The sequence below is a fragment of the Qipengyuania proteolytica genome (genome assembly GCF_019711565.1).
GTDB lineage: Bacteria > Pseudomonadota > Alphaproteobacteria > Sphingomonadales > Sphingomonadaceae > Qipengyuania > Qipengyuania proteolytica.
Genome location: NZ_JAIGNN010000002.1, coordinates 1 through 55,096, shown reverse-complemented (window position 1 = coordinate 55,096; position 55,096 = coordinate 1). Strand labels below are relative to the sequence as shown.

Here is a 55,096-nt window from a genome sequence, read left to right as displayed (position 1 = left end):
TATCACGGTCCGCTCGATCTGCCTGACGACTACGGGCCGGACGACGTCGACCAGAAGGGGTCCGGACCGTCCTTGGTGGACGACGTCATTTCACTGGTATCGGATGGCAAGACCTATGCGGAAGCTGAGCTCGCCTTCCAGAAGAGCCGCGCAGGCTTTGCAGCCAACAGGGCCAAAGGCGCGATCGCCTTCGGCCTTGCTGCATTCGGGGTTTTCCACCTCGCCCTCATTGCCGGGGCCGTCGGCCTCGTCATCGCGCTCGTGCCGCTTATCGGGGCCTGGGGCGCCACCGCGGTCGTGACGCTGGCACTGATCGTTGCCGGCGTGATCCTGCTGCGCCTGCTCAAGGGCCGGCTCGACGACATTCGCGACGCCTTCGCGGAGGACGGCGAATGACTGACCGGAAAACCCGCATGATGGAGGACCGCTACCTGCGCGACTCCGCGCGCGCGCTCGTCGAGGCGGATGTCGAACACCTCAAGACCGGGCTCGAGCGAAAAGGCATAGCCGCGCGCGCTCTTGGCAGCGTGAAAGACGGCGCGCTCGAAATCTACGAAGAAGCGCTCGAGGTTGCTGACGACAACAAGGGCGCACTTGCGGCGCTGGTCGCTGCCATCCTCGTCTGGTTTGCGCGCAACCCCATTCTCGACATTCTGGGTTTCGGTGACAGCGACGATGCGGCAGCCGACCGCGACGAACTGGCGGAACATTGACGCAGGCCCGTCCGTTATAGCAGGGAACACCACATCCGGAGGATTCCATGGCCGAAGCAGCCGAAACCAGCAACGTCACCCCCATCAGCGCCGATAGCAAGCTCAGCGACGAACAGAAGCGCGAGCAGTTGCGCGCGAAGATCGAAGCCAGCGAGAAACGCAATGCGGAACGCAGTTTCGCCGATCAGGCGAAGGACGCGGCGGATAGCGCGCTCGAATTCACCAAAAAGCATCCGTTCGCAGTCGTCGGTGGCGCGATCGCCGTTGGTCTCGCAATCGGGGCGATGACGCGCCCTGGTCGTCGCCTAGGCCGTCGCGGCGGGGCTTTGGCGGGCCTCGCTCTCGACGCTGCGCTGGCCTATGGCGCCCGCGCACTCGATGGGGCGGGCAATGCGACGCAGTACGCGAGCGACAAGCTGGAAGATTTCGGCGATACGGCGGCCACTGCGGCGCGGGGCATGCGGCGCGACGCAGCCTACAAGCTCGATGTGGCCGGGGATGCCTTGCGCGCCGGGTCGCGCAAGGCGGCTCGTACCGGCTCGCGCGCAGCCCGTTCGATCAAGACGCGCTTCACGCACTGATCGACGAGCGGATACGAAGCCGAAGCGGCGCGACAGGGTTGCCTGTCGCGCCGCTTTCGCTATGGGGCGGGCCATTCTCCCCTCCCCACCCGAGAAAGCAGTTCGATGGAAGAAAAAGAAGCCAAGCAGACGCTCTACCTGGTCATGGGCGGCCGTGTGACGGACCCGCGGGCCGTCACCTTTGCCGATCCCGAAAGCATCCATGTCGCCGGCGTTTTCAGCAATTACGATGCGGCGGTCGACGCCTGGCGCGCGAACGCGCAGCGCACGGTCGACGACGCCGAGATGAAATACGTCGTCGTGCACCTGCACAAGCTGCTGGACCCAGGCGCCTGACGTGGCGTGGCCCGGCTTCCGGATCGGAAACCGGGCCAAGGGCGAGGCGCCGGACCGGCGTCCCGCAGCCTAGATGAATTCGATCTTCTGGATCAGGTAGAACCTGTCACCCGAAGGGACAGTCACTTCGACCTCTTCGTCGACCTGCTTGCCGATGAGGGCACGGGCGATCGGCGAATTGTAGCTGATCCGGCCCTTGGCAGCATCGGCTTCGGTCTGGCCGACGATCTGGTAACGGATCGGCTTGTCGTCCTCGTCGAGCAGGGTCACGGTCGCGCCGAAGATGACCTTGTCGCCCGACAGGGTCGAGGGATCGATGATCTGCGCACGGCTGACCTTGTCTTCCAGTTCGGCGATCTGCGCCTCGACCTGGCCCTGACGCTCCTTCGCCGCGTGATACTCGGCGTTCTCCGACAGGTCGCCGTGGGCGCGCGCTTCCTCGATCGCGTCGACGATCAGCGGGCGCTCGGCGCGCAGCGCCTTGAGGTCCGCGGTAAGCTTCTCATAGCCCTCTGCCAGCATCGGCACCTTTTCCATGGGCCCATTCCTTCCTGTTCCACCCTCCCCTTGCAGACAATTCGAACCCGGCCCGCCGTCTTGCGGGGCCGATCCGGTTCGAATGTCGGGAGGAAATCGCGTGTGTTCTTGTCAGCTATAATAGTCTTGCAATGAACGCACTTCAAGCTGCTCCGGCGAAACCTCGGCAATCGCCCGTGCCGCAGCGAGACTGGCCGCAGCCGTGGTGTAATACGGCAGCTTCTTCTCGAGCGCGGCCTCGCGGATCGACTGGCTGTCGAGCAGCGACTGCCAGCCTTCGGTGGTGTTGAAGATCAGCGCCACTTCGCCATCAATGATGGCATCGACGATATGGGGGCGCCCCTCGGCCACCTTGTTGACCTTCTCGACCTCGAGGCCCTGCTCCACGAGGAAGCGCTGGGTGCCGCCGGTGGCGATCACGCGAAAGCCTTGCTCCAGCAGCGTCCTGACCGCCGGAACGATAACGTCTTTGTCGCTGTCCTTGACCGACACGAATAGCGTGCCTTCGCGCGGCAAGTTCATCCCGGCGCCGAGCTGCGATTTGAGAAAGGCGGCGGGGAAGTCGGTGTCGATCCCCATGACTTCGCCGGTCGACTTCATTTCGGGCGACAGGACCGGATCTGAGCCGGGAAAGCGCGCGAAGGGGAAGACCGCTTCCTTCACCGCCATGTGCTTTGGGCGGATGTCGAAGGGTTCGAATTCGTGCAGCCCCTCGCCCGCCATCACGCGCGCGGCGATCTTGGCGATCGGGCGGCCGATGGCCTTGGCGACGAAGGGCACCGTGCGGCTCGCGCGCGGGTTGACTTCGATCAGGTAGACCTCGCCGTCCTTGACCGCAAATTGCACGTTCATCAGGCCTCGGACCTGCAGCGCCTTGGCCAGCGCTTCAGCCTGCCGCTCCATTTCGGCGACGATATCGTCGGGCAGGCTGTAGGGCGGGATGGTGCAGGCGCTGTCGCCCGAGTGGACGCCGGCTTCCTCGATGTGTTGCATGACGCCCGCGATGCGGACCTCGAACCCGTCCGAGACGACATCGACATCGCATTCCACAGCGTCGCGCAAATACTGGTCGACCAGCACCGGACTGTCACCGGAAACGTTCACGGCAGTGGCGATATAGTCGTCGAGCTGTGCTTCGCTGTCGACGATCTCCATCGCGCGGCCGCCCAGGACATAGCTGGGGCGCAGCAGCACCGGATAGCCGATCCGCGCGGCCACGGCGGCAGCCTCGTCGCGGCTCTTTGCGATGCCGTTCTCCGGCTGCATCAGCTTGAGCTTGTTGACCAGCTTGGCGAACCGCTCGCGGTCTTCCGCAAGGTCGATCGCGTCGGGGCTCGTGCCGAGGATCGGGATCCCCTCGCGTTCCAGCGCGGCGGCCAGCTTGAGCGGGGTCTGCCCGCCGAACTGCACGATCACGCCGACGACCTCGCCCCTCGACATTTCGACGCGCATGATCTCGAGCACGTCTTCTTCGGTCAGCGGCTCGAAATAGAGGCGGTCGGAGGTGTCGTAATCGGTCGAGACCGTTTCGGGATTGCAGTTGACCATGATGGTCTCGAACCCGGCTTCGGCGAGTGCGAAACAGGCGTGGACGCAGCAATAATCGAACTCGATGCCCTGCCCGATGCGGTTGGGCCCGCCGCCGAGGATGACGATTTTCTTGCGATCGGACGGATCCGCCTCGTCCTCGGGCTCGCCGAAGGTCGGCGCCTCGTAGGTCGAGTACATATATGGCGTGACCGCCTCGAATTCGGCGGCGCAGCTGTCGATGCGCTTGAACACCGGATAGACGCCGAGCTTGCGGCGCAGCTGGCGCACCTCTTCCTCGCTCGTCGCGCCGGCCATCGCGCGCAGGGCATCGTGCAGCAGGCCCGAACTCTTGGCCTGCGTTTCGCCGAGGCCGCCCGCGACCCCGACCGAACGCACCGCCAGCGTGGCGAGGCGCTTGTCGGAGAAGCCCATCGCCTTGAGGCGGCGCATTTCCGCCGCATCGCGCGGCAGGCCGTTGTGGCCGATCATCTTCTCCTCGTAGATGATCGCTTCGATCTGGCGCAGGAACCACGGGTCGAAGCCGGTGATCTGCGCGATCTCCTCGACCGTGAAATCCTCACGGAACGCCTGCGCGATCTTCAGGATGCGGTCGGGCGTGCGCTGGCTGAGCGAGGCGGTGATCTTCTCCTTCGATACGCCTTCGAGAGAAGGCATACGATTGAAGCCGTCCAGCCCGGTCTCGAGCCCGCGCAGCGCCTTCTGCATGCTTTCGGCGAAGCAGCGGCCGATCGCCATGACCTCGCCCACGGATTTCATCGCGGTCGAAAGCTCGGGCTTGGAGCCCTTGAACTTCTCGAAGGCAAAGCGCGGGATCTTGGTGACGACGTAGTCGATGGTCGGCTCGAACGAAGCCGGGGTCGCGCCGGTGATCTCGTTCTGGATCTCGTCCAGCGTATAGCCGACGGCCAGCTTCGCCGCGACGCGCGCGATGGGGAAGCCGGTGGCTTTGGAGGCCAGCGCCGAGGACCGCGAGACGCGCGGGTTCATCTCGATCACGATCAGTCGCCCGGTCTTCGGATCGACTGCGAACTGGACGTTCGAACCGCCTGTTTCCACACCGATTTCGCGCAGCACGTTGATGCTGGCGGTGCGCATGATCTGGTATTCCTTGTCGGTCAGCGTCAGCGCCGGCGCGACGGTGATGGAATCGCCCGTATGCACACCCATCGGATCGACATTTTCGATCGCGCAGATGATGATGCAATTGTCCTTGGCATCGCGCACCACCTCCATCTCGAACTCCTTCCACCCGAGGAGCGATTCCTCGATCAGGACTTCGGTGGTGGGAGAGGCATCGAGGCCGTCGCGCACGATCTTTTCGAATTCGGCCTTGTTGTAGGCGATGCCGCCGCCCGTGCCGCCCAGCGTAAAGCTGGGGCGGATGATCGCGGGGAGGCCGGTGCGTTCGAGCACGGCATAGGCCTCGTCCACCGTATGCGCCACGCCGCTGCGCGCGCTTTCGAGGCCGATCTTGTCCATCGCCTCGCGGAAGCGCTGGCGGTTCTCGGCCTTGTCGATGGCATCGGCCTTGGCCCCGATCATCTCGACGCCGTATTTCTCCAGCACGCCCATCTCGTCGAGCTTGAGCGCGCAGTTCAATGCCGTCTGGCCGCCCATCGTGGGCAGCACCGCATCGGGCCGCTCCTTCTCGATGATCTTGGCGACGACCTCGGGCGTGATCGGCTCGATATAGGTCGCGCCGTCCGGCCCGCCGTTTTCCCCGGCGACCATTTCCGGATCGGTCATGATCGTGGCGGGGTTGGAGTTGACCAGGATGACCCGGTAGCCCTCTTCCTTCAGCGCCTTGATCGCCTGCGTGCCGGAATAGTCGAACTCGCAGGCCTGGCCGATGATGATCGGGCCAGCGCCGATAACGAGGATCGAGGAGATGTCAGTGCGTTTGGGCATTGGTCGCCTTGCGGTAAATAATGCGGGTCTGGATGGCTTGCGAAGCTGCTCGCGATAGGATGCACTCTGTCGCTTTTTGATTTTCCGGCGTCAGCGCGATTTCTAGAGTTGGAGCGTGATCGTTGTAGAGAAACGTCGTCTCGAAAAATTGCGCACCACAGTCGCGCGCTAACGCGCCGCTTCGGTTCGCAATCATATCCTCGTCCGTAATGTCGCCAGTGTCATCAACAGGCTCGATAAGCTCTAAATGGGCGATGACGGGCATTTCAATTTCCGGCGTAAAAATACGAGATACTACGAAGACCGCGACTACCGCGGCCGCACCTAATGCAAACCAGATGAGGCGGGTTCGCCTCACCCCAACATCCCCACGAATTTCTCGAACAGGTAGAAGCTGTCCTGCGGCCCAGGACTCGCCTCGGGGTGGTACTGCACCCCGAATGCCTTCTTGCCCTTGATCGAAATCCCGCAATTGGTGCCGTCGAACAGCGAGACATGGGTCTGCTCCACCTCCGGCGGGAGCGTGTCGACATCGACCGCGAAGCCGTGGTTCATGCTGGTGATCTCGACGAGTCCTTCGCTCTCGCCCCACCCCTCCCCGACGCGCTGGACGGGGTGGTTGGCGCCGCGGTGGCCCTGGAACATCTTGGCGGTCTTCGCCCCTGCCGCGAGGCCGAGCATCTGGTGACCGAGGCAGATGCCGAACAGCGGCACGTCCGCGTCCAGCAGCCCCCTGATCACCGGCACGGCATATTCGCCCGTCGCCGCCGGATCGCCCGGGCCGTTCGAGAGGAACACGCCATCGGGCTTCAGCCGCATGATCTCGTCGAGTGAGGTGCGCGCGGGCACCACGGTGACCTTCGCGCCCGCCTTCACGAGGTTGCGGAAGATATTGTCCTTCGCGCCGTAATCGATCGCCACCACATGCGGCTTCGCATTGTCCGCCGCGCCATAGCCGGTGCCCAGCTGCCAGTACCCGCCGCGCCAGTCTTCCAGCACGCCGCGCGTCACGCCGGGGACGAGATCCAGCCCTTCCAGCCCGCTCCATTCGGCCGCCTGCTGCCGCAATGCCTTGATATCGAAGGTCCCGCGCGGGCTGTGCGCGATCACCGCGTTGGGGGCGCCGTTCAGGCGGATACGGCGGGTCAGCGCGCGCGTGTCGATGCCCGATAGCCCGATCTTGCCGTGGCGCGAACACCATTCGACGAATTCGTTCTGCGCGCGGAAGTTGGAATGCGGAGTCACTTCCTGACGCACCACCAGCCCGACCGCGCCGAGCCCGCGGCTCTCCACGTCTTCCTCGTTCGCGCCGACATTGCCAATGTGCGGGAAGGTGAAGGTGACGATCTGGCTGTCGTAGGAGGGATCGGTCATCACCTCCTGGTAGCCGGTCATGGCGGTGTTGAAGCAGACCTCGCCCACGGCGGAACCGGTCGCGCCGAAGCCCTTGCCCCAGATCAGTGTACCGTCCGCGAGGACGAGGACTCCCGTCGCGCCTTTTGGCTGCGCGTGCGAGAATGCGGACAGGGCCATTGGGGCTCTCCGAGTCAGGGGTTTCCGGCGATGTGTGCTAAGTCCCAGCCGCTAGGGACATGGGTGGGTCCCGTCAAGCGGAACCCTTGGCATATTGGCGCACTGCTCTAAATGAGCCGCGAACCATCCACAGATTACCGAACGGACTAATCATGCTGCGCGAGAACATCCAGGCCGAAACCGTCATCGCCATGAAGGCGAAGGACAAGGAGCGCACCGCCGCGCTGCGCCTGATCGGGGCCAAGATCAAGGATCGCGACATCGAACTGCGGACCTCGGACAAGAAGCCCGAGGACGACGAGCTCGTCACCGACGTGCTGATGAAGATGGCCAAGCAGCGCCGCGAATCGATCGATATGTACGAAAGCGGCGGCCGGCAGGAACTGGCCGACAAGGAAAAGGCCGAACTCGCGGTGATCGAGGAATTCCTGCCGCAACAGATGAGCGAGGACGAAACGCGCGCCGCGATCGCCGCGATCAAGACCGAGCTGGGCGCGGACGGCATGAAGGACATGGGCCGCGTGATGGGCGAACTGAAGGCGCGCCACGGGGCGCAGCTCGACATGAGCAAGGCCAGCGGCCTGGTGAAGGAGGCGCTGTCTTGAACCGCCTCGCTCTCGCCCTGCCGCTGCTCGCCGTCGTCGCCGCATGCAGCGATCCCGAGCCCGCTCCCGAGCCGACGCCCACCGCAACGGTTGCTGCACCGCGCACGCTGGTGGCAGCCGATCTGGACCTCGCCAGCCTCGGCGCGAAGATCGTCGGGCCGCAGGGGCCGCAGGTCGAGACGGACCTGAGCGCCGCGAACCGCATGGTCGGCCAGATGACCAGCTTCGTCGCTTGTCCCAAGGATGCGCAGGAATGCGTGCCCGGCTCCATGCCCGAAGGCACGCTCTATACTTATGTCCACCGCGTGACGCTGGCCGAGGCCGACGCTGCGCCCGAGCAGCCGACCGAGGGGCCGGAAGTCGTCGAGACGCCCCCCACGCTCTTCCGCACCACCGCGCCTGCGCACGGGTTCAGCGGGGCGGTCGGCTATTCGAAGGCCGATGCCGAAAACGCGCTAGGCGATCCGGAAGCAATCACGATCTCGATCGACAGCGGCCAGCTGATCTGGCGCGTGACCGAAGGCGAAGGCTGGAAGCCCGGGACGACCCTCACCTTCTGGTGGCAGTCGACGCTGCCGCCCGCAGGCCCCGCAGAAAGCTACCTGTTGGAGGTCGACGGCAACCAGTCGGTCGCAAGCGGCCCGTTCCCCGCTGAGGACAAGCCTGTGGAGGGCAGCAAGGCGCGCTAGCGGTGTCGCCGGCGGCCCTATAAGGTCCTTCGCCTTATGGCCCTGTCACCCCAATGGCTCGACGAATTGCGCGCGCGAACCACGCTGTCCGCCGTGATCGGTCGCACCACGCGGCTGACCAAGGCGGGACGGGAGTTCAAAGCCTGCTGTCCGTTCCACAACGAGAAGACTCCCAGCTTCTACGTCAATGACGAGAAGGGTTTCTATCACTGCTTCGGCTGCGAAGCGCATGGCGATGCGATCCGCTGGCTGACCGACCAGCGCGGCATGCCCTTCATGGACGCAGTTAAAGAGCTCGCCGCCGAAGCCGGGATGGAGGTCCCCGCCCCCGATCCGCGCGCAGCCAAGCAGGCCGAGAAGCGCGCGAGCCTGCACGATGTGACGGCCGCGGCGCAGGCATGGTTCGAGGGTAATCTCCGCGGCGCAGAGGGCGCGCACGCCCGTAGCTATCTCGCCCGGCGCGGCTTCTCCGACGCGACCATCCGCGAGTTCGGCTTCGGCTATGCACCCGAGGATCGGCAGGCGCTCAAGCGCGCGCTCGGCGCCTTCGAGGAGCCGATGCTCATCGAAGCGGGGATGCGCATTACCGTCGAGGACAAGGAGCCGTACGACCGCTTCCGCAATCGCCTGATGCTGCCGATCCACGACACACGCGGCCGGGTCATCGCCTTCGGCGGCCGCATCCTCGATGCGGAGGCCAATCCAAAGGCGCCCAAATACCTCAACAGCCCCGATACGCCGCTCTTCGACAAGGGCCGCACGCTTTACAATCTCCACCGCGCCGCACCTGCCGCCCGGCAAAGCGGGCGGATGATCGTGGTCGAAGGCTATATGGATGCGATCGCGCTCGCCAACGCGGGGATCGCCGAAGCCGTCGCCCCGCTCGGCACGGCACTGACCGAGAACCAGATCGAACTGCTCTGGCGCCAGGTCGAAAAGCCGATCCTGTGCTTCGACGGCGACAATGCGGGCCAGCGCGCCGCGATGCGTGCCATCGGTCGCGCGCTCCCGCTGCTGCGCCCCGGCCATTCGCTCAGCATCGTCCGCCTGCCGGCCGGCATGGACCCCGACGACCTGATCCGCGAAAAAGGCGTCGGCGCGATCGAGGCACTGCTCGATAAGCCCGCCAGCCTGCTGGATACCTTGTGGGAATACGAGAAGGCGGCAGCTCCCCTCAATTCGCCCGAAGACAAGGCGGGTCTGAAGGCACGGCTGATGGGACATGTCGACCAGATCCAGGACGCCGAGATCAAGGCGCTCTACCGCCGCGAGCTGAACGACCGCTTCTCGGCCTTCGCCTTCCCGCCCCGGCAACAGCGCGAATTCACGCCGCGCAAGGAGTGGAAGAAAGGCGACTGGAACCGCCCGGCGGCCACCGTCTCCCCAGAGGTGGCCAGCCAGCTTCGACGCGCCATGGACGGCGGCTCGCGCGATGCTTTTTCCAAGGCGGTGATCGCCGGGCTGATCCGCTTTCCTGACCAACTCGTGCGCCACGAACAGGCGCTGTCCGAATTCGCCCGACGTGACCAAAATGTCGGTCCCGCCATCGATTTGTTGCTGGAGACGGCCGAAACGCTTGATTTGCGTGACGGATCGCCCATATCGCTCGAACGAGGCCTTCCCGCCCTGCCGGCTAAAACCCATTTCGCCTTCCTTGATGAAGGCACTGATCCGGATGAAGCGCGCGAGGATCTGGCCGAGGCCGTTTCGCTGCTGGTCGAAAGACCCGCGCTGGAATCCGCTATGGCGGAGGCGACAGCGCGTTTCGCACGCGACCCGGAAGGCTCCATCGCCGAGCAGGCCCGATTGCGCGAGCGGTTGCTGGCCCTTAACGAGCGGTTGAAGCAGTTCGGGCGCAGGAAAGCGGCAGGACCGGACGATTCGGATTCATGATTGGCGCGGGTGTCGGGCTCGCGCGAAGCTCTAGAGTGGGTTGACATACCTTATGGCCACCAAGTCGAAGTCCGGTGAAAAGGACGACGCACCGCTGATCGACCTCAACGAGGCGTCGATCAAGAAGCTCATCAGCAAGGCGAAGAAGCGCGGCTACGTCACCTATGACGAGCTGAACGATGCCCTGCCGCAGGGCGAGATGAGCTCGGACCAGATCGAGGACATCCAGTCGGCCCTGTCCGACATGGGCGTGCAGATCGTCGAAAGCGACGAGGATGCGGAGGCCGCAGCCGATGAAGCCGACGACATCGAGGAAATCGAAGCGTCCGACGGCAAGAAGGAAGCGAAGAAGGCGCCAGCCGCCGCGACCAAGAAACTCGCCGCGGGCGAGCGCACCGATGACCCGGTCCGCATGTACCTGCGCGAGATGGGCGCGGTGGAGTTGCTGAGCCGCGAAGGCGAAATCGCCATCGCCAAGCGTATCGAGGCCGGACGCGACATGATGATCATGGGCCTGTGCCAGAGCCCGATCACCTTCCACGCCATCATCCAGTGGTCCGAAGCTCTCAACAACGAGGAGATGCAGCTGCGCGAAATCCTCGATCTCGACGCGATGCTTTCGAAGGAACCGCCGGCCGACAAGCTGAATGACGACGCCGAAGACGATGATGACGACGGCGAGATCTCGGAAGAGACCGCCGGTCCGACCATCCGCGACGACGATGACGAGGACGAGGAGGACGATTCGGATTCGGAAGACGAGGACGGCGAAGAAGGCTCGTCCAAGAAGGACGATGACGACGACGAGGACAACACGATGTCCCTCGCGCAGATGGAAGCCGCGCTGAAGCCCGACGCCATCGAACGCTTCGCCCGCATCACCGACCTGTTCGGCAAGTTCGAGAAGCTCCAGAAGGAACGCGTCGAGATCCTCGGCCGCGGCGAGGCGTTCCCGCCCGCCAAGGAGAAGAAGTACGAGGCGCTGAGCGACCAGCTGACCGCCGAGGTCGAAAGCGTCCAGTTCCACGCGACCAAGATCGAATTCCTGGTCGACAACCTCTATGCCTTCAACCGTCGCCTCACTGCGCTCGGCGGCCAGATGCTGCGCCTGGCGGAACGCCACAAGGTCAAGCGCTCGGACTTCCTCGAAGCCTATATCGGCAACGAGCTCGACGACGGCTGGATGGAAGAGCGCGTCAAGAAGGACAAGAAGTGGGCCGCCTTCGCCGAGAAGGAAGCCGACGCGATCGACCGTATCCGCGCGGAAATCACCGACATCGCCAGCCAGACCGGCATGGCGCTGGAGGAATTCCGCCGGATCGTGAACATGGTCCAGAAGGGCGAGCGCGAGGCGCGTATCGCCAAGAAGGAAATGGTCGAGGCGAACCTGCGACTCGTGATTTCGATCGCGAAGAAGTACACCAACCGCGGCCTGCAGTTCCTCGACCTGATCCAGGAAGGCAACATCGGGCTGATGAAGGCGGTCGACAAGTTCGAATACCGCCGCGGCTACAAGTTCAGCACCTATGCCACCTGGTGGATCCGGCAGGCGATCACCCGTTCGATCGCCGACCAGGCCCGCACGATCCGCATCCCGGTCCATATGATCGAGACGATCAACAAGCTGGTTCGCTGTTCGCGCCAGTTCCTGCATGACCAGGGCCGTGAACCGACGCCCGAAGAGATGGCGGAGAAGCTCTCCATGCCGCTCGAAAAGGTGCGCAAGGTGATGAAGATCGCCAAGGAGCCGATCAGCCTCGAAACGCCGATCGGCGACGAGGAAGATTCGCATCTCGGCGATTTCATCGAGGACAAGAACGCGATCATCCCGGTCGACGCGGCGATCCAGGCGAACCTCAAGGAAACGGTCACCCGCGTCCTTGCCTCGCTGACCCCGCGCGAGGAACGCGTGCTGCGCATGCGTTTCGGCATCGGCATGAACACCGATCACACGCTCGAAGAAGTCGGCCAGCAGTTCTCGGTGACCCGCGAGCGTATCCGCCAGATCGAGGCCAAGGCGCTGCGCAAGCTCAAGCACCCGAGCCGTAGTCGGAAGATGCGCTCGTTCCTCGATCAGTAGCGGCGTTGCATGGACAGGCGTCCGGCCCCGTGTAAAAGGGGCCTGGAGAGAGCGACCTCAAGTCAAGCCGGGGAGCCCCACATTGTCTGTCATTGCCGTCGTCAGCCAGAAGGGCGGGTCCGGGAAGACCACGCTCGCGCTTCATCTCGCCGCCAGTGCCGTTCAGGCCAACCAACCTGCCTGCGTGATCGATACCGATCCGCAGGCGACGGCTGCGGCCTGGGGCGACTGGCGCGGGGATTTTCTGCCGGTGGTCGTAACCAGCCCGCCGGCGCGCCTCGCCCGCACGATCACAAATGCCGCGAGGGAGGTCGATGTCGTCGTGATCGACACGCCGCCCCATGCAGAGGCTGCCATGCGCGAAGCGATCAAGGCGGCCGATATCGTCCTCATCCCCTCGCGCCCGCGGGCCTTCGATCTCCACGCACTCGAGGCGGTTGCCGAGCTGATCGAGTTCTCCAGAAAGAGCGCTTACGTCGTCCTCAACGCCGTGCCGTCCGGCGCTACGCGGCAGGTCGCGGAGGCAAGCGCAATCGCCAAGGGTCTGGGCCTCCAAACCTGTCCGGTGACCTTCGGCGAGCGGGCCGATTTCCACCGCTCCTCGGCGAAGGGCGAGGTGGCGTCCGAAATCGACGCGAACGGCAAGGCTGCACTTGAAGCCAAGGCCTTGTGGAAGTGGGTCTCGAAAAAGCTGGCCTAGCGGAAGAAAACCCCGGTCCAAGGGTCGCGCGAATCGCCTCCAGTCCCTATGTGGCCCGCATGCGTATCGCCATCGCCTCCGACCATGCCGCCATCGACCTCAAGGCCGAACTGCGCGACTGGTTGATCGAGCACGGCCATGAGGTCGCCGACCTCGGCCCCGACACCACCGACAGTGTCGATTATCCCGACTTCGGCTACAAGCTGGCGAGCGTGGTCGCCGATGGCACGGCCGAGCGCGGGGTGGCGCTGTGCGGCAGCGGGATCGGTATCTCGATGAGCGTCAACCGCAACCCGGCGGTCCGCTGTGCGCTGGTATCGGAACCGCTCTCCGCCGCCCTTGCCCGCGAACATAACGACGCGAATTGCATCGCCATGGGCGCCCGCCTGACCGGCAGCGACATGGCCAAGGCGTGCCTTGCAGCCTTTCTCGAAACCGAATTCGCAGGCGGTCGCCACCAGCGCCGCGTCGACAAGCTCTCCAATCCCGAGGTCTGAACCCATGGCAACCCAGCCCGCAAACACCACTCGCGATCCCATGGACCGCTTCTGGCACGACACGCTCGCCGAAGCGGATCCCGAGATCTACGGCGCGATCCGCAACGAACTGAAACGCCAGCAGGACAAGATTGAGCTGATCGCGAGCGAGAACATCGCCTCGACCGCGGTGCTCGAAGCCACCGGTTCGGTGTTCACGAACAAGTATGCGGAAGGCTACCCGGGCAAGCGGTACTACGGAGGCTGCGATTATGCCGACGTGGTCGAAACGCTTGCCATCGAGCGCGCCAAGCAACTGTTCGGCTGCGGCTTCGCCAACGTACAGCCCAATTCGGGCAGCCAGATGAACCAGGCGGTATTCCTCGCCCTCCTGCAGCCCGGCGATACCTTCATGGGGCTGGACCTCAATTCGGGTGGCCACCTTACCCACGGATCGCCGGTCAACATGAGCGGCAAGTGGTTCAATCCGGTCGGCTACGGCGTGCGCAAGGACGACGAGCGGATCGACATGGACGAGGTCATGGCGCTCGCCAAGGCCAACAACCCCAAGATCATCATCGCGGGCGGCACTGCCTATTCCCGTGAATGGGACTGGGCTGCCTTCCGCCGCGTGGCGGACGAGGTCGGTGCCTATCTCATGGTCGACATGAGCCACATTTCCGGCCTCGTTGCGGGCGGCGCGCACCCTTCGCCCTTCCCGCATGCGCATGTCGTCACCACCACCACGCACAAGAGCCTGCGCGGACCGCGTTCGGGCGTGATCCTGTGGAACGACGAAGCGCTGACCAAGCCGCTCAACATGGCAGTTTTCCCCGGTCTCCAGGGCGGCCCCCTGATGCATGTCGTGGCCGCCAAGGCCGTCGCGTTCGGCGAGGCGCTGCGGCCGGACTTCAAGGACTATGCGCAGCGGGTCGTCGCGAATGCTCGCGCGTTGGCTCGCGGGATCGAAGCGAACGGTCTGCGCGTCGTTTCCGGTGGGACCGACAACCACTCGATGCTTGTCGACCTTACCGCGAAGGACGTGACCGGCAAGGACGCCGAAAAGGGTCTCGATCGCGCCTGGCTGACCTGCAACAAGAACGGCATCCCCTACGACACGCGTAGCCCCTTCGTGACCAGCGGCATCCGTCTCGGGACGCCCGCAGGCACCACCCGCGGCTTCGGCGAGGCCGAGTTCGAGCAGATAGGCAAGCTCATCTGCGATGTGGTAGAAGGCCTCTCGCGCAATGGGCCCGAAGGTGACGGCCAGGTCGAAGAGCAGGTGCGCGGCAAGGTTGCCGAACTCTGCGCCGCCTTCCCCGTCTATCCGGGCCGCTGAGGATACCGATCATGACCGAGCAAGACCCGAACAAGCACCAGGACCACGACCTCATTCCCGACGCGACCGAGGAGGTCAAAGGCATGGCGCGCCAGGGCATGAACCATCCCTCGACCAAGCCGGTGCTTGTCGGCGCGGCGATCGGCGCCGTTGCGGGCGGTCTGCTGCCGGTTATCACCTGGCCGGTCGGCCTCGTGGCGGGTGCCGGGTTCGCGCTGTACAAGCGCCTCCGACCGTAAATGCGCTGCCCGTTCTGTGCCCATGACGACAGCCAGGTAAAGGACAGTCGTCCGACTGAGGATTCGACCTCGATCCGCCGCCGCCGGCAATGCTCCAAATGCGGCGCGCGCTTCACCACGTTCGAGCGCGTGCAATTGCGCGAGGTCACGGTGGTCAAATCGGGCGACCGTCGCCAGCCCTTCGACCGTTCGAAGCTGGAACAGTCGATCTCGCTCGCCTGCCGCAAGCGCGATGTCGCGCAGGAGCAGATCGACCAGCTCGTCTCGGGGATCCAGCGCCAGGTCGAAACCGCCGGCGAAGCGGAAATCCCCTCGCAGCGCATCGGCGAGCTCGTGATGGACGGCCTCCGCCAGCTCGACAGCGTCGCCTATATCCGCTTCGCCAGCGTGTATCGCGATTTCAGCGAGGCGCGCGATTTCGAGGAATTCGCCAGCACGGTGCAGGAAGCCGCGAATGAGCGCGGCTGACGAGCGCAAGCCGGTCGTCGTTCTCGTCCGCCCGCAGCTCGGCGAGAATATCGGCAAGGCGGCACGGGCGATGCTCAATTTCGGGCTGACCGAGATGCGACTGGTCGAACCGCGCGACGGGTGGCCCAACCCCTCCGCCGGTCCGGCTGCGGCGGGTGCGGACGAAGTGCTCGACAAGGCCCGGGTATATGCGACCACCGCCGAGGCCGTCGCCGATTGCGCCCACGTCTATGCGACAACCGTGCGCAAGCGCGGCGTCACGAAGCCGGTCGTCACCCCCGAGGAAGCCGCGCGCGAGATGGCGGGTGCCGTTGGGCGCAGCGCCTTCCTGTTCGGGCCCGAGCGCTCAGGCCTGGAAACGGAGGACGTCGCCCTCGCCCGCGCGATCCTGACCGTCCCGATCAATCCCGACTTCGGTTCGCTCAACCTCGCGCAGGCAGTGATCCTGTGCGCCTACGAATGGTCCAAGCACGAGACGCTCGTGCAGCCGACGCAGGAAGACTTGCTGCCGCCCGCGTCGCAGGAGGAACTGGATGGCCTGATCGAGCATCTCGACCGGCTACTCGAACCGAAGGGATACTTCCTCCCCGAAAGCCGCGCCGATGCAACCCGTCGCACCTTGCGCGGCGTGCTGACCAAGCCTGGCTGGAATCACCTGGAAGTCCGCACCTTGCGGGGCGTGCTATCGAGCCTGGAACGCGGTCCTAAGCCCTGATGCCGTCCCACTCCTCGAGCTCGTAGGCGATCGAGGTTTCGACGAGAAGCTCCCAGATTTCGGCGATCTTTTCCGCTGGCAGCGCTCGCTGTGCGGCGTCCGACCGGGCATTGCCGATCACCTCGGCCTTGCGGGCCTCGTCGCGTACGACGCTGCGGTCGGTCTTGATCCGCGCGGCGGCGCGCATGTAGCCGAAGCGGCGATCGAGCAGTTCCATCAACTGGCGATCGGTCGTATCGACGCCGATCCGCACTTCACGCATGTCGGTGCAATCTTCGGGAAGCTTGAATTGGTCGTCCATGGCGATGCGCACTGCCCTCACCCGCGCGCTTTGTCGAGCGCCTATCTGCGCCCTTGACCCCGGCGGCAAACCTGCTATTCGCGCGCCTCGCTAATTGGCCCCGCACCCCGGTGAAGCGGTGGCCGCATCGAAGCACTACGCGTCGATGGTGCGATGCCGGGTTGAATGGCTGCCGATGGGGCAGCTCAGCAAATGAAGGAGACGACTGATGTCGAAGCGCAAGAGCGCCAAGTACAAACTCGACCGCCGGATGGGTGAAAACATCTGGGGTCGTCCGAATTCCCCGGTCAACAAGCGTTCGTATGGCCCCGGCCAGCACGGCCAGCGCCGCAAGGGCAAGATGTCCGACTTCGGCCTGCAGTTGCGCGCCAAGCAGAAGCTCAAGGGCTACTACGGCGACGTGACCGAAAAGCAGTTCAAGCGCACCTATCAGGAAGCGTCGCGCATGAAGGGCGACACCGGCCAGAACCTGATAGGCCTGCTCGAACAGCGCCTCGACATGGTCGTCTACCGCGCCAAGTTCGCGCCGACCATCTTCGCCGCCCGCCAGATCGTGAGCCACGGCCACATTTACCTCAACGGCGTGAAGACCAACATCGCCTCAGCCCGCGTCAAGGTCGGCGACGTCGTCAGCCTCGGCAGCAAGGCCAAGGACATGGCGCTAGTCATCGAAGCGCAGAGCCTGCCCGAGCGTGAAATTCCCGACTACGTCGCGCCCGACGGCACCGACAAGGTGACCTTCACCCGCGTGCCGAAGCTCGACGAAGTGCCCTACCCGGTCACGATGGAACCGAACCTCGTGGTCGAGTTCTACTCGCGCTAAGAGATCGGGAAACCGAACTTCGAAGGGCGGTCCTGCGGGGCCGCCCTTTTCATTTCAATTCGTCGCATTTTCAGGGGTTTGCGCGGAACTGCGGACGGGTTTGCGCTTACTCCCCATGCAATGACACAATATCGCTTCATCACCCGCAACCGCCGCGGGAAATGGTACGACACGCTCACCCAGGCGCAGGCGCAGGCCAATGCCATCGGCGCCGGGTTTCTCGACGGCGCGGGAAATTTCGTACCCTATCGCGGAACAGTGCTGGAACTGCGCGAACGCGCGCCTGCCTGACGTCTACCGGGCTGCGGAGGCATAGCGGAGCGCTTTCCACGTGATCGTGAGGATCGCGAGTGTGATCAGCGCACCCCAGACCCAGTAAGGCAACAGCAGCACATCCGCGATCGCCGCCGTGTCCGATACGACCGGCTGCCCGTCCACGTAACCACCGGCCGAAAACAGGTAGTGGATGTCGCGCCAGATGCTGATCGACGCCTGCACACCGAGGAATTCGACGGCGAGCCGGCGCAGTCGTGGCTTGCCGAAAACCGCAACCGACAGGATCATCGCGGCAAAGGCCGACAGGACGATCCAGCCTGCCAGCGAACGGACCCATATCACTGTCGACAAGACGAGCGCGGTCCCGAGCAATAGCAGGGCAGCGCGCGTCGCACTAGGCGATCGGGAGGCCACGATCAGCGCGGCGCCCACCAGTGAGGGACCCAGCAGGCCTGCAGCCGCTGTGACCGCATGGAACACACCCGGCGTATCCGCCGGCCAGGCCGACAGGGCATAACCGGAGCCCTCTGCGTAAAGGACAAGCTCCTCGAAGCGCGCGCCGAGCAACAGCGAGGCGATGCCGTGCCCCATCTCGTGGAACCAGACCGCTAGAAGCGTGAAGGGATAGAGCAGCGTCCGGCCGAGCGGAAGTTGCCACAAGATCACCGTGCCGAGTGCCAGCGCGACCAGATAGCTTTCCTGCTTGCCGCTGCCGCCCGGTGACGGTTTTAGCCCCCACTTGGCCGGAGTGACCGTTCTCCCTTTGCGCCGTTCGAGCAGAGCCATGGCGCCTGACTAGGACTTGCCCTGCAGATAGTCACGCCGGAAGTCGCTGGCGAACCGGGCAAAACCACCGCGCGCGATCGCGTCGCGCATCGCCTGCATCAGTTGCTGGTAGAAGGCGATATTGTGCTCGGTCATCAGCATGGCGCCCAGGATCTCGTTCGAGCGGACGAGATGGTGCAGATAGGCGCGGCTGTACGTGCTGCAGGTGTCGCAGGAGCAGCGGTTGTCGAGCGGCTCCTGATCTTCGGCGAAGCGCGCGTTGCGCAAGTTGATCGGGCCGTTCCAGGTGAAGGCCTGCCCGTTGCGGCCCGAGCGGCTCGGCAGCACGCAGTCGAACATGTCCACCCCGCGCTCGACCGCGCCGACGAGGTCGTCGGGCTTCCCCACGCCCATGAGATAGCGCGGTCGATCACGCGGCAACTGGGCGGGCGCAAAGTCGAGCGTGGCAAACATCGCCTCCTGCCCCTCACCCACCGCAAGACCGCCGATAGCGTAGCCGTCGAAGCCGATCTCTGTGAGCTTCTCGGCGCTGATCTTGCGCAGCTCCTCGTCGAGCGCACCCTGCTGGATGCCGAACAGCGCGGCGCGCGACGCATGCTCTTCGCCGCTATCGAACCCGTCCCGGCTGCGCTTCGCCCAGCGCATCGACATCTCCATGCTTGCCGCGATCTCGTCACGCGGCCGGTCGGCGCGAGGGCATTCGTCGAAGGCCATGACGATGTCGCTGCCGAGCAGCCGCTGGATTTCCATCGAGCGTTCGGGCGTCAGCATGTGCTTCGAGCCGTCGAGATGGCTGCGAAATTCGACCCCCTCCTCCGTCAGCTTGCGCAGCTCGGAGAGGCTCATCACTTGGTAGCCGCCGCTGTCCGTCAGGATCGGGCGGTCCCAGTTCATGAATCTGTGCAGCCCGCCGAGCCGCGCCACCCGCTCGGCGCCTGGCCGCAGCATCAGGTGGTAGGTGTTGCCGAGGATGATGTCGGCCCCCGTCCTGCGCACGGTTTCGGGTTTCATCGCCTTGACGGTTGCCGCTGTCCCCACGGGCATGAAGGCGGGCGTGCGGATTTCCCCGCGCAGCATGGCGATCTTGCCGGTGCGTGCGGCGCCGTCGGTCGCATCGATGGTAAAGGCGAAACGTTGGCCCATGGTCAGAATCCGTAGATGAGTGTCGCGCGGGTGAGCGTGTCGGTCGAAACCTTTCCCACCGGCGGATTGCTGTCGTAGTCGAGCTGGTAGGACATGCGCGCCCTGAACCGGTCGCTCACGGCGAAATCGAGGCCGGTGATCAGGTTGATCGTCGTGTTGGAGCTGTCGATCAGCACGACAGCCTCGCCGCCCGTTTCCGCGACCGCATTCGCGTCCTGCGTGAAGGTCAGCCGTTCGAAGACCTTCCAGTCGAAATCCAGCCCGGCAAGCGCGGCAAGGCGGCTGTCGGTGCGCCCGTCGGTAAATTCGGTGACGCGGAACGCAGGGCCGGCCTTGACCGAAAGGCTGAGCCCGTCGCCGTCGAGCACCTTGTAGCCCAGCCCTCCCGATATGGCGTAACGCCCGTCGACCCCCTGGATCTGGTCGCGCTCGTATTGCGCGAGGCCATAAGCGAACACGGTCTGCCCGAATTGCCAACGCGGTTCGTAGGAGGCGAACAGCTGCTCGCGGCTCGTGATGCCGTTCTGGCGCTGGTAATCGAAGCGCGCGGCGAGGCGGTGCGACCAGGCGATCCCCTCCCGTTTCAGCTTCAAACCGGCGGAGGCGCCGACCGTATTGCTGTTCCCGCTCGACTGGAAACCGCCCAGCTCACCCTCGCCGCTCCAGCGCTCGAACAGGCCGGCGGAGCGGATCGCGTCTTCCTGCGCGGCTGCTTCCGCGGCAGCGCGCTCGGCCTTGGCCGCCTGCCATTCGCCTTCGATCGCAGCGATGGCATCGGCCTCTTGCGGCCAGGTCGTACGCGCCAGCTCGAGGACGGTCGCGACCTTGGCATCATCGCCGCTCGCAAGCGCGGCATCGATCATCTGCCGCGCGCCCTCGGGAAGCTCTGCCCTGGCCGGCGCTGCGAAGGAGAGGGCGACGGCGGCGGCGGCACATTTTATGGTGCGGTCGAACATGGCGCAGCGCCTAGCGCGCTGACGGTCCACCCGCCACCCCGGACATGCAAAAGGGCCGGCCTCCCCTGAGGAAGACCGGCCCGATGTGCGTTGCTCGCGCGATCAGAACTTCAGACCGACGCCAACGGTTGCGCGCATGGTGTCGAAGGAAATCGTGTCGACGTTGCCGCGCACGAACAAGCCACCGACCGGAACGTCGACGCCAAGACCGACGAGATAATCGCTCTCGGTGTCGTCGACGCCGCTGAAATCGATCGAATCGTCGTTGATGATCTTGTTATAGTCGACCTTGATCGCCTGGTAGCCGCCGCGGGCATAGATCTTGGTGCCGCCAGGTACAGCGAAGCCGAGGCGCGCGCTGGCGCCATAGTCGCCGTCGAGAGCGTCCGTGCCGAAGTTGTAGTTGCCTTCAACGCCGATGAAGATGCTCGGGCCGACGGGGAAGTCGTAACCGGCGAACACGCCGATCAGGGGGCTGGAGTCGTCGACTTCGAAATCGGGATCGATCGACACGATCTCATCTTCGAAGCCGAGGTCGTGCACGCCTGCCGACACGCCGACGAAGCCGTTGCCCGGCACGACGCTCTGCGCCTGCGCCGCGCTCGGCAGCGCCAGTGCGGCGGCTGCAGCTGCGGCGGTAAATGCGATTTTCTTCATTGTAGTACCGTCCTTGAATTGACGCGCCGTTTCCCTTGGCGCGCGCTGCGATTTGCGCCCGGTCACCTGTCCATTCAATGAATGTAAAATGTCGTTCGTCGGATATTTTCGTGCGTCAGGCGCGCAGGCGCCATCCCGTCTTGAAAATGTAGGCGATGACCGCGACGCAGGCAGCGAGAAATGTCAGCGTAATGGCGAAACTCACCCGGATATCGACATCGGCCGTGCCGTAGAACGTCCAGCGCAAGCCGCTGACCAGATAGACTATCGGATTGGCCAGCGCGATCGTGTCCCACGGCTTGGGGAGCATATCGATCGAGTAGAAGGTGCCGCCGAGGAAAGTCAGCGGCGTGAGGAACAACATCGGGATAATCCCGAGCTTCTCGAAGTTGTCCGCCCATATGCCGAGGATGAAGCCGAACAGGCTGAAGGCGGCCGCCACCAGCATGATATAAATCACTGCAAGCAGCGGATGGGCGATGCTGTAATCGACGAACAGGCGCGCGGTGACGAGGATGATGGCGGCCAGGATCAGGCTCTTGGTCATCGCCGCGCCGACGAAGCCGATCAGTGTCTCCCCGACGCCGACGGGGGCGCTGAGCAGTTCGTAGATCGTCCCGGTAAAGCGCGGCATGTAGATGCCGAAACTGGAATTGCTGGTAGTCTCGCCCAGCAGGGTCAACATCAGCAGGCCGGGAATGATGAAGGCACCGTAATTTACGCCGCCAAGATCGGGCATTCGCCCACCGATCGCCGCGCCGAAAACGATGAAATAGAGCGACGTCGTCAGGACGGGGGCGAGCACCGACTGAAATGCTGTGCGCATGAAGCGCATCAATTCGCGCTTGTAGATCGACCAGGTCGAGCGCCAGCCCAGCATCACGCGTCCTCCCCGAGGAGGGAGACGAAGATATCCTCGAGACTGCTCTCGCGCGTCTCGATGCCGGTGTAATCGATGCCTGCGCGGGTGAGCGCCTTGGTAAGCTCCGCCACCTCGGCCTTGCCCTTCCCCGTGCCGTCGCCGCCACGATAGCGGAGCGAGGTACCGCCCTGCTCAAGTTCGACGGGATAGGTCGCAATCGCTTCGGGAAGCGCGGCGAGCGGTTCGGCCAGTGTGATATGCGCCTCGGTCCGGCCCAGCTTGGCCATCAGCGCGTCCTTCTCGTCCACCGCGATGATCTTGCCGTTGCGGATGATGCCGACGCGGTCGGCCATCTCTTCGGCTTCCTCGATGTAGTGGGTCGTCAGGATGATCGTGACGCCGCGTGCGCGCATTTCGTCGATGATGGCCCACATGCCCTTGCGCAGTTCGACATCGACGCCCGCCGTGGGTTCGTCGAGGAACAGGAGGTCGGGCTCGTGCGCCAGCGCCTTGGCGATCAGCACGCGGCGCTTCATCCCGCCTGACAGCGCCATGATCCGCTCGTCGCGCTTCTCCCACAGGCTGAGCGAACGAAGAATTTCCTCAATCCGCGCCGGATCGGGTGCGAGACCGAACAGGCCGCGCGAATAGCTGACCGCGCGGATCACCGGCTCGAACATGTCGGTGCTCAGTTCCTGCGGGACGAGCCCGATCCGCGCCCTGGCCTTGCGCCAGTCCTGCGCCATGTCGAGGCCGAAGGCGCAAATGGTGCCGCCGCTCGGCCGGACGAGACCGCAGACCGCGCCGATCAGCGTTGTCTTGCCGGCCCCGTTCGGCCCCAGCAGCGCGAAAATCTCGCCCTTGCGGATCGTGAGGTCGACATCGTCGAGCGCTTTCAGCCCGCCGGGATAGACCTTGGTCAGGCCGCAAAGTTCGAGAATCGGCTCCACTCAGTCGTGGCTAGCGGCAATCCAGTTCCCGTGGAAGCCCGGCGGGATAAGATGCGGGATGTGCACCGATGCCACCGGCGTGAGCGTAAGCGCCTCGAGAATTTCGAGGCTGCTGGTGCGGGCATTGCGATCGATGACATAGCCCATGATCCAGCCATCGCCCTCCGGCGCGTCCGGACTGCGCGGCACGAACACGAATTCACCAGGAATGCGGCCTTCCCCGAAGCTGTGTTCGATGCGTTCACCCGTTGCAAGGTCGTGGCGATAGATCGGCAGGGCGGAGAAGAATTCCAGATCGCCTTCGAGCGCGTCCGACCAGAGGTAGCGATAGGGCTTGGTGAAATAGCGCTCGTCAGGGCGCGGGAATTCCTGTCCCGCCGCGTCGAGCGTGTCGCGGATGACCTTCCCCTGCGTCGGATCGACGGTCCAGCGCTCCAGCCCCAGGGCTTTCCCGTAGGGTCCCGGCATGTCGCCGTCGAAGATCGTCTCGTAGGCACACAGGTCGATTACGACCTTGCCGTCCTGTTCGAAGCTGTTGCCGACATGGAAGACATAGCACGGGTGGACATCGCACCATATGACCTCGGACGCGTCGCCCTTGCGGGGTACGAGGCCGACGCGCGCCTTGTGCTCGGGGTTCCAACGGTAGGGGAAACGGTAGCCGGCCAGCAGCGACTTCATGGAAAAGGTCACCGGCAGGTCGAGGATGACGACGTAATTCTCGGTCAGCGCGCAATCGTGGATCGAGGGGCCATGTTCGACCGGGATCGTGACTTCGCGCAGGACCTCGCCGTCTTTCGACAGCGCAACGTGGCGGATGCGGTCCGGCTGTTCCGCACTGTAGCAAATCGCGTGGTGCTCCCCTGTGACGGGGCATTGATGGGGGTGAGCCGTGAACGAGCCAGCCAGGCCTCCCCCGAAATTGCTGTAGGCAACGCTTTCCAGATTGCCGTCAAGTTCGACCGGGTAGGAGCCGGCTTCGACCAGCGCCATGATCTTGCCGCCGACGTCGAGGGCGTTGGTATTCACGACGTCGCGATCGGTGCTGCGCGGTCCGGGTGCTGCCTTGGGTCCGCCCTTGGCCTCGAGTTCCTTCGATCGGATGAAACGATTGCGATACCATTCGGCCTTGCCATCTCTCAGGCGCACGCCATGGACCATGCCGTCACCGGTGAACCAGTGATGGCCTTTCCCGCCACCATCGAACGGGTTCGGCCCAATGCGGACATAACGCCCGTCCAGTTCGACCGGAATCGAGCCGGTCACGGCCAGATCGGTGAGGGTCCGCTCCTCCGTCATGGGCGCGTGAAGGCCTTTCAGAAACGGATTTTCCGATGGATCGTCCAGCCGCGCCCGGTTGAGACCGGCCACGGCCTGGATGGCCGGAGTGACGGCCTTGCGGATGGTTTTTTCGATGACACTTGCCATGATCGACTCGCCTCGCCTAAAGTGAACGCTGTAAACATAGAGGCAATGGTAACAGTGTCAACATCAAACGAGGCCTACCATCACGGCAGTCTGCGCGAAGCGCTGGTCGCTGCGGGCATGGAGGCGCTGGACGGTCTGGACGGCAAGGAAGTTTCGCTGCGCGAACTGGCGCGCAAAGTCGGTGTATCACCGACTGCGGTCTATCGGCATTTCCCTGACAAACAGGCGCTCGTGGAGGCGCTGGCGAGCGAAGGCCTTGCAATGCTCGGTGCGGCACAGGCCGAAGCAGCGACAAAGGTCGGTGGAGGCGCGTTGGGTTTCGCCGAAACGGGCCGCGCTTACGTTCGCTTTGCGCTTGCTCACCCGGCCCTCTTCCGTCTGATGTACACACAGGGCAACCCGGTCGAGCACGACGTTTCGGGCGACCCGGCAGGGCGGCTCCTCCAGAAGATGACGCGCGAGCTGTCAAGCAATATCGAGGATGCGGATCGGCTGGCGCTGCAGGCCTGGTCGATCGCGCATGGAATCGCGATGCTGATGCTCGACGGCCGCATACCGGCGGACGACGCGCTGATCGACCGCCTGCTCAACACCGAAAACCTGTTCCGCGTTCAGGGCAGGAGCAGCGAGGAATCCCCGTAGCTATAAAAGCGGTATCCCTGCGCGATCGCGTGTGCATAGGCTTCCATGATACGATCGCGACCGATCAGAGCGCTGACCAGCATCATCAGCGTAGACTTCGGCAGGTGGAAATTGGTCATCAGGCCATCGACGGCCCGAAACCTGTAGCCGGGCGTGATGAAGATATCGGTGTCGCCTGCAAATGGCCGGACCGTGCCGTCCTCACCGGTGGCGCTTTCCAGCAGGCGCAGGCTGGTGGTGCCGACCGCGATCACCCTGCCCCCGCCGGCGCGCGCGGCGTTGAGGCGATCGGCGACAGCGGCCTCGATGCGCCCCCATTCGGAATGCATGGCATGGTCGTCCGTATCGTCGACCTTCACCGGCAGGAAAGTGCCCGCGCCGACATGCAGTGTCAGCGTCTCGCGGCCGATCCCCGCCTCGTCCAGCGCGGCGATCAACTCGGGCGTGAAATGCAGCGCGGCGGTGGGCGCGGCGACCGCGCCGTCCTCGCGCGCGAACATGGTCTGGTAATCCTTGCGGTCCTGCTCGTCGGTCGCGCGCTTGCCCGCAATATACGGAGGTAGGGGCATGCGTCCCGCGCGCTCCAGCAAGACCTCGACCGGTTCGTCGCCGGCAAAGGCGAGCACGAAGCTGCCATCGGGCAGGCGCTGCTCGGCCGTCGCGAACACATCACCGCCGAACTCCACCTCGTCGCCTTCGCGCAGGCGCTTGGCATTGCGGATAAAGGCCTGCCAGCGGCGCAGGTCCACGCGCTTGTGCAGGGTCGCACCGATCTTCGCCTCGCCCCGCCGCCCTTCCAGCTGGGCCGGGATCACACGCGTGTCGTTGAACACCAGCACGTCGCCCTTGCGCAGGAGCTGTGGCAGGTCGCGGACGCCACGATCCTCCAGCGGGCCTTCACTTCGCACGACCAGCATGCGCGCCGCATCGCGCGGTTTCACCGGCCGCAAGGCGATCCGCTCCGGCGGCAGTTCGAAATCGAACAGATCAACGCGCATAGCGTTGATCCCGATCATCCTGAGCTTGTCGAAGGGCGTTCATGCGGGCGCGCTTAGTCGCGCGCGCCCGCCAAGGGAAGTCAGTTGCCGAGCGGCGCGTTCAATTCGTCGACGGTCACTTCCGGTGCGCCGTCCAGCGCACGGGCCACCGGCACCGGCTTGTTGTCCGATGCGATCGAAGCCTGGACGATTCGCGTCGGGTCCTGCGGCGGCTCGCCGCGCTGGATCGCGTCGACGGCGGCCATGTTGGAGATCACGCGGCCGAAATTGGTGTATTTCTCGTCCAGGCTGAAGCGCGGGTAGAAGACGATGAAGAACTGGCTGTTCGCGCTGTTCTCGGCCGCCGCGCGGGCCATCGCAACGGTCCCGCGCACATGCGGCATGGGGTTGAATTCCTGCTCCAGGTCGGGAAGTTCCGACGCGCCGGTGCCGGTGCCGGTCGGATCGCCGGTCTGCGCCATGAAGCCATCGATCACGCGGTGGAAGATGATCCCGTCATAGAAACCCTGCCGCGTCAGCGTCTTGATCCGCTCGACGTGATTGGGGGCCCAGTCCGGCATCAGACGGATCGCAACACGCTGGCCGTTCGACAGGTCGAGCAGGAGGATATTCTCCGGCTCGAATGCCATGTCGAAATTCACCGGGCCATAGGTGCGGGTGTCCTGCTGCGGAGCAGCAACCTCGGTCGTCGGAACGCCAGCAGTCTCGGTCTCCTGCGCGAACGCACCGACCGGCGAAAGCATTGCGAGTGCAGCGGCAGCAAGGGCAAGCGAAGTCTTGAACATTGGCATTCCGTCGAAATTTCCTGGATCGGCGCTGCGTCTAGCGAGCGCGGTCTGTCGGTTCAATGAATAGCGCGGTCGGGCTCAGTAGTCGCCAAGCCGGCCCAGTTTGTCCACTCGCGCGATCACATCCTCGCAGACGTGCTTGCTGACGAAGGGCGCGATGTCGCCGCCGAACAGGGCGATTTCCTTGACCAGACGCGAGGCGATGGGCTGGAGCGAGACGTCGGCCATCAGGAACACCGTCTCGATATCGTCGTCGAGCTGCTGGTTCATACCCGCCATCTGGTACTCGTATTCGAAGTCGGCGACGGCGCGCAGGCCGCGGATGATCACACTCGCCCCCATTTTCTGAGCGAACTTCACGAGCAGAGCATTGAAACCCACCACCTCGACATTCTCGAGGCCCATCCCGGCGATCTCGCGTTCGACCATGGCAAAGCGTTCCTCGGTGGTGAACATCGGGTTCTTGGACGGGTTGGTGGTGACGCCGAGGATCAACCTGTCGACCAGTTTGCTGCCACGTCGAATGATGTCGGCATGGCCCAGCGTGATGGGATCGAAAGTGCCGGGATAGATGCCGATGCGCTCTGCCATTAGTGATCCCTCTTCACGATGAAGCGCGCCAGTTCGACCAGCAGGCGCGCGTCTTCGCCATGACCGGCCAGATGCTGCCCGGCCTGCTGGACGAGCATTTCCGCCTGCGCCCGCGCCTGGTCGACACCCATCAGCGTGACGAACGTCTGCTTGCCCTGCCCTTCGTCCTTGCGCAGCGCCTTGCCGGCCTTCTCCTCGTCGCCCACCACATCGAGGAGGTCGTCGGCGATCTGGAACGCCAGGCCGATATCGCGGGCATAGGCGCGCAAATGCGTTCGGCCCTCAGGAGGCACCCGCCCGAGGACCGCGCCCATCTCGACGCTGGCTGCGAGCAGGGCGCCGGTCTTGAGCTGCTGGAGCCGGGTGATCTGGCGCAGGTCGTAGTCCTGCTCTTCGGAAACGATGTCCATCATCTGCCCGCCGCCCATCCCGTCGTGGCCGCTGGCGCGCGACAGGGTCGCGACCAGTTCGGCGCGCACGAAAGGATCCGTGCTGGTGTCGGGCTGCGTCAGGATGTCGAAGGCGAGCGCATGGAGGCAATCGCCCGCCAGCACGGCCGTCGCTTCGTCGAAAGCCTTGTGCACGGTGGGCTTGCCATGACGCAGATCGTCGTCGTCCATGCAGGGCAGATCATCATGGATCAGGGAATAGGCATGGATGGCCTCGACCGCACAACCTGCGTTGATCGCCGCGCTGCGGTTCACACCGAACAGCTCCGAGGTTGCAACGAGCAGTAGCGGTCGCACACGCTTGCCGCCGCCGATCGTCGCATAGCGCATCGCCTCGATCAGCCTTGCGCGCGTGTCGTCGGGGACCGGCAGGAATGCGTCGAACGCGCTGTCGACTTCTGCCTGCACCCGCTCGAACGCCGAAGCGAGGAGGTCCGGCATCCCGTTCATCGCGTTCACGCGGCGCCTTCCGCATCGAACGGCACGGTGCCCGAAGGCTTGCCGTCCGCGCCTTGGACGATCTTCTCGATCCGCGCCTGCGCCGCGTCGAGCCGTGCCTGGCATGCCTTGCGCAGCGCTTCGCCGCGTTCGTAGAGGTCGATGCTTTCATCGAGCGGGACCTCCCCGCTCTCGAGCCGGCGCACCACGCCCTCGAGCGCGCGCAAGGCCTCTTCGAAACTCATTTCGGCAATCGGAGTCTGTTCGTCTGTCATCGCGGCGGAGCATTGACGCTGCGCGGCTGGACGGTCAAGTAACCCAAAAAACGGGGAGCCGGATATGACGTGGATTGTGGTCTACATCGCCGCTGCAGTGGCATTCGGCATCCTCGATGCGCTTTGGCTCGGCTGGGCGGGCGAGAATTTCTACCGGCCCCGCCTTGGCGATCTGATGGCCGACAGCTTTCGCAAGGGCCCTGCGCTTGTCTTCTACACCGCCTATATCGCCGGCATCGTATGGTTCGCCGTCCGACCGGGCCTGACCGGCGGCATCGGGACAGCCGCCCTCAACGGCGCGCTGCTGGGCGCGCTCTGCTACGCGACTTATGACCTGACCAACCAGGCGACCCTCAGGCAGTGGTCGACCACCATCACCGTCGTCGATATCTGCTGGGGCGCGTTTGCGACTGCGGCGGCGGCAAGCATCGCCACCTTTGCCGCCACCAAGCTGGGCTAGGCGCGTGTTTATCGGTCACTTCGCCCCCGCCTTCGCGGCAAAGGCCATCACGAAGGATTCGCCCAGGCTCGGGACGCTGTTCATTGCGGCACAGCTCGTCGACTGGGCGTTCTTCGCGTTCGCGATGGTCGGTATCGAGAAGCTTCGGGTGGTGCCCGGGATCACCAAGATGAACCCGATGGATTTCTATCACATGCCGTTCACCCACAGCCTGTTGGGGACTGCCGTCTTCGCCCTGGGTTTTGCCGGTGTGATCTACGCTGCGACCCGCAATGCCGTCGCAGCGACCTGGGCGGGAATCGTCGTGGCCTCGCACTGGCTTCTCGACCTGCTGGTGCACCGGCCCGATCTCACGCTTGCGGGAGGGTCCGACAAGCTCGGCTTCGGCTTGTGGAACCGGCCAGAGATTGCGATGCCGCTCGAACTGGCCCTGATCGGCCTCGCCTTCTGGTGGTACATGCGCCGGACCAAGGGCCCGATCGTGCCCCCGATGGTCTTGCTGGCGGTCATGCTCTTGCTGCAGGCAGTCAACTGGTTCGGTCCAGAGCCGGAGTCGGCAGGGTTCGGCTATCTTGTCACGGGCCTTTTCGCCTTCGGCCTGCTGACGCTGCTGGCCTATTGGCTCGACATGACACGGTGGCATAAGAGCGAGGTGGGACTAGCGGTTGCGAGCGTGCCCCGCTAAGGGCGCGCGCATGGCTATCACCGAGTCCCAGATCACCCCCGATGTCGTCGCCCAGCACGGGCTCAGTGAAGAGGAATACGAGCGCGTGCTGCATGCGCTCGGTCGCGAGCCCAACCTCGTGGAACTCGGCATCTTCTCGGTGATGTGGTCGGAGCACTGCTCCTACAAATCGAGCCGCCTGCACCTGAAGAAACTGCCGACCGAGGCTCCGTGGGTCATCTGCGGTCCGGGCGAGAACGCGGGCGTCATCGACATCGGCGACGGACAGGCCGCCATCTTCAAGATGGAGAGCCACAACCACCCAAGCTACATCGAGCCCTACCAGGGCGCGGCGACCGGCGTCGGCGGTATCCTGCGCGACGTGTTCACCATGGGCGCGCGCCCAGTGGCCAACGCCAATGCCCTGCGCTTCGGCCGGCCGGAACACCCCAAGATGCAGCACCTCGTCAAGGGCGTGGTCGCGGGCATCGGCGGCTACGGTAATTGCGTCGGCGTGCCGACTGTCTGCGGCGAAACCAACTTCCATCCCGCTTATGACGGCAACATCCTGGTTAACGCGATGACCGTCGGGGTCGCCTATGCGGACAAGATTTTCTACTCCGCGGCGACCGGCGTCGGGAACCCCATCGTCTATGTCGGCTCCAAGACCGGCCGCGACGGGATCCACGGCGCAACCATGGCCAGCGCCGATTTCGAGGAAGATGCCGACGCCAAGCGCCCCACGGTCCAAGTGGGCGACCCGTTCACCGAGAAGCTGCTCATCGAAGCCTGCCTCGAGCTGATGGCGACCGATGCCATCGTCGCGATCCAGGATATGGGCGCGGCGGGCCTCACCTCCTCGTCGGTCGAGATGGCGACCAATGGCAAGGCCGGTATCCGGCTCGACATGAACAAGGTGCCGTGCCGCGAAGAGGGCATGACCCCCTACGAGATGATGCTGAGTGAAAGCCAGGAGCGCATGCTCATGGTGCTGAAGCCCGGCAAGGAAGCCATGGCCGAGGCAATCTTCCGCAAGTGGGAGCTCGATTTCGCAGTCATCGGCGAGGTCACCGACACGCGCCACATGGTGCTCGAGTTCGACGGCCAGGTCGTCTGCGATATCCCGCTCGGCCCGCTCGCGGCAGACGCGCCGGAATACGACCGTCCCTATCTGTCGAAGGACGAATACACCGCATGGGCTGGCATCACGCCGATGACCGATCGCCCGGATTCGAGCGACGTCGGTGCTGACTTGCTGACGATGCTGGCTTCGCCCCATCTGTCGTCGCGGAGCTGGATCGCCGAACAGTACGACAGCCAGGTGGGTGCCGACACGCTGCAGACCGGCGGCGATGCGGGCGTGGTCCGCGTCCACGGCACGAAGAAGGCACTGGCGATCAGCACCGACTGTACGCCGCGCTATGTCCATGCCGATCCGTACGAGGGCGGCAAGCAGGCGATTGCCGAGGCCTACCGCAATCTCTGCGCTGTCGGCGCCCGTCCGCTGGCGGTGACCAACTGCCTCAACTTCGCCAACCCGCAACGACCCGAGATCATGGCGCAGTTCGTCCATGCCCTCGAAGGCATGGGCGATGCCTGCCGCGCGCTCGACTTCCCGATCGTGTCGGGCAACGTCAGCCTCTACAACGAGAGCAAGGCGACCGGTGGCGGTTCGGCCATCCTGCCCACCCCGGCCATCGGCGGCGTCGGCATCATCGACGATCACGATCGCATGATGACCATGCCGTTCAAGGCCGAGGGCGAAGCGATCTACCTCATCTGGCCGGAAGCCTGGGCGACGCCCGATCCGGAACGTTCGCACCTCGGCAAATCGCTGTGGCTGCAGATCGTGCATGGCCGCGATGAAGGCCGGACCCCGCCGACCGACCTGACGCTGGAGCGTGCCGCCGGCGGGATCGTGCGTGAGCTGATTGCGGACGGGCTGGTCAGCGCGGTTCACGACGTGTCCGATGGCGGCCTCGCGGTGGCGCTGGCCGAAATGGCCATGGTCGGCGGCATCGGGGCCGAGGTCGAGGGGCATGACGACTACACCGCCGCGCAGTGGTGGTTCGGCGAAGACCAGGGCCGCTATATCGTCACCGTGCCCGATACCGATGCGCTCAACGCCGCGCTCGCCAAGGGCACCGAAAACGAGGACACCGCACGTGTCGGCTTCCGCCGTCTCGGTACGACGGGCGGCGGTAACCTGTTCGGTGTGCCGATCGAACAGCTGCGCGATGCGCACACGAGTTTCTTCCGCGACTGGATGGAGGCCTGAGGTGCCTGCCGGCTATTCCGGCACGCCGCTCGCGAAGAAACTGAGCCTGCGCGACGGGCAGCGCGTCTGGTTCGACGGTATGCCCGATCACGTCATCGACGAGATCGACGAATACGCGCTTGAGCTAACTTTCGTTGCGGGCCCGGATGACGCGCCGGACGCTGCGCATATCTTTGTGACCCAGCGCACCGATCTTGAGGATAAACTCGCGGCGTTGCGCAACACCATGGCAAAGGACGGCCACGTCTGGGTGAGCTGGCCCAAGAAGGCCTCCGGCGTTGCGACCGATATCACCGAGGACACGATTCGCGAGGTCTGCCTGCCGATGGGCCTGGTCGATACCAAGGTTTGCGCGGTCGACGACGTCTGGTCGGGTCTCAAGCTGGTCATCCGCAAGGACCTGCGCTGAGGGCCCGCCATCGATGCAAGACCACGAAACCCTTCCCTACTCCCTTCCCGACCTGTCCGACGAGGAAAGGATTGCGCGTGCCGGAGCCCTGCGCGACCGGCTGAAAGAGCGCCGCAGTTGTCGTTTCTTCTCCGACGCGCCGGTGCCGCGCGAAGTGATCGAGGCGGCCATCGAAGCGGCGGGCAGCGCGCCGAACGGGGCCAACCACCAGCCCTGGCATTTCGCCGTGGTTTCATCACCCGCGATCAAGCGCGCAATCCGCGAGGCGGCGGAGGAGGAGGAGCGCGCGTTCTACTCCGGGAAGGCCAGCGACGAATGGTTGCAGGCGTTGACGCCGCTGGGGACCGATGCCGACAAAGGCTTCCTCGAGACCGCGCCATGGCTGATCGTCGTCTTCGCGCAGCGCAAGGGCGGCATCGCGGAAGACGGCGTGACGCAGAATTATTACGTCACCGAAAGCGTCGGCATCGCCTGCGGCATGCTGATCGCGACGCTCAACGAAGCGGGCCTTTCGACCCTCACGCACACGCCTTCACCGATGGGGTTCCTGCGCGAGATCTGCGGTCGGCCGGACCATGAGAAACCGCTAATGATCGTGGTCGCGGGTCTGCCGAGTGCGGACGCGACCGTTCCCAAGCGGGCAACCGTCAAGAAGCCGCTATCGCAGATTTCGAGCTGGCTCTAGGCCGTCAGGCCAGGGCTTGCTGCTGCCCGTCGGGCGCTGCGAGCAGGTCGTAGGGATCGATCCCCTCTGCGCGCCAGATGCGGTGGCATTCGCGGTACCAGTGCGGTTCGGGAATGTTGAGCTCGTCGCGGACCTGCTGAAGGTCCTTCGCCAGCAATTCGCGGATCGACATCGAGACGATCGGCGGGCAGGCCTTGCCCGTCCGGTGCGCCTGCCGGGTCGCCTTCATGACGGGTGCCGCGCTGTCGCGGCGCAGCTTCTTGATGTGGAGCGAACCTGCATAGCCGAGCAAGAGATGTCCCTGACTCGGAGACTGGCCATGGGTGAACAGCAGCACGCATTGCTCGCCCAACGCGTCGCGACCATAGCCGGAGAGGACGTGCATGAGGTCGTGCGTGTCGCGCTGGCGAAAACCGAACCACTGGACGAGATCGGGATAAGTCGGGCGGCCGGATTTTTCGGACTCCTCGACCAGGCCCGCTGCAGACAGCCCTTCGCGCTCCATGAAATCGCAATAGGCATGGGCGACACTGCCCTTTGGCAGGCGACGCAGCGCCTCGTGATCGTCCAGCAACTCGGGCAGGAAGGGTTCGCTCTTGCGCAGCGCTTCGCCGAGCGGGCTGAGGGTCAGGGCGCGCACGCGCGGCATGAAGCTGGATGAAGGGAGCGCATCGTAGATCTGGAAGACGACGGCGGTATTTTCCTTGTCCTTGAGAAGCTCGCGAAATCCCTTGAGCGCCGCGATGGGGCGGTACCTGGGCGTCGGCCGGTCGGGATGGCGCAACGGAGTACCGTCCATGGCCGAATCGATACCTGCAAACATGGTGCTTCGCTCATTCATCTTCGTGACCCTTTGAATCGGTCCGTAAACGAAATTGATGAATGATAATTGGACAGGCGCGCCAAGCAGTTCTCAGCCTTCGACCCACTCCGAACGCGGGATGCCGAGCAACTTTAGGATGGCGGTCAGGTCCTCGCTGGCGATGCGCCCGTTCGCCGCATCGCGCGCCTTGGGCTTGGCGCGGTAAGCGATCCCGTAGTCGGCCGCCTCGATCATAGGAATGTCGTTGGCGCCATCGCCCGTCGCCAGGACACGCGCCCCCTCGCCCAACGCGTCGCGTTCCTCCACCAGCGTTGCGAGCTTGGTCGAAGCATCGCTGATCGGCCCGGCAAGTCCGCCCGTCAGCTTCCCTCCCGCCACCGCGAGACGGTTTCCGACCACCCGTTCGAACCCGAGCTGGGCAGCAATGGGATCGGCGAAATGGTGGAACCCGCCGGTAACCAGCACGGTACGGCAGCCCTTGTTGGCGAGCGTCTGCACCAGCGTGCGCGCGCCGGGGACCGGGCGGATCCGCTCGGTGAGGCAGCGGTCGATCGCGCTCTCATCGAGATCCTCCAGCAAGCCGACGCGCTCAGTCAGGGCGCTGGCGAAATCCAGTTCGCCCTGCATCGCGCGTTCGGTGATTGCGGCGACCTTGTCCTTGATTCCCGCGAAATCGGCGAGTTCGTCGATGCATTCCTGGCCGATCATGGTGGAATCCATGTCGGAGACGAACAGGCGCGGCACCTCGATCTCGTGATCCGCGACGAGCAGGTCGGTCTGGCCGAAATGCTCGACAAGGATGCGGATCAACTGGGACCGGTCGCCCCCGGGGAGCGAAAACTGCAGGACGTCGCCGCAGAAATCCAGCATGCCGGCCAGCGCCACCGGCATGCCCGCATCGGACAGTGCGTTGCTCGCGGCGTCGACACGGGTTTCGATGCCTTGCTGGTCTGCTATCAGCCGGGCGATGAGCACTGCGCAATCTCCTGAGAAACAACCGGTCGCGCTCATCGCAGGGCCGACCGCGAGCGGCAAGAGCGATCTCGCGGTCCGGCTCGCGCAGCGACTTGCCGAGGACGGGCGTCGCGGGGTGGTGCTGAATGCCGACAGCGCGCAGGTCTATGACGACCTTCACGTCCTTTCGGCACGGCCGACCGAAGCGGAAATGGCGGGAATCGAACATCGCCTTTTCGGGGCGTGGGACGGCGCAAACCCCTGTTCCGCAGCCGACTGGGCGGCGGCGGCAAAACGGGAGATCGCGGCGCTCCATGCAGATGGAGCGGTCCCGATTTTGTGCGGTGGCACGGGCCTCTACATGCGGACCCTGCTCGAAGGCATAGCACCTGTGCCGGAGATCGACGCGGCAGTCCGGGCGCAGGTGCGGCGCATGGGGCAGGAAGAGGCCCGTGCGGCACTGGAACGGGAAGACCCCGCCGCCGCCGCAAGGCTCGCGCCGGCCGACAACGCCCGCACGACCCGCGCTCTCGAGGTGGTTCGCTCGACCGGCAGGACGCTCGCCGATTGGCAAGCGCAAAAGGAGGGCGGGATCGGCGATGCTATCGAGCCCCACCCCCTCGTGCTCCTCCCCGAACGCGAGTGGCTCTACGAACGCTGCGACCGTCGGTTCGTGATGATGACAGAACAGGGCGCGGTGGAAGAGGTGCAGGCGTTGCTTGCGCGCGATCTCGACCCGGCCCTGCCAGTCATGCGGGCCATCGGCGTCCCCGAGATAACGGCCTGGCTCAAAGGCGAACTTGGTCGCGATGAAGCAATCGCTGCTGGCCAGACGGCGACGCGCAGGTACGCCAAGCGGCAGTATACTTGGTTCAGGCACCAAACCCCACCATCCTGGCCACAGGCCGATAATTTTAGCGACGTTTCGAGCAGCTTTTTTGTTTCATTATTTCGCAAAGAGGCTTGACTTTGTAACTGCCGAGCAGATAGGGAGCTCCTGTCGGCCCGGTGCTATAGACCCCAGCACCGGGCCGATTTGTGTCTTTCCAACGAGTTGAAGGGTCGGAGAGTTAACGTGACGACGGAGCGTAGCGGCGCCGCAATCCTGATCGAGTGCCTCAAGCGGCAAGGAGTCGAATTCGTGTTCGGCTATCCCGGCGGCGCGGTCCTGCCGATCTACGACGAACTGTTCGCCGACGATGACATCCGGCACATTCTCGTCCGCCACGAGGCCGGCGCCGCGCATGCTGCCGAAGGCTACGCGCGCTCGACCGGCAAGCCGGGCGTCGTGTTGGTGACCAGTGGCCCCGGCGCGACGAATGCCGTGACCGGCATTGCCGACGCCTACATGGATTCCATTCCCATGGTCGTCATCACCGGCCAGGTGCCGACCGCACTCATCGGGACCGACGCATTCCAGGAAGCGGACACCATCGGCCTCACGCGCCACTGCACCAAGCACAATTACCTCGTGAAGGATCCCGAGCGGCTCCGCGCGACGATAGAGGAAGCCTTCCGCATCGCGACGACCGGCCGCCCCGGCCCGGTGCTGGTCGACATTCCCAAGGACGTGCAGATCGCTCTCGCCAATTGGGACGAGCAGGACCAGACGCCCCTCCCATCCCACCGCTACCAGCCCCGCATGGTCGGCGCGGCAGACGAGATCGCCGAAGCCGTCGACATGCTGGCCAAGGCCGAACGCCCGGTGTTCTACACCGGCGGCGGCGTCATCAACGCCGGGCCGCGCGCGACAGAGATGCTCCGCAAGCTGCAGGCGGCCACCAATGCGCCTGTGACCAGCACGCTGATGGGGCTCGGCGCCTTTCCTGCGGATCATCCCGACTGGCTCGGCATGCTCGGCATGCATGGCACCTTCGAAGCCAATATGGCGATGAACAAGGCGGACCTGATCGTTGCCATCGGCGCCCGCTTCGACGACCGCGTGACCGGCCGGCTCGATGCCTTCGCCCCGCAGGCGAAAAAGATCCACATCGATATCGACCGCGCACAGATCAACAAGATCGTGCCCGTCGATCTCGGCATCGTCGGCGATTGCGCACATGTGCTCGAGCAAATCCTCGAAGGGATGAGTGGACGCAAGAGCCGCGACCTGAGCGAATGGAAGGCACGCATCCTCGGCTGGAAGGCGCGCGATTGCCTCGCCTATCCCGACAAGGGCTCGGACCTGATCATGCCGCAGAAAAGCATCGAACGGCTCTTCGCGCTGACGAAGGACCGCGATCCAATCATTACCACCGAGGTTGGCCAGCACCAGATGTGGGCGGCGCAGTATTTCGGCTTCATGGGGCCGAACAAATGGCTCACCAGCGGCGGCCTCGGCACGATGGGCTACGGCCTGCCTGCCGCCATCGGCGCGCAGCTCGGCAATCCCGACGCGCTCGTGATCGACGTGGCGGGCGAAGCGAGCATCCAGATGAACATCCAGGAGCTCGGCACGGCGAGCCAGTACCGCCTGCCCGTCAAGGTGTTCATCCTCAACAACGAATACATGGGCATGGTCCGCCAGTGGCAGGAACTGACCTACGAAAGCCGCTATTCGAACAGCTATTCGGACAGCCTGCCCGATTTCGTGAAACTGGCCGAAGCCTATGGCTGGAAGGGCATCCGGATCGAGGACGAAAGCCAGCTCGATGCCGGGATCGAGGCGATGCTCGCGCATGACGGCCCGGTGATGGTCGACTGCCTGGTCGCCAAGGAGGCGAACTGCTTCCCGATGATCCCGAGCGGGGCGGCGCACACCGACATGCTGCTCTACGGCGACAAGGTGGGCGGCACGATGGACGACGAAGCGAAGGCGCTGGTGTAATGGGCATGATGACGAATTTCCCCGAGCGCTTCGCCGCGCGCGCTGAGCGGCGCTGCTGGTTCGAGCGCAGCGACGCGGAAGAACTGCTCGACTGGCTCGAAGAGAACGGCCTCCGGTTCATCGGCATGGATGTTGCGGAAAAGCAGGGTGACAGTAACTGGGTCCTGATGGCCGACAGCCTCGACCTCAGCCGCCAGACCGACAATTTCGAAGCCGTGCGGCGGGGCCGCGAATTCCTGCGCGAATTCGACGGCGAAGGCCGCATGTTCGAGCCCGTCTGGCAGGGGCGCATGGCATGAAGATCGCCCAGCAGGCGGCAGAGCGCCATGTCCTCAACGTGATCGTCGACAACGAAGCGGGCATTCTCGCCAAGATCGCCGGCATGTTCACCGCGCGCGGTTACAACATCGACAGCCTGACCGTGGCCGACATTTCGGAAGATCACGCGATCAGCCGGATCACTATCGTTACCAACGGGCCCGAACCGGTCATCGACCAGATCCGCGCCCAGCTGGAACGGCTGGTCCCGGTCCACCGCGTGATCGACCTCACCGAAGCCGGCGCGCACGTGGAACGCGAGCTGGCGCTGGTGAAGGTCGCTGGAAAAGGCGACAACCGGGTGGAGGCGCTGCGCATCGCGGAACTGTTCCGCGCCAATGTCGTGGACACCACAACCAGCAGCTTCGTATTCGAACTTACCGGCGCGCCGGACAAGATCGACAGTTTCATCGCCCTGATGCGCGAACTCGGCCTCGTCGAGGTCGGCCGCTCGGGGATCGTGGGAATGATGCGCGGAAGTGACCGCGCCTAGAATGGGGTTTGAAATGCAAGTCTATTACGATGCCGATTGCGACCAGCAGCTGATCAAGGACAAGAAGGTCGCGATCGTCGGCTATGGCAGCCAGGGCCACGCCCATGCGCAAAACCTGCGTGACAGCGGTGTCGGCGAGGTCGTCATCGCATTGCGCGCAGGTTCGGCCACCGCAAAGAAGGCCGAAGGCGCCGGCTTCACGGTCAAGACCGTATCCGAGGCCGCCGAATGGGCCGATGTGCTCATGATCCTCGCACCCGACGAACACCAGGCGACGATCTACGCCAACGAAATCGCCGGCAAGATGCGCCCCGGCACCGCGCTCGCCTTCGCGCATGGCCTCAACATCCATTTCGGCCTGATCGACCCGCCCGCCGATGTCGACGTGATCATGATCGCGCCCAAGGGCCCCGGCCACACGGTGCGCGGCGAATACCTCAAGGGCGGCGGCGTACCCTGCCTGATCGCGGTCCATCAGGAATCGAACCAGTCGGGCGGCAACGGCTTCGCCAAGCAGCTCGCGCTGTCCTATGCCAGCGCCGTCGGCGGCGGCCGTTCGGGGATCATCGAGACCGACTTCAAGGAAGAGTGCGAAACCGACCTCTTCGGCGAACAGGCCGTGCTGTGCGGCGGCATCACCCACCTCATCCAGGCGGGTTTCGAAACGCTGGTCGAAGCGGGCTACGCGCCCGAAATGGCCTATTTCGAGTGCCTTCACGAAACCAAACTGATTGTCGACCTGCTGTATGAGGGCGGGATCGCCAACATGCGGTATTCGATCAGCAACACCGCCGAATACGGCGACATCAAGACCGGCCCGCGCATCATCACGGAAGAGACCAAGGCCGAAATGAAGCGCGTCCTGAAGGACATCCAGTCCGGCCGCTTCGTGAAGGACTTCGTACTCGACAACCAGGCCGGCCAGCCCGAACTCAAGGCGAGCCGCAAGGCTGCCGCCGCGCATCCGATCGAGCAGACCGGTGCCCAGCTACGCGCCATGATGCCCTGGATCGGCGCCAACAAGCTGGTCGACAAGGACAAGAACTGACAGTTAGGACGCGCTTGTGGAAGGAGAGACCAAGAGCGCGTCCGACGACCTGCCTTTCGCCTGCGAATGCGGCGAGGTTTCAGGTTTCGTCCGGCAAGCTACGCCATCGCAGGGCGATCACATCGTGTGCTGCTGCAGCGATTGCCGGGATCTCGCGCGCCATTTCCGCAAGGAGTCGCGGATCCTCGAAGACCATGGCGGGACCCCGCTGTACCAAAGCCGCTGTGCCCGGCTGGAGATCGGGACCGGCAAGCATCGCCTTGCCTGCCTCCACATGACCGAGCAGGCGACGACGCGCTGGTACGCCGAGTGCTGCGGCACACCCCTCTTCAATACCTACAAGAACGGCCGCATTCCCTACGTGACGACTCTGCTGGGCAATTGCGATCCGGCTAGCGTCGACGCCCGGCTCGGCCAGCCGCTCGGTTACCTCTTCCTTGATGAAGCGACGGGTGACACCAGCAAACTTCCAGCCATGCCCATGTCCCGGCTTATACGGCGGTTTTTCCTGCGGATGGTCAAGGATATCCTGTCCGGCGACCGAAGACGGAATCCGCTCTTCGACGCCAGCACGCTGGAGCCGATCGCGGCTCCTCGCCGGCTCCGCATGGAAGAGCGCAACGCCCTGCTTTAGCGCTACAGCGTTTTTGCCGCCCTTTTTCGGAACTCGGCGGACCCGGCGGTTTTCTGGTATCGAGCACCCTGAAGGAGAACGACCGTGAACAAGCCGATTTTCGCACTCGCCCTCGCCACCTCCGGCTTGTTCGCCGTCACATCCATTTCGGCGCAGGAACAACCGCAGATTCCCGGAGCCTTCGACGTCAGTCGCGTTACCGCCGGGACGTATGCCCTCGATCCGGCGCACACACTCGTGCAATGGAGCGTCAGCCACTTCGGTTTCAACGACTATCTCGGCCTATTCGGTAACATCGAGGGCACGATGACGCTCGACCCCGCGAACATCGGCGACACCGAATTCGACATCTCCGTGCCCATCACCAGCGTTGCCGTGCCAAGCGAAGGTCTGCGGGATCATTTGCTCCGACCGGGCAAGGACGGCGGCGCACCCGACTTCTTCGGTCCCGATCCGCAAGCCGCCCGCTTCGTGTCCACGAACGTGCGCCAGACCTCCGATACGACGGCCGTTGTGACCGGCCAGCTGACAATGAACGGCAAAACCGGCCCGGTCACCATGCTCGTCGAATTTACGGGTGCCGGTGCAAATCCGATGAGCAAGGCGCAGACGGTCGGCTTCCACGCGCGCGCGACGATCGACCGGACGCAGTGGGGTGTGAATTACGCAGCGCCGATGGTGGGCAGCGAAGTCGATCTCGACATCAGCGCGGCCTTCGAACGCCAGTAACCCCCCTCGACAATCGCATCGCTTCCCGTCACGAGGATCGGGATGCGTTTGAGCGACTGCCACAATATCGAAGACTTCCGCCGGCTCGCCAAGGCGCGGCTGCCGTGGCCGGTGTTCGATTATATCGACGGGGCAGCGGACGACGAAATCACCAAGCGTCGCAACACCGGCGCTTTCGACGATGTCGATCTCGTGCCTGACGTGCTGGCGGGGGTGGCGGAGATCGACACGTCCTGCACCATCATGGGCCGTAAAAGCGCACTCCCCCTGATGCTCAGCCCTACGGCCCTCCAGCGCGCCTTTCATCGCGACGGCGAGCGGGCGGTCGCGAAGGCGGCGGAAAAATTTGGCGTGTGGTTCGGCATTTCCAGCCTTGCGACCCACTCTATCGAGGAGATCGCCGCGCTTACCAGCGGGCCCAAGCTGTTCCAGCTCTATGTCCACAAGGACAAGGGGCTCAACGCCAGCATGATCGAGCGGTGCAAGGCGGCGCAATTCGATGCCATCGCTCTGACTGTCGACACGATCGTTTCGGGCAAGCGCGAGCGGTGCCTGCGGTCGGGCTTCACCACCCCGCCCCGCTTCACGCCCTCGGCGCTCTGGAGTTACGCCACGCGCCCGCGCTGGACACTGGACTATGTGTTCGGCCCGAAGTTCCGCCTGCCGAACCTCGACGAATACGTCAGCGAGGGAAGCGGCAAGGCGGTCAGTATCCAGGAATATTTCAACACCATGCTCGACACGGGGATGGATTGGGATACCGCCGCCCGCATCCGGCAGGACTGGGGCGGGACCTTCGCGATCAAGGGCGTGATGAGCGCCGCCGATGCCCGCCGCGCGGTCGAAATCGGCGCCGATGCCATCTGGATTTCCAACCATGGAGGGCGGCAACTCGATGGCAGCCGTGCCCCGTTCGACCAGCTCGGCGAGATCGTCGATGCAGTCGGCGGCGAGATCGAGATCGTGCTCGACGGCGGCGTCAGGCGCGGGACGCATGTGCTCAAGAGTCTTGCCGCAGGGGCTTCCGCAGCCTCGGGCGGGAGGCTGTATCTCTATGCGCTCGCGGCAGCCGGGCAGCCCGGGGTCGAACGGGCGATCTGCATCCTCAAGGAAGAGATCGAGCGCGGCATGCGCCTGATGGGGGTCACATCCATCGACCAGCTGACGCCAGACCGCCTGCGCTGGCGCTAGGTCCTCCACCCCGAAGTCATTGCGAGGAGCCGCAGGCGACGCGGCATTACAGGGCTGCCGGGACTGGATCGCTTCGCTGCGCTCGCAGGGACTAAAAAAGGGCCCTTAGATCATCTTCCCGAAACAGGCGCGCAGTTCTTCCACAAACAGCTCCGGCTGTTCCCAGGCGGCGAAATGACCGCCCCTTTCGAGCTCGTTCCAGTAGACGAGATTGGTCAGACTGCGTTCTACCCATTCGCGGGGCGCGGGCAGGATTTCCTTCGGGAAAGCGCTGACGCCCGCGGGGATCGCCACGGTGCCGGCACCGAACGATCCGAAGCTCTCCCAATAGAGGCGCGCCGCCGACGCGCCCGTCGCTGGAAGCCAGTAAAGCATGATGTCGTCGAGCACCTGGTCCATCGAGAGCGCATCCCATGGCGAGCCGCCGTTGTCGGTCCAGAAGAACACTTTCTCGAGAATCCACGCGGCCAGCCCGACAGGGGAATCGACCAGCGAGTACCCGATCGTCTGCGGACGCGTGCTCTGCTGCTTGGAATAGCCGGAATCCCATTCCTGGTAGAAACCGCGCCGCTGCAGGGCACGCAGTACCTTTGGGTCACTGCTTTGCATGTCCTCTGGCCCGGGCCGTCCGATCGGCATGTTGAGATGGATGCCCTTGCATCCCTTCGGGGCGAGCTGGCCGATCGCGGTCGTCACGGCAGATCCCCAGTCCCCGCCCTGCGCCACCCAGTGGGAATAGCCGAGCCGCTGCATGAGTTCGGCCCATGCTCGCGCGATCCTCTCGATCCCCCAGCCGGTGCGATCCGGCTTTCCTGAAAACCCATAACCCGGCAGCGAGGGCGCCACGACGTGGAAGGCCATGTCGTCCGGATTGGCCGGCTCGGCCAGAGCGTCGATCACGCCGAGGAACTCCACCACCGATCCCGGCCAGCCATGCGTGATGACGAGCGGCAGGGCATCCGGCCTCGAACTGCGTCGATGGAGGAAGTGAATGTCCAGCCCGTCGATTTCGGTCGTGAATTGTCCGATCGCGTTCAGCCGTGCTTCGCAGCGTCGCCAGTCGTATTCGATCCGCCAGTAGGCGACGAGTTCCTTCAGCGCCGCGAGCCTTGTGCCCTGCGACCAGTCGTCGACCGGTTCCTCTTCCGGCCAGCGCGTCTGGTCGAGCCGGTCGGCAAGGCGGACTAGTTCGTCTTCGGGGATCGCTAGGGTGAAAGGTGCGATGGTGCTCATCCCTCGCCCTCCAGCGCCTTTCTGGATGCAGCCATCACACGTTGCACATCGGCCAGCAGGATCGTGCTGGTCGCCTTGGCAAGCACGGTGCCCTTCTCGTCCAGCAAGTGCCCCTCGTAGAAGCTCGTTTGCCGCCCGTGGCGCTCGACCCAGGCTTCGGCCACTACCAGACCGGGACGTGTAGGAGCGAAGTAGCTGACCTTGAGCTCCAGTGTCATGGGGACGATCCCGGCACCATTCTTCGCCATCGCCGCATGCGCTATCGCCGCGTCGATCCATCCGCTGATGAAGCCGCCCTGCACCACGCCGCCCGAATGGCACTGTTCGGGCTTGGCCATGTATTCCAGGCTCGCGCGGCCTGCGGGATCGGTAGACACGATCCGCACCAGTCCCATGGTCTCGTAGAGTGAATGCCCGTCCGCCATCGTCTCTCCTGTCGTTGGCGAAAGATAATTTCTCCCGCCCCCCAAGCCTGTTTTGCTTTACAACGCGGCACCGGCTTAGCATACGAGGGGCCATGCACAACGCACTCGGCCTTATTCTGCGACTTACACGCCCTTGGGCGTGATAGCTGGCGTGCCTCCCGCGGTGCGCTGAGCGCCCAAGGGACCCTTCACCAAGACCAGTCCACGCACTATCCGAGATTCCCCGATGTCCATGCTCCGCGACCCGAGCACCAAATACTCCGCTTTCCCGCAGGTTCCCCTGCCCGACCGGCAATGGCCGAGCCGCACGATCACCGCCCCGCCCCGCTGGCTTTCTACCGATCTGCGCGATGGCAACCAGGCCATCGTGGACCCGATGGACGCGCACAAGAAGACCCGCTTCTTCGACCTCCTCGTCGAGATCGGCGTCAAGGAGATCGAGGTCGGCTTTCCCAGCGCCGGGGCGACCGAATTCGACTTCATCTCGGGTCTGGTGAAGTCGGGCCGCATTCCTGACGACGTGATCGTCCAGGTCCTTACCCAGAGCCGCGAGGACCTGATCCGGACCAGCTTCGCCAGCCTCACCAGTGCCAAGCAGGCGATCGTCCACCTCTACAATGCCGTTAGCCCAGCCTGGCGCGAGGTCGTCTTCGGGATGAGCAAGGAGCAGGTGCGCGACATCGCCGTGGCTGGTGCCAAGGTCATGCGTGACGAGGCGGCTAAACAGCCGGGCACCGACTGGCACTTCGAATATTCGCCCGAGACCTTCTCCACCGCCGAACTCGATTTCAGCCTCGAGGTCTGCGAAGCGGTGATGGAGGTGCTGGCTCCGACGCCCGAGCATCCGATCATCCTCAACCTGCCCGCGACTGTCGAGGCGGCGACGCCAAATATCTACGCCGATCAGGTCGAATACTTCATCCGCAACCTGCCGAACCGCGAGAGCGCGGTCATCAGCCTCCACACCCATAACGACCGCGGGACAGGCGTTGCGGCGGCGGAGCTGGCCCTGATGGCGGGCGCAGACCGCGTGGAAGGGTGCCTGTTCGGCAATGGCGAGCGCACGGGCAATTGCTGCCTCGTGACCATGGCGCTCAACCTGTACACGCAGGGGATCGACCCGAAGCTCGACTTTTCGGACATCGACCGGGTCATCGAGACTGTCGAATATTGCAACGAACTGCCCGTCCACCAGCGCCATCCCTATGGCGGCGAGCTGGTCTACACGGCGTTTTCCGGCAGCCACCAGGACGCCATCAAGAAGGGCTTTGCCGCGCACCAGAGCCAGAATTCGCCGCAATGGCGCGTGCCCTACCTGCCGATCGACCCCGCCGATCTCGGGCGCAGTTACGAGGCGGTCATCCGCGTCAATTCGCAATCCGGCAAGGGCGGCTTCGCCTGGGTGCTGGAGCAGGACCAGGGCCTCAAGCTGCCCAAGAAGATGCAGGCCGATTTCAGCCCGCACGTCCAGCGCATGGCGGACGAATTGGGCCGCGAACTGAATGCCGCCGACATCTGGAGCGCGTTCAAGACCGCCTATCACGTCCAGACCCATCCCAAGCATTTCCAGCTGGTCGATTACGAGGAACGCCGTGCGAGCGATGGCACGCGCCTGTTCACCGGCACGATCGCGGTCGAGGGTCAGGAACAGACCGTCTCGGGCCGCGGCAATGGCCTTATCTCATCCGTGCTTTCGACCATCGAGGATGCCTTCGGTCTCACGCTCGAGATCGTCGATTACACCGAGCATGCGCTGACGACCGGCCGCGACAGCCGCGCCGCGGCCTATCTCGAATGCCGTACTCCCAATGGTCAGACAATCTGGGGCTGCGGCATCGACGAGGACGTTGCCACCGCGAGCGTTCGGGCCGTCCTCAGCGCCGCCAATTCGGCGATAGGCAGATGAGCCGCTTGACTAAAACGGATTAGTCTGGGCCGCAGCAGGATTAGCGTGTTTACTGGACGCTGATCCGGTGCAATCTTTCCACGATGGACGGGGACGTGGAGACTCTGCCTGCCTATGTGGTGAAGGCCGCCGATTTTCCGGCGCTCTATTATCTCGACCAGTCGCATCCGCGCCCGGCCCGCACGCAATGGATCAACCGCGCGACCGACCAACCGCTGCGCCGCTCGACGATCGAGATGCTGCTGCGAACGATGTTCGTCGACACGAACACGCCGAGCGTCAGGAAACTGCACCAGACATCCGGCTTGCGCGCCTCGTTCAGCAGCGATCGCGATCGCGACCGGTTCGCCCGCGTCTTCGATGGCGCGCGCAGCAGGTTCGAGGCCACGCACGACACCGTCCTCACCGCAGCCTATGACGACGAGGCCGCGGCAGAGCGCATCGTTTCCAGCTTGCACGATGCCGCGATTCCTCGCGAGGCGATCTCGCTGGTCTGGCGCACCAGCCAGTACCTCGATGCGGACTACCGCGCCGAGGAAGGGCACAGCGTCACTTCGGTGGCAGGCACGATGCTCGGAAGCGGCCTCGCGGGGGCGATGCTCGGCGTTGGCGTGCTTGTCGTGCCGGGCGTGGGGCCCGTGGCGGTGGCGGGCGCCCTGACCGCGTCGGCGTTCGGTTCGATCGCGGCCGTCAGCGGCATCATCGGGGCGACCGGGGGCGCGATCGCAAAAATGCTGAGCGACCACGACGTCGACGGTGTCTCCGCCGGTCTTTACGAGCAGGAGATCCGCCGCGGGAAGGTGTTCCTGTCCATCGATACGCGCAAGTGCGCCGATCGCGTGGACGAGGCCGACGCGATCATCCGACAGTCGGGCAAGCGCTCCCGTTACGCCTGACCTGCTTCGCGTGCCGTCGTCGCGGCAGGCGGTCTGAAGACCTGGCTGACCCTCGTTACTTCACGTGATCGTCGTACCATTTGAGCCAGCGTTCCATGCGGTCCACGATGAAGCTCGGCCGGCGAATACCGTGTGACTGCTCCGGATAGATAACCAGTTGCGTTTCGATGCCCCTGGTCCGGAGCGCCTGGTACATCTGTTCGCTGGCCAGCGTCGGCACGTTGACGTCCGCGCCGCCGACCATGAACAGTGTCGGGGTGACGATCCGCTGGTTCTCGAAGAACGGATAGCTGATCCGGTCCCATGCCTCGCGGTTCTCCCACGGATAGCCGAGCTCGATGTCATATTCGTAGACATAGTGATCGGTGCCGTAACCGGCGACGATGTTGGAGATCGAGGCGCCCGACACGGCGGCCTTGAACCGCTGGTCGCTGGCGATCGTGTAATTGGTGAGCATGCCGCCATAGGACCAGCCCCCGATCACGAGCTTGTCGGGATCGGCAACGCCCTCATCGACCACGTGATCGACCGCGGCCAGCACGTCCTCGACATCGACCGAGCCCCAGGCGGCATTGATCGCGGCGGCGAAATCCTGTCCGCGGCCGGTGCTGCCGCGCGGATTGACATAGACCACCGCATATCCCCGCGCAGCCATCACTTCGAGCATCATGTCGAAACCGACATCGTACTGGGCCGTGGGACCGCCGTGGATGATGAGTGCGGTCGGCAGCCGGGTGCCCTTCCTCCAGCCCGGCGGCGTCTTCAGGAAGCCGTGGACTTTGGTCCCGTCCTTGCTCGCAAAGCTGATCCGTTCGACCTTGCCCATGTCGATCTCGTCGGCAAGCGCCGCATTGTGCCGGGTAAGCTGGCGCAATTCCGTTCCGGATAGCCCATAAATCTCGTCGGGCGCGCCGGACCGACCGACCCGCAGCGCCACGCGCCCATTGTCCGCCATGCTGGGATCGGCGAGCACCCACTCTCCGCTCCGCATGTCGCGCACTTCGCCGCCATTGGCAGCGATCGCCGCCAGTCGCTGCACACCGTCATCCTCGACGATGAAGCTGATCGCCGAACCGTCCGCCGACCAGATCGGATCGCTCACATTGCGATCGAGCGCGTCGGTCAGGACCAAGCCCTCCCCACCCGATGAAGGCACGACCGCCAGATCGTTGGTGGCATACCAGATCAGCTTGGGATCGCCGGTCCGGATATAGGCGATCCGGCTGCCGTCCGGGCTCCATGCCGGATAGGAGCCGAAGCCGGGATCATTATCGGCCCCGGCGTATCGCGTGACCTGCAGCGGCGCCTTTCCCGGCTGGTCGATCCGGGCGACATAGAGATTGAAGTCCGGGGACCGCTCCGCATCCGCGAACCGGCGCGACACGAATGCCACCCGTGACCCGTCGGGCGAGAACACAGGCATGGCCTCGTCGAAATCGCCGTCGGTCAGACGCTGCGCCTTCCCGCTTTCGATATCGTACAGCCACAGTCTTTCGCGGCGATTGTCGAGATAGCCGACCCCGTCCTGCTTGAAGCGGTAGCGATCGATCACGATCGGTTCGGGACGATCCTTCTTGGCCTTGTCCTTCCTCGGCTTGGCATCCTGGACAATCAGCGCAAGCTTCGAGCCATCGGGCGAGAAGGCGAAGTCCGAGACCGAACCATCGATCCCCTCCAGCGCATAGGCCTCGCCCCCGGCGAGCGGGAGGAACCAGAGCTTGTCGGGCGTGTCTTCCGCCCCATCCTCGTCGGCGTCGCGGCCGGAGATGAACGCGATCACGCGGCCATCGGGGCTGAATTTGGGATTGCTTTCGGTTTCCCCTGCCCGGTGCGTCAGCTGGCGCGTGCCGCTGCCGTCCCACTGGGCGAGCCAGATATGGGTTTCGGTCTTGTCCTTCTCCACATCGGTCTCGCGCACCGTGTAGACGACTTGCGAACCGTCGGGCGCGATGTCCGGGGACGAGACGTCCTTCTGGCGCAGGAGATCGGCGATTTCGGCAGGACGGGCAATCGCGGCGTAGGGAATGGCCGACGTCATCAAAGCCGCGGCAAGGATCAGATTGCGCATGGGAACCCCTCTTGTTTGGGCTTGAATACGCTATCCGTTTCCGCTCGCAAGCGGCCATCTTTCCTACAGTTGCCTGCGCCGCCTATCCTCTGCGGGATGTCCCCTCGTTGTCCCACGCCCGAAACCGCTGGCCACAAGCCTGTGGCGGGTACCGAGGGTTTTTCTTGCATGGACCGTGGTCCATGTGGTCCATGTCATGGGACTGGCGCGGGGGCGTTCCAACACGTCTCCAACACGCGCCGCAGCGAGGGAGAGAGCTGAGCCATGACCGCCACCGAAAAGATCCTCGAACCCGATCTGCCGATCATCGATCCGCACCATCACCTGTGGGACCTGCGCCCCCTGATGGGCGCCTTCCCCGAACCGCGGCACGACTTCCTCGAAGCGCTGACGGGAGCGGCCTACTACACGTTCGATGAACTGCATGCCGATACCCACAGCGGGCACAACGTCGTCGGCACCGTCTTCATGGAATGCGGCGCGTTCTACGATGCGAGCCGCGGCGAAGCGATGAAGCCTGTCGGCGAGGTGGAGTTCGTCAACGGGGTGGCGGCGCAGGGTGCGAGCGGGCTCTACGGCGCCTACCGGCCGTGCGCAGGGATCGTCGGCCATGCGGACCTGACGCTGGGCGATGCGGTGAAGCCGGTGATCGAGGCACTCATCGCGGCCGGCAATGGCCGCTTCCGCGGCATCCGCCATGCGGCGGCCTGGGACGCCGATCCCGACGTGCTCGGCCCGCCGTTCCATGCGCCTGAAGGCCTCTACCGGTCGGACGCGTTCCGCGCGGGCTTTGCCGCCTATGCCGAACACGGCCTGACCTTCGACGCATGGCTGCTCGAACCCCAACTGGGCGATGTGCTCGACCTGGCAAAGGCTTTCCCGGATCAGCAGATCGTCCTCGACCATTGCGGTACGCCGCTCAACATCGCTTGCTATCGCGGCAAGCTGCACGAACGCTTCGACACCTGGCGCCGCTCGATCCACGCGCTCGCCGAGTGCCCCAATGTGGCGGTGAAGCTGGGCGGCCTTGCCATGGCCTTCTGCGGCCTGCCCGAGGACGGTCCTGCGAGGGGCCACGGCTCGGAGCACCTGGCGGCGCTGTGGCGTCCCTATATCGAGACCTGCATCGAGGCCTTCGGGCCCGAGCGCGGGATGTTCGAAAGCAACTATCCGGTCGACCGCTGGGGCGCGAGCTACCCGGTCCTGTGGAACGCCTTCAAGCGCCTCGCGCAGGGCCACAGCGCGGACGAGAAGCATGCGCTCTTTGCGGGCACGGCGGCGCGCATCTACGGCATCGAGCACGTCCTCCCGGCCACCTGACCCTTTCCGTAACGTCAGTCTCGACAAGCGCGGGGCCGCCCCATAGGTGGCATTGCGAAACCGATCAGAGAGGAACTCCCGCATGTCCCTGCCCGCCCCGTTCGACAAGCTTCGCCTGCCCGTCATCGGTTCGCCGCTGTTCATCGTTTCGGGACCTGAATTGGTCATCGCGCAATGCAAGGCGGGTATCGTGGGCAGCTTCCCCGCGCTCAATGCACGACCGCAGAGCGAACTCGACGAATGGCTCCACCGGATCACGGAGGAGCTGGCCGCGCACAATCGCGACAATCCCGATCGCCCGGCCGCGCCCTTCGCGGTCAACCAGATCGTCCACAAGTCGAACGACCGGCTCGATGCCGACATGCAGACCTGCGCCAAGTGGCAGGTGCCGATGGTGATCACCTCGCTCGGTGCGCGCGAAGAGGTGTTCCAGGCAGTCGACAGCTGGGGCGGGATCACGATGCACGACGTCATCAACGACCGCTTCGCGCGCAAGGCGATCGAAAAGGGCGCAACGGGTCTCATCCCCGTTGCCGCCGGTGCCGGTGGCCACGCGGGCACGCTCAGCCCCTTCGCGCTGATGCAGGAAATCCGCAGCTGGTTCGACGGGCTCGTCGCGTTGTCCGGCTCGATCGCGCATGGTCGCTCGATCCTCGCGGCGCAGGCGCTGGGGGCAGACTTCGCCTATATCGGATCGCCCTGGATCGCCGCGACCGAGGCCAATGCCGACGAGGGATACAAGAAGGGCATCGTCGAAGGCGATGCGAGCGGGATCGTCTACACCAACCTCTTCACCGGCGTGCACGGCAATTACCTGCGCTCGAGCATCGAGGCATCGGGGCTCGACCCGGACAACTTGCCCGAAAGCGATCCCAGCAAGATGAACTTCGGCAGCGGCGGCAACACCAAGGCCAAGGCGTGGAAGGATATCTGGGGATCGGGCCAGGGCATCGGTACGGTGAAGGAAAGCGCGCCGGTCGAACACACGGTCGCACGACTTGAACGGGAATACGAGGCCGCCAAGGCCGCACTGGCCAAAGCCACCGCCTAGGTTGCGTCCCAGAGTTCCTCGGCAAGGGCGTCGAGCGAACTGAAATCCATTTCGCGCTGCGCGGGATCGCGCCGGTTGAGCCGGTGCGGACGACGCTCGTCGAGGAGCTGAAGGCGGAGCGCCCCCTGCAACGCCTCCAGTTGACGGAGCGCTGCGGCGCATGCCGCTGCCGTGTCTTCTTGGCGAGTAGCAGCCCAGGCTTCCTCGATCTGGCCCACCTTCTCGATCACCATCGCATTGTAATCGCGATGCGGTCCCCGGTGGAGCGGGAGTGCGAGCCGCTCGGCCGCATCTTCCCTCGACGGTAGCAGCAACCCGTTGCGGCGGAAATCGTCGAACCCGATCGCCTCCACACCGACTGCATCGAAAAGCCTGGCGAAGCAGCGGATCGAGAGGAGCTGCGATGGAAGGAGGTGATGGCGCTGCAGCGAGGGGTCGTGGTGCGCGCTGTCGCGCCGGTTGACAGCCCGGAATGGCAGCCGCGGGCGTCGACGCATGGCGAAAGGTCCCAGCGTGCCGTGCATCGGGCCTCAGCCGCAAACCGCCCGGATCAGCTTGGCATCATCATCGGCCAAAAGTGCAATCCGCGGCCAACCGGCAAAGTCGAGATGGGCAGGAAAGTCGTTCTCCCCTCTGCCGACCAGCTCGTGGACCAGGCGCAGGGCGAGTTTGGCGGCTGCAGGACGATCGCTGTTAAGCGCGGCTTCGAGCTCGAGTTCGCGGCCGAGAAAGAAGCTCAGACCGTCGGTGCGTCCAGTCCGGCGATCGCTTTGGGTCCACCCTATCAGCAAGGGGCCGGGAAAGGGGCCGCCGTTCAGCCAGCCTGAGACCAGGCGGGAGAACGTATCTGCTGCGATCAAGCTCGCCGACGGGAGCCACATGGCTCCGACGCAAGCGGCAAATCGGCCCATGATATCCACCGCCAGGGAGAGTTGTGTGCGCACGACCGGCAGGCTGTGCGCGCCATCGGCGAGATGGGGTCCCGGGAACAGGCCTATCGCCTCACTCGGCGCTTTCCTTGGAGAGGCTACCGAACCGACAAGATGCCGCGGCTTCGAAATATCGACCCCCGGACCGTCACCGAGGCCGAGACAATCGAAGGTCAATCCGTCTCGCAAGAGTTCGAGCCCAAAATGCGGCGCCAGCGCGGGCCGCTGCCCGTGCCCATCCCCCGTCGGGACCGGCAAATCGTCCGCCGCCGGGTCGAAACTGACGAAGACACGGTCGAGACCTGGAACGGCAGCGAGCATATCGTCCCGCGACGGTCGCTGCCCCGGAGGAAACAGCAACAGCAATCCGCTGCGCGCCTCACGCGCCGACGGCACCCCATCGTGTTGACCTTTATCGGAAATTGCGAAGCCCCCCAGCCAGACGCTTATTGTCGCGCTGTCTCAAGACATTGTCGAGTCGGAACGACGAAGTTGGGTCCGATTTGGTGGCGAATACTCAAAAAATGCCGAGTGACAGGCCCTGCGCCATCGCTTTGCCCATAGCGCTTGCCTGGCGAAGTTCCCCGCCCCCAACATTCTTCGGCGCCAAGATTTCTTCCGGCGTTTGCGCTGCGGTAGCAACGATCCACGGCTCCGCGATCCGCTTCAGCCGCCACCCGGTCGCGATCCGGTCGATCTGACGCTGTGCCCCTTCCCCATCGCTGCCGGCTGCGATGATGGTGGCGTAGGGGCGACCTTCTATCCGCCCCAGGACTGGATAGTAGCAGCGATCGAACATCTCCTTCATCGCACCGCTCATCGTCGCGAGATTTTCCGGGCAGCAGAAGAGATAGCCGGACGCACGCAGGATGTCCGCTGGCTGCACCTCGTCACAAACCATCAGGACGGCACCTTCACCAGCCCCTTCCGCCGCGGCCTGCGCAAGCTGTTGCGAGGTGCCGGTCCGGCTGTGCCAGACGATCAGGAGCGAATGGTCGATCATAGGCGTCACCATCGCCCGGCCCTGTCGATTGTCAATCGCCAGGCGGTTTCGCGCAGGTCGCAGGTCGTATAGACACGGCTGTATGACCTCCCCTGTGCTCTCCCATGTCTTCGGCGTCTCGCAATCCCTGACCGGGCGGGCGTGGCGGTGGCGCGGCGGCAACATGGAGCTCGGCACCTCGCTCGGTTCGGGCGACGATCTTGTCGCGCAACTGATGCTGGCCCGCGGCGTGGAGCGCGATGATCTGGAACGCCATCGCGCGCCGACCCTGCGGGGTTTCCTGCCCGACCCGTCGGCGTTTCGCGACATGGATGCCGCGGCGGACCGGATTGCGCAGGCGATCCTCGCCGAAGAGAAGATCACCATTTACGGCGATTACGACGTCGATGGCGCGACCAGTTCGGCCCTGCTGATCCGGTTGCTGCGCGATCTTGGGGTCGGGGCGGACTACTACATTCCGAACCGCCTGCTGGAAGGATACGGCCCTTCGGGTGAAGCGCTGGTCAAGCTCGGGCAACAAGGCAGCAGCCTGATCGTCACCGTAGACTGTGGCGCGATGGCCCATGAGGCACTGGCGATGGCACATGATGCCGGGATCGACGTGATCGTCGTCGACCACCACAAATGCGCCGCGGAACTTCCCAAGACCGTTGCGCTGGTTAATCCGAACCGGCTCGACGAGGACGATTTCGCCTCCAGCCATGGGCACCTTGCCGCCGTCGGCGTGGCCTTCCTGCTTGCAGTCGCGCTGGTGCGAACCTTGCGCGCGCGCGGCTATTTCGAGAACCGCGCCGAACCCGACCTGTTCGCACTCCTCGATCTCGTCGCACTCGGCACGGTGGCCGATGTGGCAGCCCTGCACGGGCTCAACCGCGCTTTCGTCGCGCAAGGCCTCAAGGTCATGGCGAAGCGGGACAACATCGGCATGTCGGCGCTGATCGATGCCAGCCGGCTGAAGCGCGCTCCGGCCTGCTCGGACCTGGGCTTCGCTCTCGGACCGCGCATCAATGCCGGAGGGCGGGTGGGTGAATCGACGCTCGGCGTACGGCTGTTGACCACCGAGGATGCGGAGGAAGCGCGCAGCATCGCTGCCCAGCTGTCCGCACTCAATGACGAGCGCAGGGCGATCGAAGCCGCGGTGCAGGAGGCAGCGGAAGAGCAACTCGCCTCGCAGCAAAACCGGGCGGTTCACGTCCTTCATGGCAATGGCTGGCATCCCGGCGTGATCGGCATCGTCGCCGGCCGCATCAAGGAGAAGACCGGCAAGCCGTCGGTCGTGATCGCGCTCGACGCCGAAACCGGACAGGGCAAAGGTTCGGGACGGTCGATTTCGGGTGTGGATCTTGGCGCAGCGATCATTCGCGCGCGGGCCGAGGGTTTGCTCGTCGCGGGCGGCGGCCATGCCATGGCTGCCGGACTGACCATCGATTCGCCCCGCCTCGACGATTTTGCCGAATGGCTGGATTCGCATCTCGAGCGGCAGGTGATGCAAGCCAGCGCGAGCCGGGAGATGGCGCTCGACGTCGCAGTGGCGCCGGGCGGATTGTCGCCGGAACTGGTCGAGACACTGGAGTGTGGCGGCCCCTATGGCGTCGGCTGGCCCGCGCCCCGCGTGGCGGTAGGGCCGGTGAGGCTGGTCAAATGCGATATCGTCGGCACCGACCATGTCCGGATCATCGCGGCAGGCGACGACGGCCGCAGCTTCAAGGGGATCGCCTTCCGCGCAGCCGATAGCGAGATGGGACAGGCCCTGCTGCACGGCGCGCGAGGACGCCGCTTGTGGCTTGCCGGGAGGGTCAAGATCGACGACTGGGGCGCCCGCCCGCAGGCGGAATTGCACCTCGAGGATGCTGCGTGGGCCGATTGATCCTCCGCATCGCACGATCATCGCCATTCGAGGGTTGACGCCCCGCCCCGCCCCGCCTAAGTGCGCCGCCACGCCACCGATGTGGCCCCTTCGTCTAGCGGTCTAGGACGCGGCCCTTTCACGGCTGAAACACGGGTTCGAGTCCCGTAGGGGTCACCA

General features: G+C 64.6%; 60 protein-coding genes and 1 tRNA gene (1 of these 61 cut by a window edge). 36 read left to right on the top strand and 25 right to left on the bottom strand.

Features of this window, described 5'->3' with window-relative positions; translation table 11 throughout:
* The 4 genes from K3172_RS09145 to K3172_RS09130 form a co-directional block, all read left to right on the top strand.
* On the top strand, positions 1-396 hold the 3' portion of the coding sequence (locus tag K3172_RS09145) for a phage holin family protein (RefSeq protein ID WP_221589314.1). Its footprint begins 33 nt before the window's first position; the window shows 396 of its 429 coding nt (coding positions 34-429); its start codon lies off the left edge, out of view; its stop codon occupies positions 394-396.
* Positions 393-713, top strand: a complete 321-nt coding sequence (locus tag K3172_RS09140) for a hypothetical protein (RefSeq protein ID WP_221589312.1) — start codon at positions 393-395, stop codon at positions 711-713. The genes K3172_RS09145 and K3172_RS09140 overlap by 4 nt, the downstream gene beginning before the upstream one ends.
* 47 nt (positions 714-760) lie before the next feature.
* Entirely contained in the window at positions 761-1,294 is a 534-nt protein-coding gene (locus K3172_RS09135; RefSeq protein WP_221589310.1) for a hypothetical protein, read from the top strand.
* Between the two features lie 105 nt (positions 1,295-1,399).
* A complete protein-coding gene (locus tag K3172_RS09130) occupies positions 1,400-1,630 on the top strand; it encodes a DUF4170 domain-containing protein (RefSeq protein WP_221589308.1) in 231 nt (76 codons plus the stop codon).
* 69 nt (positions 1,631-1,699) lie between these two features.
* Here K3172_RS09130 and greA read toward each other — a convergent pair whose 3' ends face one another.
* The 4 genes from greA to carA all read right to left on the bottom strand — a co-directional run bounded on the left by greA (position 1,700) and on the right by carA (position 7,159).
* Positions 1,700-2,167: a transcription elongation factor GreA gene (gene greA, locus K3172_RS09125; protein ID WP_221589307.1), complete on the bottom strand. Its 468-nt coding sequence runs from the start codon at positions 2,165-2,167 to the stop codon at positions 1,700-1,702.
* Positions 2,168-2,278: 111 nt separating this feature from the next.
* Positions 2,279-5,626: a carbamoyl-phosphate synthase large subunit gene (gene carB, locus K3172_RS09120; protein ID WP_221589305.1), complete on the bottom strand. Its 3,348-nt coding sequence runs from the start codon at positions 5,624-5,626 to the stop codon at positions 2,279-2,281.
* Entirely contained in the window at positions 5,610-5,984 is a 375-nt protein-coding gene (locus K3172_RS09115) for a hypothetical protein (protein WP_221589302.1), read from the bottom strand. Before K3172_RS09115 ends, carB begins: the two co-directional genes overlap by 17 nt.
* Positions 5,981-7,159 (bottom strand): glutamine-hydrolyzing carbamoyl-phosphate synthase small subunit, encoded by a 1,179-nt coding sequence (carA, locus tag K3172_RS09110; protein WP_221589300.1) that lies wholly within the window; start codon positions 7,157-7,159, stop codon positions 5,981-5,983. The genes K3172_RS09115 and carA overlap by 4 nt, the downstream gene beginning before the upstream one ends.
* A gap of 152 nt (positions 7,160-7,311) precedes the next feature.
* On the opposite strand from carA, the gene K3172_RS09105 reads away from it, so the two are divergent.
* The 10 genes from K3172_RS09105 to K3172_RS09060 all read left to right on the top strand — a co-directional run bounded on the left by K3172_RS09105 (position 7,312) and on the right by K3172_RS09060 (position 16,363).
* On the top strand, positions 7,312-7,764 hold the full coding sequence (locus K3172_RS09105) for a GatB/YqeY domain-containing protein (RefSeq protein WP_221589297.1): 453 nt from the start codon (positions 7,312-7,314) through the stop codon (positions 7,762-7,764).
* Positions 7,761-8,453, top strand: coding sequence for a hypothetical protein (locus tag K3172_RS09100; RefSeq protein ID WP_221589294.1), 693 nt, complete (start codon positions 7,761-7,763; stop codon positions 8,451-8,453). The genes K3172_RS09105 and K3172_RS09100 overlap by 4 nt, the downstream gene beginning before the upstream one ends.
* Positions 8,454-8,489: 36 nt before the next feature.
* The gene (gene dnaG, locus K3172_RS09095; protein ID WP_221589292.1) at positions 8,490-10,346 is read left to right on the top strand and encodes a DNA primase; all 1,857 of its coding nucleotides are present in this window, start codon (positions 8,490-8,492) and stop codon (positions 10,344-10,346) included.
* Between the two features lie 52 nt (positions 10,347-10,398).
* A complete protein-coding gene (gene rpoD, locus K3172_RS09090; protein WP_221589290.1) occupies positions 10,399-12,426 on the top strand; it encodes an RNA polymerase sigma factor RpoD in 2,028 nt (675 codons plus the stop codon).
* 82 nt (positions 12,427-12,508) lie between these two features.
* Complete coding sequence (locus K3172_RS09085; protein WP_221589288.1) at positions 12,509-13,126, top strand: ParA family protein; 618 nt, start codon at positions 12,509-12,511, stop codon at positions 13,124-13,126.
* A 59-nt stretch (positions 13,127-13,185) separates the two neighbouring features.
* On the top strand, positions 13,186-13,623 hold the full coding sequence (gene rpiB, locus K3172_RS09080; protein WP_221589286.1) for a ribose 5-phosphate isomerase B: 438 nt from the start codon (positions 13,186-13,188) through the stop codon (positions 13,621-13,623).
* Between the two features lie 4 nt (positions 13,624-13,627).
* A complete protein-coding gene (glyA, locus tag K3172_RS09075; protein ID WP_282098615.1) occupies positions 13,628-14,941 on the top strand; it encodes a serine hydroxymethyltransferase in 1,314 nt (437 codons plus the stop codon).
* A gap of 11 nt (positions 14,942-14,952) precedes the next feature.
* A complete protein-coding gene (locus K3172_RS09070; protein ID WP_221589284.1) occupies positions 14,953-15,180 on the top strand; it encodes a hypothetical protein in 228 nt (75 codons plus the stop codon).
* A complete protein-coding gene (nrdR, locus tag K3172_RS09065; protein WP_221589281.1) occupies positions 15,181-15,648 on the top strand; it encodes a transcriptional regulator NrdR in 468 nt (155 codons plus the stop codon).
* The gene (locus K3172_RS09060; protein ID WP_221589279.1) at positions 15,635-16,363 is read left to right on the top strand and encodes an RNA methyltransferase; all 729 of its coding nucleotides are present in this window, start codon (positions 15,635-15,637) and stop codon (positions 16,361-16,363) included. The genes nrdR and K3172_RS09060 overlap by 14 nt, the downstream gene beginning before the upstream one ends.
* Here K3172_RS09060 and K3172_RS09055 read toward each other — a convergent pair.
* Positions 16,353-16,664: a chorismate mutase gene (locus K3172_RS09055; RefSeq protein ID WP_221589278.1), complete on the bottom strand. Its 312-nt coding sequence runs from the start codon at positions 16,662-16,664 to the stop codon at positions 16,353-16,355. The two genes, K3172_RS09060 and K3172_RS09055, sit on opposite strands and share 11 nt — an antisense overlap.
* Before the next feature lie 208 nt (positions 16,665-16,872).
* Here K3172_RS09055 and rpsD point away from each other — a divergent pair, with 208 nt between their 5' ends.
* Both rpsD and K3172_RS09045 read left to right on the top strand, forming a co-directional pair.
* The gene (gene rpsD / locus K3172_RS09050; protein WP_221589276.1) at positions 16,873-17,487 is read left to right on the top strand and encodes a 30S ribosomal protein S4; all 615 of its coding nucleotides are present in this window, start codon (positions 16,873-16,875) and stop codon (positions 17,485-17,487) included.
* Positions 17,488-17,607: 120 nt separating this feature from the next.
* Positions 17,608-17,778, top strand: coding sequence for a hypothetical protein (locus K3172_RS09045; protein WP_221589274.1), 171 nt, complete (start codon positions 17,608-17,610; stop codon positions 17,776-17,778).
* A gap of 3 nt (positions 17,779-17,781) precedes the next feature.
* Here the strand turns inward: K3172_RS09045 and K3172_RS09040 are convergent, their stop codons facing one another.
* The 7 genes from K3172_RS09040 to K3172_RS09010 all read right to left on the bottom strand — a co-directional run bounded on the left by K3172_RS09040 (position 17,782) and on the right by K3172_RS09010 (position 24,545).
* Positions 17,782-18,549 carry a M50 family metallopeptidase gene (locus K3172_RS09040; protein ID WP_221589272.1) on the bottom strand — a complete coding sequence of 256 codons (768 nt, stop codon included), beginning with the start codon at positions 18,547-18,549 and terminating at the stop codon, positions 17,782-17,784.
* 9 nt (positions 18,550-18,558) lie between these two features.
* Complete coding sequence (tgt, locus tag K3172_RS09035) at positions 18,559-19,692, bottom strand: tRNA guanosine(34) transglycosylase Tgt (protein ID WP_221589270.1); 1,134 nt, start codon at positions 19,690-19,692, stop codon at positions 18,559-18,561.
* Positions 19,693-19,694: 2 nt separating this feature from the next.
* The gene (locus K3172_RS09030) at positions 19,695-20,648 is read right to left on the bottom strand and encodes a DUF481 domain-containing protein (protein WP_221589267.1); all 954 of its coding nucleotides are present in this window, start codon (positions 20,646-20,648) and stop codon (positions 19,695-19,697) included.
* A gap of 102 nt (positions 20,649-20,750) precedes the next feature.
* Positions 20,751-21,305, bottom strand: a complete 555-nt coding sequence (locus K3172_RS09025; RefSeq protein ID WP_221589265.1) for an outer membrane protein — start codon at positions 21,303-21,305, stop codon at positions 20,751-20,753.
* 115 nt (positions 21,306-21,420) lie between these two features.
* Positions 21,421-22,185 (bottom strand): ABC transporter permease, encoded by a 765-nt coding sequence (locus tag K3172_RS09020; RefSeq protein WP_221589263.1) that lies wholly within the window; start codon positions 22,183-22,185, stop codon positions 21,421-21,423.
* Positions 22,185-23,117 (bottom strand): ABC transporter ATP-binding protein, encoded by a 933-nt coding sequence (locus K3172_RS09015; RefSeq protein WP_221589261.1) that lies wholly within the window; start codon positions 23,115-23,117, stop codon positions 22,185-22,187. The genes K3172_RS09020 and K3172_RS09015 overlap by 1 nt, the downstream gene beginning before the upstream one ends.
* A complete protein-coding gene (locus K3172_RS09010; protein ID WP_221589258.1) occupies positions 23,118-24,545 on the bottom strand; it encodes an 8'-apo-carotenoid 13,14-cleaving dioxygenase in 1,428 nt (475 codons plus the stop codon). It abuts the gene before it with no gap.
* 45 nt (positions 24,546-24,590) lie between these two features.
* Between K3172_RS09010 and K3172_RS09005 the strand changes: the two genes are divergently transcribed.
* Entirely contained in the window at positions 24,591-25,187 is a 597-nt protein-coding gene (locus tag K3172_RS09005; RefSeq protein WP_221589256.1) for a TetR/AcrR family transcriptional regulator, read from the top strand.
* On the opposite strand, the gene queA is transcribed toward K3172_RS09005, so the two are convergent.
* The 5 genes from queA to K3172_RS08980 all read right to left on the bottom strand — a co-directional run bounded on the left by queA (position 25,157) and on the right by K3172_RS08980 (position 28,726).
* Positions 25,157-26,185: a tRNA preQ1(34) S-adenosylmethionine ribosyltransferase-isomerase QueA gene (queA, locus tag K3172_RS09000; RefSeq protein WP_221589254.1), complete on the bottom strand. Its 1,029-nt coding sequence runs from the start codon at positions 26,183-26,185 to the stop codon at positions 25,157-25,159. The genes K3172_RS09005 and queA overlap by 31 nt on opposite strands.
* Before the next feature lie 80 nt (positions 26,186-26,265).
* Entirely contained in the window at positions 26,266-26,970 is a 705-nt protein-coding gene (locus tag K3172_RS08995; protein ID WP_221589252.1) for a peptidylprolyl isomerase, read from the bottom strand.
* A gap of 81 nt (positions 26,971-27,051) precedes the next feature.
* A complete protein-coding gene (gene coaD / locus K3172_RS08990; protein ID WP_221589250.1) occupies positions 27,052-27,564 on the bottom strand; it encodes a pantetheine-phosphate adenylyltransferase in 513 nt (170 codons plus the stop codon).
* Positions 27,564-28,454, bottom strand: a complete 891-nt coding sequence (locus tag K3172_RS08985) for a polyprenyl synthetase family protein (RefSeq protein ID WP_221591076.1) — start codon at positions 28,452-28,454, stop codon at positions 27,564-27,566. Before K3172_RS08985 ends, coaD begins: the two co-directional genes overlap by 1 nt.
* 14 nt (positions 28,455-28,468) lie before the next feature.
* Positions 28,469-28,726 carry an exodeoxyribonuclease VII small subunit gene (locus K3172_RS08980; RefSeq protein WP_221589248.1) on the bottom strand — a complete coding sequence of 86 codons (258 nt, stop codon included), beginning with the start codon at positions 28,724-28,726 and terminating at the stop codon, positions 28,469-28,471.
* Between the two features lie 64 nt (positions 28,727-28,790).
* On the opposite strand from K3172_RS08980, the gene K3172_RS08975 reads away from it, so the two are divergent.
* Genes K3172_RS08975 through K3172_RS08955 form a run of 5 tightly spaced genes read left to right on the top strand, consistent with a single transcriptional unit; the run spans position 28,791 to position 33,222 of the window.
* The gene (locus K3172_RS08975; protein ID WP_221589246.1) at positions 28,791-29,186 is read left to right on the top strand and encodes a DUF2177 family protein; all 396 of its coding nucleotides are present in this window, start codon (positions 28,791-28,793) and stop codon (positions 29,184-29,186) included.
* Positions 29,187-29,190: 4 nt separating this feature from the next.
* Positions 29,191-29,871 (top strand): metal-dependent hydrolase, encoded by a 681-nt coding sequence (locus K3172_RS08970; RefSeq protein ID WP_221589244.1) that lies wholly within the window; start codon positions 29,191-29,193, stop codon positions 29,869-29,871.
* A gap of 10 nt (positions 29,872-29,881) precedes the next feature.
* On the top strand, positions 29,882-32,128 hold the full coding sequence (purL, locus tag K3172_RS08965; protein ID WP_221589242.1) for a phosphoribosylformylglycinamidine synthase subunit PurL: 2,247 nt from the start codon (positions 29,882-29,884) through the stop codon (positions 32,126-32,128).
* A 1-nt stretch (position 32,129) separates the two neighbouring features.
* The gene (locus tag K3172_RS08960; protein WP_221589239.1) at positions 32,130-32,537 is read left to right on the top strand and encodes a DUF3052 family protein; all 408 of its coding nucleotides are present in this window, start codon (positions 32,130-32,132) and stop codon (positions 32,535-32,537) included.
* Between the two features lie 13 nt (positions 32,538-32,550).
* Complete coding sequence (locus tag K3172_RS08955; RefSeq protein WP_221589237.1) at positions 32,551-33,222, top strand: nitroreductase family protein; 672 nt, start codon at positions 32,551-32,553, stop codon at positions 33,220-33,222.
* A 4-nt stretch (positions 33,223-33,226) separates the two neighbouring features.
* Here K3172_RS08955 and K3172_RS08950 read toward each other — a convergent pair whose 3' ends face one another.
* On the bottom strand, positions 33,227-34,063 hold the full coding sequence (locus tag K3172_RS08950; RefSeq protein WP_221589235.1) for a Coq4 family protein: 837 nt from the start codon (positions 34,061-34,063) through the stop codon (positions 33,227-33,229).
* Positions 34,064-34,135: 72 nt separating this feature from the next.
* Complete coding sequence (gene serB, locus K3172_RS08945) at positions 34,136-35,020, bottom strand: phosphoserine phosphatase SerB (RefSeq protein WP_345725629.1); 885 nt, start codon at positions 35,018-35,020, stop codon at positions 34,136-34,138.
* Between serB and miaA the strand changes: the two genes are divergently transcribed.
* The 8 genes from miaA (at position 35,013) to K3172_RS08905 (ending at position 42,239) form a co-directional block, all read left to right on the top strand.
* Positions 35,013-35,966: a tRNA (adenosine(37)-N6)-dimethylallyltransferase MiaA gene (miaA, locus tag K3172_RS08940; protein ID WP_221589231.1), complete on the top strand. Its 954-nt coding sequence runs from the start codon at positions 35,013-35,015 to the stop codon at positions 35,964-35,966. The genes serB and miaA overlap by 8 nt on opposite strands.
* A gap of 108 nt (positions 35,967-36,074) precedes the next feature.
* A complete protein-coding gene (ilvB, locus tag K3172_RS08935; protein ID WP_221589229.1) occupies positions 36,075-37,826 on the top strand; it encodes a biosynthetic-type acetolactate synthase large subunit in 1,752 nt (583 codons plus the stop codon).
* Positions 37,826-38,125, top strand: coding sequence for a hypothetical protein (locus K3172_RS08930; protein WP_221589227.1), 300 nt, complete (start codon positions 37,826-37,828; stop codon positions 38,123-38,125). The genes ilvB and K3172_RS08930 overlap by 1 nt, the downstream gene beginning before the upstream one ends.
* Positions 38,122-38,637, top strand: coding sequence for an acetolactate synthase small subunit (gene ilvN / locus K3172_RS08925; RefSeq protein WP_221589225.1), 516 nt, complete (start codon positions 38,122-38,124; stop codon positions 38,635-38,637). The genes K3172_RS08930 and ilvN overlap by 4 nt, the downstream gene beginning before the upstream one ends.
* Before the next feature lie 13 nt (positions 38,638-38,650).
* The gene (ilvC, locus tag K3172_RS08920) at positions 38,651-39,685 is read left to right on the top strand and encodes a ketol-acid reductoisomerase (RefSeq protein WP_221589223.1); all 1,035 of its coding nucleotides are present in this window, start codon (positions 38,651-38,653) and stop codon (positions 39,683-39,685) included.
* 16 nt (positions 39,686-39,701) lie between these two features.
* The gene (locus tag K3172_RS08915; RefSeq protein ID WP_221589221.1) at positions 39,702-40,319 is read left to right on the top strand and encodes a DUF6151 family protein; all 618 of its coding nucleotides are present in this window, start codon (positions 39,702-39,704) and stop codon (positions 40,317-40,319) included.
* Between the two features lie 84 nt (positions 40,320-40,403).
* Positions 40,404-41,048, top strand: coding sequence for a YceI family protein (locus tag K3172_RS08910; protein WP_221589219.1), 645 nt, complete (start codon positions 40,404-40,406; stop codon positions 41,046-41,048).
* 42 nt (positions 41,049-41,090) lie between these two features.
* Positions 41,091-42,239, top strand: a complete 1,149-nt coding sequence (locus tag K3172_RS08905; protein ID WP_221589217.1) for an alpha-hydroxy acid oxidase — start codon at positions 41,091-41,093, stop codon at positions 42,237-42,239.
* Between the two features lie 105 nt (positions 42,240-42,344).
* Here K3172_RS08905 and K3172_RS08900 read toward each other — a convergent pair whose 3' ends face one another.
* Complete coding sequence (locus tag K3172_RS08900; RefSeq protein WP_221589215.1) at positions 42,345-43,472, bottom strand: epoxide hydrolase family protein; 1,128 nt, start codon at positions 43,470-43,472, stop codon at positions 42,345-42,347.
* A complete protein-coding gene (locus tag K3172_RS08895; protein ID WP_221589213.1) occupies positions 43,469-43,897 on the bottom strand; it encodes a PaaI family thioesterase in 429 nt (142 codons plus the stop codon). The genes K3172_RS08900 and K3172_RS08895 overlap by 4 nt, the downstream gene beginning before the upstream one ends.
* Positions 43,898-44,123: 226 nt before the next feature.
* Here K3172_RS08895 and leuA point away from each other — a divergent pair, with 226 nt between their 5' ends.
* Both leuA and K3172_RS08885 read left to right on the top strand, forming a co-directional pair.
* Positions 44,124-45,803 carry a 2-isopropylmalate synthase gene (leuA, locus tag K3172_RS08890; RefSeq protein WP_221589211.1) on the top strand — a complete coding sequence of 560 codons (1,680 nt, stop codon included), beginning with the start codon at positions 44,124-44,126 and terminating at the stop codon, positions 45,801-45,803.
* 95 nt (positions 45,804-45,898) lie between these two features.
* The gene (locus K3172_RS08885; protein WP_345725628.1) at positions 45,899-46,699 is read left to right on the top strand and encodes a hypothetical protein; all 801 of its coding nucleotides are present in this window, start codon (positions 45,899-45,901) and stop codon (positions 46,697-46,699) included.
* 55 nt (positions 46,700-46,754) lie between these two features.
* Here K3172_RS08885 and K3172_RS08880 read toward each other — a convergent pair whose 3' ends face one another.
* On the bottom strand, positions 46,755-48,767 hold the full coding sequence (locus tag K3172_RS08880; protein ID WP_221589207.1) for a S9 family peptidase: 2,013 nt from the start codon (positions 48,765-48,767) through the stop codon (positions 46,755-46,757).
* A gap of 264 nt (positions 48,768-49,031) precedes the next feature.
* Between K3172_RS08880 and K3172_RS08875 the strand changes: the two genes are divergently transcribed.
* Both K3172_RS08875 and K3172_RS08870 read left to right on the top strand, forming a co-directional pair.
* Positions 49,032-50,087, top strand: a complete 1,056-nt coding sequence (locus K3172_RS08875) for an amidohydrolase family protein (RefSeq protein WP_221589205.1) — start codon at positions 49,032-49,034, stop codon at positions 50,085-50,087.
* 82 nt (positions 50,088-50,169) lie between these two features.
* Positions 50,170-51,138 carry an NAD(P)H-dependent flavin oxidoreductase gene (locus K3172_RS08870; protein ID WP_221589203.1) on the top strand — a complete coding sequence of 323 codons (969 nt, stop codon included), beginning with the start codon at positions 50,170-50,172 and terminating at the stop codon, positions 51,136-51,138.
* Here K3172_RS08870 and K3172_RS08865 read toward each other — a convergent pair.
* From K3172_RS08865 to K3172_RS08855, 3 genes are all read right to left on the bottom strand, one after another.
* Positions 51,135-51,635: an AHH domain-containing protein gene (locus K3172_RS08865; RefSeq protein ID WP_221589201.1), complete on the bottom strand. Its 501-nt coding sequence runs from the start codon at positions 51,633-51,635 to the stop codon at positions 51,135-51,137. The two genes, K3172_RS08870 and K3172_RS08865, sit on opposite strands and share 4 nt — an antisense overlap.
* Before the next feature lie 33 nt (positions 51,636-51,668).
* Positions 51,669-52,388 (bottom strand): hypothetical protein, encoded by a 720-nt coding sequence (locus K3172_RS08860; protein ID WP_221589199.1) that lies wholly within the window; start codon positions 52,386-52,388, stop codon positions 51,669-51,671.
* A 196-nt stretch (positions 52,389-52,584) separates the two neighbouring features.
* The gene (locus tag K3172_RS08855; protein WP_221589197.1) at positions 52,585-53,070 is read right to left on the bottom strand and encodes a flavodoxin family protein; all 486 of its coding nucleotides are present in this window, start codon (positions 53,068-53,070) and stop codon (positions 52,585-52,587) included.
* An 82-nt stretch (positions 53,071-53,152) separates the two neighbouring features.
* On the opposite strand from K3172_RS08855, the gene recJ reads away from it, so the two are divergent.
* Entirely contained in the window at positions 53,153-54,937 is a 1,785-nt protein-coding gene (gene recJ / locus K3172_RS08850; protein WP_221589195.1) for a single-stranded-DNA-specific exonuclease RecJ, read from the top strand.
* A gap of 83 nt (positions 54,938-55,020) precedes the next feature.
* Positions 55,021-55,096: transfer RNA gene (locus K3172_RS08845), tRNA-Glu, on the top strand.

Excerpts from the sequence above, each read along its gene's own strand:
- K3172_RS09140 (WP_221589312.1), top strand. The coding sequence starts at position 393 with ATGACTGACCGGAAAACCCGCATGATGGAGGACCGCTACCTGCGCGAC.
- K3172_RS09135 (WP_221589310.1), top strand. The coding sequence starts at position 761 with ATGGCCGAAGCAGCCGAAACCAGCAACGTCACCCCCATCAGCGCCGAT.
- K3172_RS09130 (WP_221589308.1), top strand. The coding sequence starts at position 1,400 with ATGGAAGAAAAAGAAGCCAAGCAGACGCTCTACCTGGTCATGGGCGGC.
- greA (WP_221589307.1), bottom strand. The coding sequence starts at position 2,167 with ATGGAAAAGGTGCCGATGCTGGCAGAGGGCTATGAGAAGCTTACCGCG.
- carB (WP_221589305.1), bottom strand. The coding sequence starts at position 5,626 with ATGCCCAAACGCACTGACATCTCCTCGATCCTCGTTATCGGCGCTGGC.
- carA (WP_221589300.1), bottom strand. The coding sequence starts at position 7,159 with ATGGCCCTGTCCGCATTCTCGCACGCGCAGCCAAAAGGCGCGACGGGA.
- K3172_RS09105 (WP_221589297.1), top strand. The coding sequence starts at position 7,312 with ATGCTGCGCGAGAACATCCAGGCCGAAACCGTCATCGCCATGAAGGCG.
- dnaG (WP_221589292.1), top strand. The coding sequence starts at position 8,490 with ATGGCCCTGTCACCCCAATGGCTCGACGAATTGCGCGCGCGAACCACG.
- rpoD (WP_221589290.1), top strand. The coding sequence starts at position 10,399 with ATGGCCACCAAGTCGAAGTCCGGTGAAAAGGACGACGCACCGCTGATC.
- rpiB (WP_221589286.1), top strand. The coding sequence starts at position 13,186 with ATGCGTATCGCCATCGCCTCCGACCATGCCGCCATCGACCTCAAGGCC.
- glyA (WP_282098615.1), top strand. The coding sequence starts at position 13,628 with ATGGCAACCCAGCCCGCAAACACCACTCGCGATCCCATGGACCGCTTC.
- K3172_RS09070 (WP_221589284.1), top strand. The coding sequence starts at position 14,953 with ATGACCGAGCAAGACCCGAACAAGCACCAGGACCACGACCTCATTCCC.
- nrdR (WP_221589281.1), top strand. The coding sequence starts at position 15,181 with ATGCGCTGCCCGTTCTGTGCCCATGACGACAGCCAGGTAAAGGACAGT.
- K3172_RS09060 (WP_221589279.1), top strand. The coding sequence starts at position 15,635 with ATGAGCGCGGCTGACGAGCGCAAGCCGGTCGTCGTTCTCGTCCGCCCG.
- K3172_RS09055 (WP_221589278.1), bottom strand. The coding sequence starts at position 16,664 with ATGGACGACCAATTCAAGCTTCCCGAAGATTGCACCGACATGCGTGAA.
- rpsD (WP_221589276.1), top strand. The coding sequence starts at position 16,873 with ATGTCGAAGCGCAAGAGCGCCAAGTACAAACTCGACCGCCGGATGGGT.
- K3172_RS09045 (WP_221589274.1), top strand. The coding sequence starts at position 17,608 with ATGACACAATATCGCTTCATCACCCGCAACCGCCGCGGGAAATGGTAC.
- K3172_RS09040 (WP_221589272.1), bottom strand. The coding sequence starts at position 18,549 with ATGGCTCTGCTCGAACGGCGCAAAGGGAGAACGGTCACTCCGGCCAAG.
- tgt (WP_221589270.1), bottom strand. The coding sequence starts at position 19,692 with ATGGGCCAACGTTTCGCCTTTACCATCGATGCGACCGACGGCGCCGCA.
- K3172_RS09030 (WP_221589267.1), bottom strand. The coding sequence starts at position 20,648 with ATGTTCGACCGCACCATAAAATGTGCCGCCGCCGCCGTCGCCCTCTCC.
- K3172_RS09025 (WP_221589265.1), bottom strand. The coding sequence starts at position 21,305 with ATGAAGAAAATCGCATTTACCGCCGCAGCTGCAGCCGCCGCACTGGCG.
- K3172_RS09020 (WP_221589263.1), bottom strand. The coding sequence starts at position 22,185 with ATGCTGGGCTGGCGCTCGACCTGGTCGATCTACAAGCGCGAATTGATG.
- K3172_RS09010 (WP_221589258.1), bottom strand. The coding sequence starts at position 24,545 with ATGGCAAGTGTCATCGAAAAAACCATCCGCAAGGCCGTCACTCCGGCC.
- K3172_RS09005 (WP_221589256.1), top strand. The coding sequence starts at position 24,591 with ATGGTAACAGTGTCAACATCAAACGAGGCCTACCATCACGGCAGTCTG.
- queA (WP_221589254.1), bottom strand. The coding sequence starts at position 26,185 with ATGCGCGTTGATCTGTTCGATTTCGAACTGCCGCCGGAGCGGATCGCC.
- K3172_RS08995 (WP_221589252.1), bottom strand. The coding sequence starts at position 26,970 with ATGTTCAAGACTTCGCTTGCCCTTGCTGCCGCTGCACTCGCAATGCTT.
- coaD (WP_221589250.1), bottom strand. The coding sequence starts at position 27,564 with ATGGCAGAGCGCATCGGCATCTATCCCGGCACTTTCGATCCCATCACG.
- K3172_RS08985 (WP_221591076.1), bottom strand. The coding sequence starts at position 28,454 with ATGCCGGACCTCCTCGCTTCGGCGTTCGAGCGGGTGCAGGCAGAAGTC.
- K3172_RS08980 (WP_221589248.1), bottom strand. The coding sequence starts at position 28,726 with ATGACAGACGAACAGACTCCGATTGCCGAAATGAGTTTCGAAGAGGCC.
- K3172_RS08975 (WP_221589246.1), top strand. The coding sequence starts at position 28,791 with ATGACGTGGATTGTGGTCTACATCGCCGCTGCAGTGGCATTCGGCATC.
- purL (WP_221589242.1), top strand. The coding sequence starts at position 29,882 with ATGGCTATCACCGAGTCCCAGATCACCCCCGATGTCGTCGCCCAGCAC.
- K3172_RS08955 (WP_221589237.1), top strand. The coding sequence starts at position 32,551 with ATGCAAGACCACGAAACCCTTCCCTACTCCCTTCCCGACCTGTCCGAC.
- K3172_RS08950 (WP_221589235.1), bottom strand. The coding sequence starts at position 34,063 with ATGAATGAGCGAAGCACCATGTTTGCAGGTATCGATTCGGCCATGGAC.
- miaA (WP_221589231.1), top strand. The coding sequence starts at position 35,013 with ATGAGCACTGCGCAATCTCCTGAGAAACAACCGGTCGCGCTCATCGCA.
- K3172_RS08930 (WP_221589227.1), top strand. The coding sequence starts at position 37,826 with ATGGGCATGATGACGAATTTCCCCGAGCGCTTCGCCGCGCGCGCTGAG.
- ilvN (WP_221589225.1), top strand. The coding sequence starts at position 38,122 with ATGAAGATCGCCCAGCAGGCGGCAGAGCGCCATGTCCTCAACGTGATC.
- ilvC (WP_221589223.1), top strand. The coding sequence starts at position 38,651 with ATGCAAGTCTATTACGATGCCGATTGCGACCAGCAGCTGATCAAGGAC.
- K3172_RS08905 (WP_221589217.1), top strand. The coding sequence starts at position 41,091 with ATGCGTTTGAGCGACTGCCACAATATCGAAGACTTCCGCCGGCTCGCC.
- K3172_RS08900 (WP_221589215.1), bottom strand. The coding sequence starts at position 43,472 with ATGAGCACCATCGCACCTTTCACCCTAGCGATCCCCGAAGACGAACTA.
- K3172_RS08895 (WP_221589213.1), bottom strand. The coding sequence starts at position 43,897 with ATGGCGGACGGGCATTCACTCTACGAGACCATGGGACTGGTGCGGATC.
- leuA (WP_221589211.1), top strand. The coding sequence starts at position 44,124 with ATGTCCATGCTCCGCGACCCGAGCACCAAATACTCCGCTTTCCCGCAG.
- K3172_RS08880 (WP_221589207.1), bottom strand. The coding sequence starts at position 48,767 with ATGCGCAATCTGATCCTTGCCGCGGCTTTGATGACGTCGGCCATTCCC.
- K3172_RS08875 (WP_221589205.1), top strand. The coding sequence starts at position 49,032 with ATGACCGCCACCGAAAAGATCCTCGAACCCGATCTGCCGATCATCGAT.
- K3172_RS08870 (WP_221589203.1), top strand. The coding sequence starts at position 50,170 with ATGTCCCTGCCCGCCCCGTTCGACAAGCTTCGCCTGCCCGTCATCGGT.
- K3172_RS08865 (WP_221589201.1), bottom strand. The coding sequence starts at position 51,635 with ATGCGTCGACGCCCGCGGCTGCCATTCCGGGCTGTCAACCGGCGCGAC.
- K3172_RS08860 (WP_221589199.1), bottom strand. The coding sequence starts at position 52,388 with ATGCTCGCTGCCGTTCCAGGTCTCGACCGTGTCTTCGTCAGTTTCGAC.
- K3172_RS08855 (WP_221589197.1), bottom strand. The coding sequence starts at position 53,070 with ATGATCGACCATTCGCTCCTGATCGTCTGGCACAGCCGGACCGGCACC.
- recJ (WP_221589195.1), top strand. The coding sequence starts at position 53,153 with ATGACCTCCCCTGTGCTCTCCCATGTCTTCGGCGTCTCGCAATCCCTG.